The 57,041-nt window shown below is 59.6% G+C and carries 52 protein-coding genes, 2 tRNA genes and 1 pseudogene (1 of these 55 running past the window's edge); 27 read left to right on the top strand and 28 right to left on the bottom strand.

Annotated elements, in window-relative coordinates; translation table 11 throughout:
* Positions 1-33: the 5' portion of a hypothetical protein gene (locus AC0V6K_RS10055; protein ID WP_472621822.1), read on the bottom strand. 594 nt of this gene lie to the left of the window's left edge; the window shows 33 of its 627 coding nt (coding positions 1-33); it begins with the start codon at positions 31-33; its stop codon lies beyond the left edge, outside the window.
* A 32-nt stretch (positions 34-65) separates the two neighbouring features.
* Entirely contained in the window at positions 66-1,469 is a 1,404-nt protein-coding gene (locus AC0V6K_RS10050) for a M20 metallopeptidase family protein (RefSeq protein ID WP_486172623.1), read from the bottom strand.
* A gap of 41 nt (positions 1,470-1,510) precedes the next feature.
* Here AC0V6K_RS10050 and mtgA point away from each other — a divergent pair, with 41 nt between their 5' ends.
* The 5 genes from mtgA to AC0V6K_RS10025 all read left to right on the top strand — a co-directional run bounded on the left by mtgA (position 1,511) and on the right by AC0V6K_RS10025 (position 5,221).
* Entirely contained in the window at positions 1,511-2,182 is a 672-nt protein-coding gene (gene mtgA / locus AC0V6K_RS10045; protein WP_472621818.1) for a monofunctional biosynthetic peptidoglycan transglycosylase, read from the top strand.
* A gap of 5 nt (positions 2,183-2,187) precedes the next feature.
* Positions 2,188-3,147 (top strand): cation diffusion facilitator family transporter, encoded by a 960-nt coding sequence (locus AC0V6K_RS10040; RefSeq protein ID WP_472626108.1) that lies wholly within the window; start codon positions 2,188-2,190, stop codon positions 3,145-3,147.
* Entirely contained in the window at positions 3,147-3,737 is a 591-nt protein-coding gene (locus AC0V6K_RS10035) for a sigma-70 family RNA polymerase sigma factor (RefSeq protein WP_472621816.1), read from the top strand. Before AC0V6K_RS10040 ends, AC0V6K_RS10035 begins: the two co-directional genes overlap by 1 nt.
* Positions 3,734-4,507, top strand: coding sequence for an anti-sigma factor (locus tag AC0V6K_RS10030; RefSeq protein ID WP_472621814.1), 774 nt, complete (start codon positions 3,734-3,736; stop codon positions 4,505-4,507). Before AC0V6K_RS10035 ends, AC0V6K_RS10030 begins: the two co-directional genes overlap by 4 nt.
* A 150-nt stretch (positions 4,508-4,657) precedes the next feature.
* On the top strand, positions 4,658-5,221 hold the full coding sequence (locus AC0V6K_RS10025) for a fasciclin domain-containing protein (protein WP_472621812.1): 564 nt from the start codon (positions 4,658-4,660) through the stop codon (positions 5,219-5,221).
* Positions 5,222-5,352: 131 nt separating this feature from the next.
* Here AC0V6K_RS10025 and AC0V6K_RS10020 read toward each other — a convergent pair whose 3' ends face one another.
* From AC0V6K_RS10020 to AC0V6K_RS10005, 4 genes are all read right to left on the bottom strand, one after another.
* A complete protein-coding gene (locus tag AC0V6K_RS10020) occupies positions 5,353-6,213 on the bottom strand; it encodes a hypothetical protein (RefSeq protein ID WP_472621810.1) in 861 nt (286 codons plus the stop codon).
* The gene (gene clpX, locus AC0V6K_RS10015; RefSeq protein ID WP_472621808.1) at positions 6,213-7,484 is read right to left on the bottom strand and encodes an ATP-dependent Clp protease ATP-binding subunit ClpX; all 1,272 of its coding nucleotides are present in this window, start codon (positions 7,482-7,484) and stop codon (positions 6,213-6,215) included. Before clpX ends, AC0V6K_RS10020 begins: the two co-directional genes overlap by 1 nt.
* A gap of 219 nt (positions 7,485-7,703) precedes the next feature.
* A complete protein-coding gene (locus AC0V6K_RS10010; protein ID WP_472621806.1) occupies positions 7,704-8,408 on the bottom strand; it encodes an ATP-dependent Clp protease proteolytic subunit in 705 nt (234 codons plus the stop codon).
* A 73-nt stretch (positions 8,409-8,481) separates the two neighbouring features.
* Complete coding sequence (locus AC0V6K_RS10005; RefSeq protein ID WP_472621804.1) at positions 8,482-9,804, bottom strand: acyltransferase family protein; 1,323 nt, start codon at positions 9,802-9,804, stop codon at positions 8,482-8,484.
* 174 nt (positions 9,805-9,978) lie between these two features.
* Here AC0V6K_RS10005 and AC0V6K_RS10000 point away from each other — a divergent pair, with 174 nt between their 5' ends.
* Positions 9,979-11,538, top strand: coding sequence for an amidase (locus tag AC0V6K_RS10000; protein WP_472621802.1), 1,560 nt, complete (start codon positions 9,979-9,981; stop codon positions 11,536-11,538).
* Positions 11,539-11,559: 21 nt separating this feature from the next.
* Here AC0V6K_RS10000 and tig read toward each other — a convergent pair whose 3' ends face one another.
* Complete coding sequence (gene tig, locus AC0V6K_RS09995) at positions 11,560-13,149, bottom strand: trigger factor (protein WP_472621800.1); 1,590 nt, start codon at positions 13,147-13,149, stop codon at positions 11,560-11,562.
* A gap of 57 nt (positions 13,150-13,206) precedes the next feature.
* Positions 13,207-13,291: transfer RNA gene (locus tag AC0V6K_RS09990), tRNA-Leu, on the bottom strand.
* Positions 13,292-13,444: 153 nt separating this feature from the next.
* On the opposite strand from AC0V6K_RS09990, the gene AC0V6K_RS09985 reads away from it, so the two are divergent.
* The 4 genes and pseudogenes from AC0V6K_RS09985 to AC0V6K_RS09970 all read left to right on the top strand — a co-directional run bounded on the left by AC0V6K_RS09985 (position 13,445) and on the right by AC0V6K_RS09970 (position 16,553).
* Positions 13,445-13,741 carry a DUF3297 family protein gene (locus tag AC0V6K_RS09985; RefSeq protein WP_472621798.1) on the top strand — a complete coding sequence of 99 codons (297 nt, stop codon included), beginning with the start codon at positions 13,445-13,447 and terminating at the stop codon, positions 13,739-13,741.
* Positions 13,742-13,762: 21 nt separating this feature from the next.
* Complete coding sequence (locus AC0V6K_RS09980) at positions 13,763-14,557, top strand: tetratricopeptide repeat protein (RefSeq protein WP_472621796.1); 795 nt, start codon at positions 13,763-13,765, stop codon at positions 14,555-14,557.
* A 57-nt stretch (positions 14,558-14,614) separates the two neighbouring features.
* Positions 14,615-16,064, top strand: a pseudogene (gene der, locus AC0V6K_RS09975) (ribosome biogenesis GTPase Der).
* A gap of 159 nt (positions 16,065-16,223) precedes the next feature.
* The gene (locus AC0V6K_RS09970; protein WP_472621794.1) at positions 16,224-16,553 is read left to right on the top strand and encodes a DUF2721 domain-containing protein; all 330 of its coding nucleotides are present in this window, start codon (positions 16,224-16,226) and stop codon (positions 16,551-16,553) included.
* 59 nt (positions 16,554-16,612) lie between these two features.
* Here AC0V6K_RS09970 and bfr read toward each other — a convergent pair whose 3' ends face one another.
* The 5 genes from bfr to AC0V6K_RS09945 form a co-directional block, all read right to left on the bottom strand.
* Entirely contained in the window at positions 16,613-17,095 is a 483-nt protein-coding gene (bfr, locus tag AC0V6K_RS09965; protein WP_472621792.1) for a bacterioferritin, read from the bottom strand.
* 164 nt (positions 17,096-17,259) lie between these two features.
* Positions 17,260-17,463, bottom strand: a complete 204-nt coding sequence (locus tag AC0V6K_RS09960) for a (2Fe-2S)-binding protein (protein WP_472621790.1) — start codon at positions 17,461-17,463, stop codon at positions 17,260-17,262.
* Between the two features lie 102 nt (positions 17,464-17,565).
* Positions 17,566-18,846, bottom strand: coding sequence for a DUF418 domain-containing protein (locus tag AC0V6K_RS09955; RefSeq protein ID WP_472621788.1), 1,281 nt, complete (start codon positions 18,844-18,846; stop codon positions 17,566-17,568).
* Positions 18,847-18,932: 86 nt separating this feature from the next.
* Complete coding sequence (locus tag AC0V6K_RS09950; protein WP_472621786.1) at positions 18,933-20,201, bottom strand: DUF418 domain-containing protein; 1,269 nt, start codon at positions 20,199-20,201, stop codon at positions 18,933-18,935.
* 38 nt (positions 20,202-20,239) lie between these two features.
* Positions 20,240-21,325, bottom strand: coding sequence for an SPOR domain-containing protein (locus AC0V6K_RS09945; RefSeq protein WP_472621784.1), 1,086 nt, complete (start codon positions 21,323-21,325; stop codon positions 20,240-20,242).
* Between the two features lie 346 nt (positions 21,326-21,671).
* Between AC0V6K_RS09945 and AC0V6K_RS09940 the strand changes: the two genes are divergently transcribed.
* From AC0V6K_RS09940 to AC0V6K_RS09930, 3 genes are read left to right on the top strand one after another with little or no spacing between them, the layout of a single operon-like run.
* The gene (locus tag AC0V6K_RS09940) at positions 21,672-22,391 is read left to right on the top strand and encodes an AAA family ATPase (RefSeq protein ID WP_472621782.1); all 720 of its coding nucleotides are present in this window, start codon (positions 21,672-21,674) and stop codon (positions 22,389-22,391) included.
* A gap of 15 nt (positions 22,392-22,406) precedes the next feature.
* Positions 22,407-22,961 (top strand): hypothetical protein, encoded by a 555-nt coding sequence (locus tag AC0V6K_RS09935; protein ID WP_472621780.1) that lies wholly within the window; start codon positions 22,407-22,409, stop codon positions 22,959-22,961.
* A gap of 41 nt (positions 22,962-23,002) precedes the next feature.
* Positions 23,003-24,607, top strand: coding sequence for an SPOR domain-containing protein (locus tag AC0V6K_RS09930; RefSeq protein WP_472621778.1), 1,605 nt, complete (start codon positions 23,003-23,005; stop codon positions 24,605-24,607).
* Between the two features lie 63 nt (positions 24,608-24,670).
* On the opposite strand, the gene AC0V6K_RS09925 is transcribed toward AC0V6K_RS09930, so the two are convergent.
* The gene (locus tag AC0V6K_RS09925) at positions 24,671-25,906 is read right to left on the bottom strand and encodes a dihydroorotase (RefSeq protein ID WP_472621776.1); all 1,236 of its coding nucleotides are present in this window, start codon (positions 25,904-25,906) and stop codon (positions 24,671-24,673) included.
* On the bottom strand, positions 25,903-26,922 hold the full coding sequence (locus tag AC0V6K_RS09920; RefSeq protein WP_472621774.1) for an aspartate carbamoyltransferase catalytic subunit: 1,020 nt from the start codon (positions 26,920-26,922) through the stop codon (positions 25,903-25,905). The genes AC0V6K_RS09925 and AC0V6K_RS09920 overlap by 4 nt, the downstream gene beginning before the upstream one ends.
* Positions 26,923-27,061: 139 nt before the next feature.
* Here AC0V6K_RS09920 and sppA point away from each other — a divergent pair, with 139 nt between their 5' ends.
* Positions 27,062-28,945, top strand: a complete 1,884-nt coding sequence (sppA, locus tag AC0V6K_RS09915) for a signal peptide peptidase SppA (protein WP_472626106.1) — start codon at positions 27,062-27,064, stop codon at positions 28,943-28,945.
* Between the two features lie 81 nt (positions 28,946-29,026).
* Positions 29,027-29,101: transfer RNA gene (locus tag AC0V6K_RS09910), tRNA-Val, on the top strand.
* A 23-nt stretch (positions 29,102-29,124) separates the two neighbouring features.
* Here the strand turns inward: AC0V6K_RS09910 and ahpF are convergent.
* The 3 genes from ahpF to AC0V6K_RS09895 all read right to left on the bottom strand — a co-directional run bounded on the left by ahpF (position 29,125) and on the right by AC0V6K_RS09895 (position 32,296).
* Entirely contained in the window at positions 29,125-30,714 is a 1,590-nt protein-coding gene (gene ahpF / locus AC0V6K_RS09905) for an alkyl hydroperoxide reductase subunit F (protein ID WP_472621772.1), read from the bottom strand.
* A 191-nt stretch (positions 30,715-30,905) separates the two neighbouring features.
* Positions 30,906-31,472: an alkyl hydroperoxide reductase subunit C gene (ahpC, locus tag AC0V6K_RS09900; RefSeq protein ID WP_472621770.1), complete on the bottom strand. Its 567-nt coding sequence runs from the start codon at positions 31,470-31,472 to the stop codon at positions 30,906-30,908.
* Between the two features lie 146 nt (positions 31,473-31,618).
* The gene (locus tag AC0V6K_RS09895) at positions 31,619-32,296 is read right to left on the bottom strand and encodes a Fe2+-dependent dioxygenase (protein WP_472621768.1); all 678 of its coding nucleotides are present in this window, start codon (positions 32,294-32,296) and stop codon (positions 31,619-31,621) included.
* A 17-nt stretch (positions 32,297-32,313) separates the two neighbouring features.
* Here AC0V6K_RS09895 and AC0V6K_RS09890 point away from each other — a divergent pair, with 17 nt between their 5' ends.
* From AC0V6K_RS09890 to AC0V6K_RS09875, 4 genes are all read left to right on the top strand, one after another.
* Positions 32,314-33,180 (top strand): hypothetical protein, encoded by an 867-nt coding sequence (locus tag AC0V6K_RS09890; RefSeq protein WP_486172622.1) that lies wholly within the window; start codon positions 32,314-32,316, stop codon positions 33,178-33,180.
* Positions 33,181-33,245: 65 nt separating this feature from the next.
* The gene (gene serS, locus AC0V6K_RS09885) at positions 33,246-34,523 is read left to right on the top strand and encodes a serine--tRNA ligase (protein WP_472621764.1); all 1,278 of its coding nucleotides are present in this window, start codon (positions 33,246-33,248) and stop codon (positions 34,521-34,523) included.
* Positions 34,524-35,285, top strand: a complete 762-nt coding sequence (gene surE / locus AC0V6K_RS09880) for a 5'/3'-nucleotidase SurE (protein ID WP_472621762.1) — start codon at positions 34,524-34,526, stop codon at positions 35,283-35,285. It abuts the gene before it with no gap.
* Positions 35,286-36,380, top strand: coding sequence for a potassium channel family protein (locus AC0V6K_RS09875; protein ID WP_472621760.1), 1,095 nt, complete (start codon positions 35,286-35,288; stop codon positions 36,378-36,380).
* Between the two features lie 11 nt (positions 36,381-36,391).
* Here AC0V6K_RS09875 and AC0V6K_RS09870 read toward each other — a convergent pair whose 3' ends face one another.
* Complete coding sequence (locus AC0V6K_RS09870; RefSeq protein WP_472621758.1) at positions 36,392-36,790, bottom strand: DUF1761 domain-containing protein; 399 nt, start codon at positions 36,788-36,790, stop codon at positions 36,392-36,394.
* A 67-nt stretch (positions 36,791-36,857) separates the two neighbouring features.
* Here AC0V6K_RS09870 and rimO point away from each other — a divergent pair, with 67 nt between their 5' ends.
* Positions 36,858-38,237 (top strand): 30S ribosomal protein S12 methylthiotransferase RimO, encoded by a 1,380-nt coding sequence (rimO, locus tag AC0V6K_RS09865; RefSeq protein ID WP_472621756.1) that lies wholly within the window; start codon positions 36,858-36,860, stop codon positions 38,235-38,237.
* Positions 38,234-39,037, top strand: coding sequence for a transglutaminase-like domain-containing protein (locus AC0V6K_RS09860; protein WP_472621754.1), 804 nt, complete (start codon positions 38,234-38,236; stop codon positions 39,035-39,037). Before rimO ends, AC0V6K_RS09860 begins: the two co-directional genes overlap by 4 nt.
* Here the strand turns inward: AC0V6K_RS09860 and AC0V6K_RS09855 are convergent.
* The 4 genes from AC0V6K_RS09855 to AC0V6K_RS09840 form a co-directional block, all read right to left on the bottom strand.
* A complete protein-coding gene (locus AC0V6K_RS09855; RefSeq protein WP_472621752.1) occupies positions 39,034-40,725 on the bottom strand; it encodes a hypothetical protein in 1,692 nt (563 codons plus the stop codon). The genes AC0V6K_RS09860 and AC0V6K_RS09855 overlap by 4 nt on opposite strands.
* Positions 40,726-40,754: 29 nt before the next feature.
* Entirely contained in the window at positions 40,755-41,066 is a 312-nt protein-coding gene (locus tag AC0V6K_RS09850; RefSeq protein WP_472621750.1) for a hypothetical protein, read from the bottom strand.
* Between the two features lie 100 nt (positions 41,067-41,166).
* Complete coding sequence (locus tag AC0V6K_RS09845; protein ID WP_472621748.1) at positions 41,167-41,955, bottom strand: hypothetical protein; 789 nt, start codon at positions 41,953-41,955, stop codon at positions 41,167-41,169.
* 148 nt (positions 41,956-42,103) lie between these two features.
* Complete coding sequence (locus AC0V6K_RS09840) at positions 42,104-43,123, bottom strand: LacI family DNA-binding transcriptional regulator (protein WP_472621746.1); 1,020 nt, start codon at positions 43,121-43,123, stop codon at positions 42,104-42,106.
* Positions 43,124-43,251: 128 nt separating this feature from the next.
* On the opposite strand from AC0V6K_RS09840, the gene zwf reads away from it, so the two are divergent.
* The 5 genes from zwf (at position 43,252) to AC0V6K_RS09815 (ending at position 51,281) form a co-directional block, all read left to right on the top strand.
* Positions 43,252-44,709, top strand: coding sequence for a glucose-6-phosphate dehydrogenase (gene zwf / locus AC0V6K_RS09835; RefSeq protein WP_472626104.1), 1,458 nt, complete (start codon positions 43,252-43,254; stop codon positions 44,707-44,709).
* Positions 44,702-46,507: a phosphogluconate dehydratase gene (edd, locus tag AC0V6K_RS09830; protein WP_472621744.1), complete on the top strand. Its 1,806-nt coding sequence runs from the start codon at positions 44,702-44,704 to the stop codon at positions 46,505-46,507. The genes zwf and edd overlap by 8 nt, the downstream gene beginning before the upstream one ends.
* 3 nt (positions 46,508-46,510) lie before the next feature.
* The gene (locus tag AC0V6K_RS09825; RefSeq protein WP_472621742.1) at positions 46,511-47,494 is read left to right on the top strand and encodes a glucokinase; all 984 of its coding nucleotides are present in this window, start codon (positions 46,511-46,513) and stop codon (positions 47,492-47,494) included.
* Positions 47,491-50,283, top strand: a complete 2,793-nt coding sequence (locus AC0V6K_RS09820; protein ID WP_472621740.1) for a phosphoenolpyruvate carboxylase — start codon at positions 47,491-47,493, stop codon at positions 50,281-50,283. The genes AC0V6K_RS09825 and AC0V6K_RS09820 overlap by 4 nt, the downstream gene beginning before the upstream one ends.
* 101 nt (positions 50,284-50,384) lie before the next feature.
* Positions 50,385-51,281 carry a L,D-transpeptidase family protein gene (locus tag AC0V6K_RS09815; protein ID WP_472621738.1) on the top strand — a complete coding sequence of 299 codons (897 nt, stop codon included), beginning with the start codon at positions 50,385-50,387 and terminating at the stop codon, positions 51,279-51,281.
* Positions 51,282-51,291: 10 nt separating this feature from the next.
* On the opposite strand, the gene tilS is transcribed toward AC0V6K_RS09815, so the two are convergent.
* Positions 51,292-52,140 carry a tRNA lysidine(34) synthetase TilS gene (gene tilS / locus AC0V6K_RS09810; protein WP_472626102.1) on the bottom strand — a complete coding sequence of 283 codons (849 nt, stop codon included), beginning with the start codon at positions 52,138-52,140 and terminating at the stop codon, positions 51,292-51,294.
* Here tilS and AC0V6K_RS09805 point away from each other — a divergent pair.
* On the top strand, positions 52,105-52,254 hold the full coding sequence (locus tag AC0V6K_RS09805) for a hypothetical protein (RefSeq protein ID WP_472626209.1): 150 nt from the start codon (positions 52,105-52,107) through the stop codon (positions 52,252-52,254). The genes tilS and AC0V6K_RS09805 overlap by 36 nt on opposite strands.
* A 76-nt stretch (positions 52,255-52,330) precedes the next feature.
* On the opposite strand, the gene AC0V6K_RS09800 is transcribed toward AC0V6K_RS09805, so the two are convergent.
* From AC0V6K_RS09800 to AC0V6K_RS09785, 4 genes are all read right to left on the bottom strand, one after another.
* Positions 52,331-53,332: a tetratricopeptide repeat protein gene (locus AC0V6K_RS09800; RefSeq protein ID WP_472621736.1), complete on the bottom strand. Its 1,002-nt coding sequence runs from the start codon at positions 53,330-53,332 to the stop codon at positions 52,331-52,333.
* 155 nt (positions 53,333-53,487) lie between these two features.
* Entirely contained in the window at positions 53,488-54,297 is an 810-nt protein-coding gene (locus AC0V6K_RS09795) for a helix-turn-helix domain-containing protein (protein ID WP_472621734.1), read from the bottom strand.
* A gap of 124 nt (positions 54,298-54,421) precedes the next feature.
* Positions 54,422-56,692 (bottom strand): phosphoenolpyruvate--protein phosphotransferase, encoded by a 2,271-nt coding sequence (ptsP, locus tag AC0V6K_RS09790; RefSeq protein WP_472621732.1) that lies wholly within the window; start codon positions 56,690-56,692, stop codon positions 54,422-54,424.
* Positions 56,693-56,819: 127 nt separating this feature from the next.
* Positions 56,820-56,987, bottom strand: coding sequence for a YdcH family protein (locus tag AC0V6K_RS09785; protein WP_486172621.1), 168 nt, complete (start codon positions 56,985-56,987; stop codon positions 56,820-56,822).
* Positions 56,988-57,041: the final 54 nt, after the last annotated feature.

Below are 57,041 nucleotides of genomic sequence, written 5' to 3'. Positions count from 1 at the left end.
AGCCGCGCTGATGCCTTCGGCAACGATGATCATTGCTTGATCCTTCCGGGCCCCGCGCCCTCGGATTACTCCGCTGGAGCGAGGTCCAACACTGCCGCGATCATCGCGCGGGTGCCGAGTGTGACGCTTTCCTTGGGCGCAACCTTGAACAAGGGCGAGTGGTGGCTGGGCACAGCAGGGCCGCCCTCGTCCTCGGCGTCGAACGCTTCCTTGGGCGTGCCTCCGACCGCGAAATAATAACCGGGCACCTTCATTTCCTCGGTCACGAAATAGGCGAAGTCTTCCGCGCCCATGCCTTGTTGTTCAAATGTGACGAAGGCGTCCTCACCCAGATCGCGCTTCATCACATTGTTAAGACGGCGGGCGAGAACGGGATCGTTGTTGGTCACCGGTGTTCCTTCGCTCACCACAACCTTCACCGGCAGGTCATCGGGCAGGCCATGCGCTTTGCCGATATTGACCGCGATCCGCTCGATCGAGGCGAGCAGCTGGGCACGGGTTTCTTCGTCATTGGCACGCACGGTCAATTGCAACGCGGCTTGATCAGAGATGATGTTGTGCTTTGAACCTGAGTGGAACGAGCCAACGGTGATGACAGCAGGTTTGAGCGGCTGCACTTCGCGGCTGACAATCGACTGTAGGGCCGTGACGATTTGCGAAGCGATATAGACCGGGTCTTTGCCGCGGTGCGGGCTGGCACCGTGTGCGCCCACTCCAGGCACTGTGATGTCGACCGAGTCCGCACTCGAATACTGGATGCCCTCAGAGGCGGACACCTTACCCGTCTCCAGACCAGCGCTGACGTGGAAGGCCAGCGCGTAATCGGGCTTGCCGAAACGTTCGTAGAGCCCGTCTGCCAGCATGGCCTTGGCCCCGCCCACGCGTTCTTCGGCGGGTTGCACGATGAACATCACCGTGCCGCTCCACTTGTCCTTATTCTCGACCAGCCAGCGCGCGCTGCCGACCATTGAGGTGATGTGCACATCGTGCCCGCAGGCGTGCATCACGAAGTACTCTTTGCCGTCTTGGCCAGTCTGCTTCGCCTTTGACGCGTAATCCAAACCGGATTTCTCTTCCACCGGAAGCCCGTCCATATCTGCCCGCAGCAGAACAAGTGGCCCATCGCCGTTCTTGAGCATTCCGACCACGCCGGTGCCGCCGACATTCTCGGTCACCTCGACACCCGCCTGGCGCAGCTCCAGTGCCATGCGCGCGGCGGTTTGGCTTTCGAGGAAAGAAAGCTCGGGGTTCTTGTGAAAATGCACGAAGAGCGGCGCGAGATAGCTGTCGTAATCCTGCTCTACTGCCGCCGCAATATCATGGTCGTCCGCCGCAACAGGAGCCGCAAGCAGCGCCATGGAAACAGCAAAGGCAGAGGCGGTTTTGGCGATCAGGCGCATCGAATTCTCCGTGTCAGAAATGTCTTCGGCGCTTTCCAAGCACGACGCGGAGTGAACCGCAAGCGCCACCAATGATTGCACCGCCCCTCGCCACTCCCTAACTCAAGGCAATGGCCAAGAAACTCGCCTGGTTTTTCGCGAAAGCGATCCTTTGGTTCGTCGGGATCAGCCTCGCGCTGGTGCTTCTTTTCAAGTGGGTGCCGGTGCCGGTCACGGCGACCATGGCGATGGATGAGAACGGCTACACCAAAGATTGGGAAGCGCTGGAGAATATTGATCCCAACATGGTCGCGGCCGTGATTGGCGCGGAAGATGGCAAATTCTGTGAGCATTCCGGATTTGACACCGAAGCGATCCGCAAAGCCGCCGAAGCCAACGCCAAGGGCGGTCGCATTCGTGGAGGCTCCACCATATCTCAACAGACCGCGAAGAACGTCTTTCTTTGGCAAGGCGGCGGGTATTTCCGCAAAGGGCTGGAAGCGTGGTTCACCTTCCTGATCGAGACCGTGTGGGGCAAGCATCGCATTATGGAAGTGTACCTCAACGTCGCCGAAACCGGCATCGGCACTTACGGCGCTGAAGCAGGTGCGCAGCGTTACTTTCAGAAATCCGCCGCGCGGCTTGAGCCGTATGAGGCAGCGCGCATGGCAGCGGCCCTTCCCCTCCCCAAAAAGCGCGCCGTGGTGAACCCCACCGGGTGGCTCGCGCGCCACGGTCGAACGATCAATGCGCGCATCGCGGTGGTGAAACGTGACGGGCTCGATTCCTGCGCCTATGATTGATCGCGATGGGCTTGGCGCACGCACATAACCATTCGCACTCGCATGATCACGGCGACAGTGATTGCCATGGCCTGCATGATCGCCATGGACACCATCACGCGCCCAAGGATTTTGGCAGCGCCTTTGCCATAGCCGTCACGCTCAACATCATCTTTGTGGTGATAGAGGCGACGTTTGGCTTCCTCTATGGCTCGATGGCGCTGGTTGCGGATGCAGGGCACAACCTCTCGGATGTGCTCGCGCTGCTGCTGGCTTGGGCTGCGAGCATCGCCGCCAAGCGGCCACCGACGGCGCGCTACACCTATGGCTTCAAAAGCTCGACCATCCTCGCCGCACTTGGAAACGCGTTGCTGCTCGCAATCGCCATCGGCGCGATTCTGTTCGAAACATTCCACCGCCTGCTCGATCCCGTAGAGCCAGAGGGTATGGTTATGGTGATCGTCGCTGGCATTGGCGTCGTCATCAACGCCGCCACCGCCATGCTGTTTATGCGCGGTCAGGAAGACCTCAACATCAAGGGCGCTTATCTGCACATGGCCGCCGACGCGCTTGTATCGGTCGGCGTCGTGATCGCAGGGGTTGCGATTGTCTTCACCGGCCTGTGGTGGATCGACCCGCTGGTCAGCTTCGCGATTGTCGCGATGATTGCTTGGGGAACCTGGGGGCTGGCAAAGGATAGTATTGCCATGGGCTTATTGGCGGTGCCGCCAAGCATTGACGAAAGCGCCGTGCGCGCGCATTTGGCGAGCCTCGAAGGGGTAGAAACAGTGCACGATCTGCATATCTGGCCAATGTCGACGACAGAGACGGCTCTGACCGCGCACCTCGTCATGCCCGATGCAGATTGCACAGACGCTTTCTTGCGTGACGTTTCGGACTCGCTTGCAGGGCGATTTGGCATCAACCATTCAACGATTCAGATCGAACGCGGCGCAGTTTCCGGTGCTTGCAAGGGCGGGTGTTGATGGCCGCTCAGCAACCCACACCGGCCACGCCCGAAGCGCGCGAGGCTTTACGCTCCGCCATGGTGAGGCTGGGCGAAGGCGACCGTGCGGCGCTCGAAGAAATCTATGATGCGACACGGGTGAAACTGTTTGGCATTTGCTTGCGTATCTTGGGCGACAGGAAAGAAGCAGAAGACGCCTTGCAGGACGTATACATCAACCTTTGGCAGAGAGCCGACCGGTACGATCCGGAGCGCGCAAGCCCGATTTCGTGGCTGGCGACGTTTGCGCGCAACCGCGCAATCGACCGTCTGCGCACGGGGAAAGTGCGTGGTGGCGCGGTGCCTGTTGAAGAAGCGGCTCCCTTGCCCGATGAAGCCCCGCTGGCCGATAGTCTGCTGATTGATGCCGAGCAGTCGGCGCAAATTCATGTCTGCCTGGGTAAGCTTGACGAGAATGTTCAGGGTCACATCCGTTCCGCCTTCTTCGAAGGCAAAACCTATGCGCAGTTGGCAGAGGCTGCTGACGTGCCGCTAGGTACCATGAAAAGCTGGATCCGCCGCGCGCTGATGAAACTACGCGCCTGTCTTGAAGCGAGTGAGCAATCATGAGCGACAAGAAAGACATCAAGCGGGATGATCCGATGAAGGCCGCGGAATTCTCCCTCGGCTTGCTCGAAGGCGAAGAGCTGATGAGCGCGCGCGGCAAGCTCGCGACCGATGAGGCGTTCGCTGCTCGCAAGGAATGGTGGGACAACTGGTTTGTCCCGCTCTCCGATGAAGTCTCCGGCGCTGAGCCTAGCGCGGGAGTCTGGACGCGGATCAACGCTGAGATTGACGCAAACACAGGCGGTGACGTGGTTTCCGCCCCTGTCGCGGCGAATGCCAATGACAGCGCCGTAGTTGACCTGCAGAGCCGAGTGCGCCGTTGGCAGTGGACCGCTGGTATCACCTCCGCTGCGGCCGCCGTCGCGCTGGCCTTCATCACGTTTGGACCGGGATCAAACCCGACGCCCGGCGCAGTGCCAACACAAATAGCCGCGGCGGACCCGCTGATGGCGACTGTGCCGATTGGCGACACCGGGCTGCGGCTTGATGTGACCTATATGCCCGATACCGAGCGTATGATGGTAACCGCGATTGGTCTGACGCCGGATGGCGTGCATGACCATGAATTGTGGCTCGTTCCGCAAGAAGGTGACGTGCAATCGCTCGGCGTTGTGAAGCCCGGCGAAGTCATCAGCATGGACATCCCAGATAGCGTTGCGCGCAACATCCTCGATGGTGCGGAAGTGAAGCTGACGCGCGAGCCGATTGGCGGGAAGCCTGAAGGCCAGGATGCGGGACCAGTGGTGGCCGAGGGCGCTTTCACCACCGTATGATTGCGGCGCGATTAAGCGTTTAGAACACACTTAAATCTCTAATTTAAAACATTTTTAAAAATAATTGCGGATTTTTCGCATCCTTGTTTTGCAGGCTTGCGTAGCTCCAGCACAAGACCGGGAGGGCTTGTGCAAACGAAGGAGATCCCAATGCCTATCACTGCAAAACTTCCCGCCCGCGCCACCGCGCTCGCTCTCGCCGCTGTTGCAGGCACCGCAACTTTCGCCACCTTTGGCGCCGCGCCAGCTGAAGCGCACAAGCAGCGCCAGCAGGCCAACATTGTCCAGACCGCGATGAGCACCGGCGTGCACAACACTCTGGTCGCTGCCGTCAAAGCAGCAGACCTTGTCGACACGCTGTCGAGCCCCGGTCCGTTCACCGTTTTCGCCCCGACCGACACCGCATTTGCGAAGCTGCCTGATGGCACCGTCGCCAACCTGGTGAAGCCGGAAAGCAAAGCCACGCTGACCAAGATCCTGACCTACCACGCAGTCGCAGGCCGTGTGACCAGCGGTGACCTTGTGAAGCTGATCAAGAAGCACAATGGCGCCGCCACGATCAACACCGTTGCCGGTGAGAAGCTGACCGCGCGTCTTTCGGGCGACAAGATCGTCATCACCGATGCGAAGGGCCGCGCGACCGCTGTCACCACCGCTGACGTGAACACATCCAACGGCGTCGTCCACGTCACCGACGGTGTGTTCCTGCCGTAAGGCTACGCATCATAACCGAGCTTGCGCTGCTCCAACCGTTCCCCCCTCCCATCGGGGCAGCGCTTCACAGGACCCCGTCCGGCCTATCCTCCATGGCCGGGCGGGGTTTCGTGTTTGGGCGACTCAGGCGCTCAGTAAGCGATGATATTGACGACGTAGCCGCGGAATACGAAGCCGACTTCGGCTGATTCTTCGGCGGCCTTTACCGAGTACCGGATTTCGCCCTTTGGACCGAAGCCATAGACCGTGATTTTTGCGCCATAGAAGTCGACCGTCTTGGGCGCACCTGGATATCCCATCACCAGCATCTTGCTCGAGAAGATCTGCGTGCCTGTGAAATTGCTTCCGTCAGTCAGGGTGAAGCGCAACAGCGCAGGATTGTTGGGTGGATCTTTGCGCTTTCGCGGCGATTCCCAGAACACGCCAACACGGCCTGTCGGAAGTTCTGCATCGGGCGCGGCCTCATAGCCGACGGCGATGGTCAGTGGGATAACTGCTTTTTCGTATCCACCCCGAACTTTACCCTTGTCGGTAATGAAGACCGTGTCCGAGCCTGCCGAATTGAAATCGAAGCGGACGGCTTCGTCGAAGGTGCCGTCGCCATCATTGTCGCGCAGGCACGCCGTCGATGAACCCAGCCCGCGATTGCGCATCAGGTCGCAATAGAGCCCCTTCCGCCCAGATGTGCGGTAAAGAATAGTTCCATCAACAAAGGGAAACTTGGGTTTAACAGCCGCTTTGCGCGCAACCTCAGCAATGATTGCGCCCTTGAGAACAACTGCGTCTTTTGGGCGTAGCATAACATCGACAAGCTTCTTGCCGCGTCGCGCCATGACTTCCTCGCCATCGGGCGTCGAGTCAAAGGTCGCCATGTAGTTGGTGGGCTGTTGCTCTTCGTTCTGCGCAGAAAGAGGACCAGCTGCACCCGCTCCAAATAGAGCGGCGCCGATAGCGATTCCGAGAAAGTGGGCTCGCCGAGCTTTCGCTCGCATCAGGCAGCTTCTTCCTTCTTGCTCTTAGCTGAGCCGCCGTGAACGCGGATAGGCTCTTTCTTGCCTTCCACCACTTCGCCGTCGATCACGATTTCCGACACGTCTTCCATGTCCGGAAGATCGAACATCGTATCGAGCAGGATGCCTTCGACGATTGAGCGAAGACCACGCGCACCGGTTTTGCGCTTGATCGCGCGTTCGGCGATGGCGACCAATGCGTCATCGGTGAAGCTCAGCTCAACATCCTCGAGTTCAAACAGCTTGGCATATTGCTTTACCAGAGCGTTCTTCGGCTCCTGAAGGATCGTGACCAGTGCATCGACATCAAGATCGTGCAGGGTCGCGATCACTGGTAGACGGCCGACGAATTCGGGGATCAGGCCGAATTTGAGCAGATCTTCCGGTTCGCTCTTTTCAAGCAGTTCGCCGATTTTACGCTTGTCCGGATCGGCGACATGCGCGCCAAAGCCGATGCTGCGTTTTTGCAAACGGTCGGCGATGATTTTGTCGAGGCCGGCAAAGGCGCCACCGCAGATGAACAGGATGTTGGTCGTGTCGACCTGCAGGAATTCCTGCTGCGGATGCTTGCGGCCACCCTGCGGCGGAACGCTAGCCGTGGTGCCTTCCATCAGCTTGAGCAGCGCCTGCTGCACACCTTCACCCGACACGTCGCGCGTGATCGAGGGGTTTTCGGCTTTGCGGGTGATCTTGTCGATTTCGTCGATGTAGACGATGCCGTGCTGCGCCTTTTCGACGTTGTAGTCGGAGGATTGCAGCAGCTTGAGAATGATGTTCTCAACGTCTTCACCCACATAACCCGCTTCGGTCAGCGTGGTTGCGTCTGCCATTGTGAACGGCACGTCAAAAGTACGCGCCAGCGTCTGGGCGAGCAGCGTCTTACCTGTACCGGTTGGACCAACGAGCAGGATGTTCGACTTCGCCAGTTCGACACCGTCGGTCTTACCGCTGTGTTTCAGGCGCTTGTAGTGGTTGTGAACCGCGACCGAGAGATTCCGCTTGGCGGAGTTCTGGCCGATCACATAATCGTTGAGCGTCGCGAAGATCTCAGACGGCGTGGGTACGTCGCCTTCTTTCTTGCCCGCTATGCCTGCCTTGGTCTCTTCACGGATGATGTCATTGCAAAGCTCAACACACTCATCACAGATGAAAACCGTTGGGCCAGCGATAAGCTTGCGCACCTCGTGCTGAGACTTCCCGCAGAAGCTGCAATACAGAGTGCTCTTGCTGTCTGATCCGCTCAATTTCGTCATTCCTATTTACCCTCGAATCCTCAGGCGTGCAGAGCTGCCGCACCCGCAGGATTCGCCAAGTCTATCTCTCGCAGCCAATGAATCAACCAAAGCCGCGCGAAAATTGCTCCATACAGCGCAGCATTGCGCCGCTGTATGGCCGATAAAGCACACCCGATTGAGGTGCAGTCCCGCTTTGAAGCGGTCTAGTCCAAAAACCTTTCAGAAGGTTGTTCGCCCTTACTCGGGCGCGCCGCCAGAGCCTTCTTCACCATCCGATCCGTCAGCTTCGGGACGGGTCTCGAAAACCTTGTCGACCAGACCGAATTCTTTCGCTTCGTCGGCTTCAAGGAAGGTGTCGCGGTCCATCGCCTTTTCGATCACGCTCAGCTTTTGACCGGTATATTTGACGTAGAGATCGTTCATGCGCTTTTTAATGCGCAGGATCTCTTTCGCCTGAATCTCGATATCCGATGCCATGCCGCGCGCACCGCCAGAAGGCTGGTGGATCATGATGCGGGCATTGGGAAGCGCAACGCGCATGCCCGGTTCACCCGCGGCCAGCAGGAAGCTGCCCATCGATGCGGCCTGGCCCATGCACACGGTTGAAACGCGCGGCTTGATGTATTGCATGGTGTCATGGATCGCCATGCCAGCCGTCACGACGCCGCCCGGCGAGTTGATGTACATCGAAATCGGCTTTGACGGGTTTTCGCTTTCGAGGAAAAGCAGCTGCGCCGTGATCAGCGAAGCCATGCCATCTTCCACCTGGCCGGTGACGAATACGATGCGTTCGCGGAGCAGACGGCTGAAAATATCGAAGCTGCGTTCACCGCGGCTGGTCTGTTCGACCACCACAGGCACCAAGGCGCCGGTCAGCGGGTCGCGGGTGAACTGGCCCTGCGTTCCGTGGGTTTCGCCGTCATTGCCGAACAGATTGATCATCGGGTGTGTCCTCGTCCTTTTGATTGAACGCCTATGTCGGACGCACGCGTCCCAAGTTCAAGGGGATTAACGATCACCTTGGGGAAAGCGCACCACTTGCCGCCGAATTGGTGGATTTCGGTGCGAATACCTCAAAGAAACCCGGCTGCTTCTTGATCTGCTTCACATCGGTCTTGCCGTTGAACAGCAGACGTACAATCGCGTAGCGGCGTACCAGCAACTCATGGATGAAGATGACGGTGCCCGCCGACGCGATGGTCAGGATGGTGAACTCGACCCAATGCGACCACGCCACGCCTTCCAGCACATTGCCGTAGATATACACGAAGCAGTGGTGGAAGAGGTACATCGACAGCGCACAGTCCGCAAACCATGCCGTCCGCGGGCCGCCTTCGTTGAAATAGCGATGGAAGAACTGGAGGATGAACAGCACCAGCGTCCAGATCGCGAGTTGGTTCAGAAACAGGAGTGCAAAGCGCACGGCGAAGGTGCGATCGGGACCTAGATCCACGCCCATCGCCATCGCCGCATCACGCACAAACGGAATGATGTAGCCTTGGTCGGCCATCGGATAAGGCTGGAAGATCAGTGCCGCAGTAGCAGCGTATGGCATCCACCAACGCCACTCGACCAGCGCCGAAAGCAAGCGCGGTGAAAGCGCCGCCATGACGCCAATTACAAAGAACGGGAATTCGCTGACCAGCTTGTACCAGCTCTGGAAGCCAGGGAAGATCAAATCATAGCCGCCCGGCACCATCGCCGCCGCGCTGTAATTGGCGGTGTTCGCAACGCCCAGCATGATCAGCACAAACAGGAACGGTAGGACGCCGGATGTCACCGCGCCGAGCTTGTCGGAGAGCTTAACCGCAAGGCTGCGGATGCCGGAATCCTTGGGCAACACCGCGTGAACCACGGCGGCAAGCACGAACATCGGCAAAAGGCTGACGAGGAACCACAGGTGCAATTGCCAAGTTCCATTGGCCCATATTTCGACAAAGGCGGGGCTGCCTACCCAATCGAAGAACCCGCCTACTCCGCCGGAATCCCTCCAGCGCAGGAATTGTTCGATCATATTGAAACTTAGCGCGATCACGATCAGCGGCACGGCGGTGCGCAAGAAGCGGTTCCAAAGGAAATCACCTACCGTGCGCCGCGTCAGCAGCAGCACCGCAAAAAACCCGCCGACGAAGAAGAAGGTCGGCGTCACGAAAAGGTGGAAGGCGAAAATCAGCCAATCGAAGAAGTCTGCACGGTCTGTATTCCCTGTGATCCAAGGGCGCGAAGGCGCGTAGACAGTGCCCGCATGCAGCGCGACCGAGAGGAACATCAGAACCGAACGCGCACCATCAATGTCGTGATAATGCTTGCGTGGTTTGGTTGCGGCTTCAGTCGTCATGCTCGGTACGTCTCGAATGGGGCTGTCGGGAGCGTCTAATGCTTGCCGGTTAAAGCGAAGTGCACAACCGGGGCGGAAGCGGCGTCCAAAGCTGGAACGCGGACACTTCCAAAGGTTAATTTCGGTTGCTTCATCTGTCTTGCGTGCAGGCCGAAAACAGGCAATCAACCCACTATGCAAAGCAAGTCACTCGTATCGTTTTCGGCGCTCGCTCTTATCTTTGTCATGGGACAATCCGCCCAAGCAAACGAAGAGGCGGGTGAAACGACTCAGTCGCCCACACCACCCCCGGTCGCACCGGTTATTGAAGGATCAGAACGTGCAGCGGCCCGTTACGTTGTTCGCATCAAAAGGTTCGACGACGCGGGTCCTCAACTCAACTCTGTGATTGTTTATTCCCAAACTGCTGGGTTCAAAGCGCGTCAGATGGCTGACACCGGCGTCCTCAAAGGGCGGACCGTTCTCGTCAAAGACAATATCGAAACTGAGGAATGGGCAACCACCGCGGGCAGCCTCGCGCTTCAGTACAACTTCACCAAGCGCGACGCGCCTCTGATCGCCAACCTCCGCGAAAACGGCGGCGTGGTGCTGGGCAAGACCAACCTGTCCGAATGGGCCAATATCCGCAGCGACAACTCCACAAGCGGGTGGAGCGCGGTGGGTGGCCTGACCCGAAACCCGTTCGCCACGGATCGTAACTCTTGCGGATCATCCTCGGGCAGCGGCGCTGCGGTGGCAGCGGGTTTTGCATGGGCGGCGATTGGTACGGAGACGAACGGCTCGATCACCTGCCCCGCCTCGATCAACGGTATCGTCGGGTTCAAGCCGAGCGTCGGTCTGGTCAGCCGCACACATGTGGTGCCGATTTCCTCGACACAAGACACGGCCGGACCGATGACTAAGACGGTAAAGGACGCCGCCATGTTGCTCACCGCGATTGCGGGCGAGGATCCGGCTGATGGAGCCACAGTCAATGTGCCGCGTATCGCCGATTACAGCACGGGGCTGGAAGGCTACTCGCTCGAAGGCGTGCGTATCGGTGTGATGGTCAACCAGCTTGGCAACCGCGATGATGTAAAGACGGTGTTCGGCACCGCGCTCGAAGATTTGGAACGCGCGGGAGCCGTTCTGGTCGATATCGAATTCGAGCCCAACGGCGAGATGTACCGCGACAGTTTCACCGTGCTGATGTTCGAACTGCGCGAGGAAATGGGCAAATACCTGCGCTCGATCCCCGAAATGCAGGGCGCCGACACTCCCCGCAGCCTCGCCAATCTGATCGCTTTCAACAAAGCCAATGCCGACACCGAAATGCGCTGGTTCGGGCAGGAACTGTTCGAATTAGCCGAAGAGACGACCGACCGTGAAGCCTATGAAAAGGCGCGTGAAAACGCGGTTCGGATCGCGGGTAAGGAAACGCTCGACACACTGCTCGCTGATAACAATGTGCAATTTCTCGTCGCCCCGACACGCGGGCCGACATGGGTGAGCGATCTCGTGAATGGCGACAATTTCAACGGATCGATCGGCTTCGGTTCACCCGCCGCCATCGCGGGATACCCGCACCTCACCGTGCCTATGGGTCATGTCGAGGGATTGCCCGTCGGCATCAGTTTCTTTGGAGCCAAGTGGGAGGACCACGCCGTCCTAAAACTGGGTCACGCATATGAAAAGGCGCGGACAGCCAAGCTGCCCACGCCTTCATTCAAACCCTGGAAACCGGCGGAGGACTGAGCCGTCCGCCGGACCGGTTGATCACTTCTTCTTGGCCGGTGCCTTCTTAGCAGCCGGTTTCTTGGCGGCTGGCTTCTTGGCCGGAGCTTTCTTCGCTGCGGTCTTGGCCGGAGCCTTCTTGGCTGGAGCCTTTTTCGCAGCAGGCTTCTTCTCGGCTGTGTCGGCCTTCTTTGCAGGGGCCTTCTTTGCTGCCGGCTTCTTCGCTGGCGCCTTTTTCGCCGCTGCCTTCTTGGCCGGAGCTTTCTTCTTCGGAGCCGCTTTCGCCTTTTCGACTTCAGCGTCTTCGTCGGCTTCGATGGCTGCCTGCAGTTCTTCGGCAGTCACTTCACGCTCGGTCACGTCAGCCTTGTCGAACAGGAAGTCGACGACCTTGTCTTCGTAAAGCGGCGCGCGCAGCTGGGCTGCGGCCATCGGATCCTGCTGAATATACTGAGTGAAACGCTCGCGATCTTCTTCGCGATATTGCGCTGCGGCCTGCTGGATCAGCATCGCCATTTCTTGACCAGTGACTTCGACGCCATTGGCCTGACCAATTTCCGAAAGCAGCAGGCCAAGGCGCACGCGGCGCTCGGCAATTGCCTCGTAATCGGCTTTTTCGTCTTCGATCTGCTTCAGAGCCGCTTCGGCATCTTCTTCCTTGGCAGCTTCCTGCTGCAGCTGGTTCCAGATTTGCTCAAACTCGGCTTCGACCATCTTCGAAGGTACTTCAAAATCATGGCCAGCAGCCAGCTGGTCGAGCAGCTGTCGCTTCATCTGCGTGCGGGTCAGACCAGCAGTCTGCTGTTCGAGCTGGCCGCGCATGATGTCCTGAAGCTTCTCGAGGCTGTCGAGGCCGAGGTTCTTCGCAAAGTCATCGTCGATCTTGGTGTCAGTTTCGACCTTCACCTGCTTCACGGTGATGTCAAAAGTCGCTTCCTTACCGGCAAGATGCTCGGCCTGATACTCAGCCGGGAAAGTGACAGTTATGGTCTTCTCATCACCGGTCTTCGTGCCGACAAGCTGCTCTTCAAAACCAGGGATAAAGGTGCCCGAACCGATCACTAGCGCCGCGTCTTCCGCTGCGCCGCCTTCGAACGGCTCACCATCCAGTTTGCCGAGGAAGTCGATGATCAGCTGGTCGCCGTCAGCCGCTTTCTTGGTCTTGGCAGCATCCTTGTAGCTCTTGTTCTGGCCAGCAATGCCCTGAAGCGCTTCTTCAATCGCTTCGTCGGAAACAGGAACCATCAGCTTTTCAAGCTTGAGACCGTCAGTGCTCGGCGCTTCGATTTCAGGGAGCACTTCCAGCTCGACCTGAAGAACAGCGTCTTTGCCTTCTTCGTAGTCAGGGTTCAGAGCAACCGCTGGTTGCATAGCCGGACGAAGTTCCTCGTCCTTCATCACCTGATCAACCGAATCGCGGATCGCTTCGTTCACGGTCTGCTCGTGAATCTGATCGCCGTGCATCTTCTTCACGAGATTCGCAGGAACTTTGCCCGGGCGGAAACCCGGCATTTTCACCTGCGGTGCAATCTTCTTGATTTCGCCTTCGATCTTGGCCGCGATTTCATCCGCGGTGATCGTGATTTCGTAGGCGCGCTTGAGGCCTTCGCTGGCGGTCTGCTTGGTCTGCATGGGTGCTTTCTGGAGCCTTTTATTCAATCGTTTAGTCCGGACACTGGGGCGGAGCATTGGTGCGGGCGAAGGGACTCGAACCCCCACATCTTACGATACTGGTACCTAAAACCAGCGCGTCTACCAATTCCGCCACGCCCGCATGCCCGAACGAAGCCGCGCGGGAAACCGCTAGGCTCCCGCGCGCATCTGGGCAGGCCTCTAATGCGGCTTTTGCGAAAGGGCAAGCTTAGGCTTTGCATGAACGGCGATATCCGCTTGTTTCGCAGAGCCAGCGGATTTAAGGGCGCTGCCCATGAGCGAAGAAAACACCACACCGTCCGCAAACGACGTCCCGCCCGATCACCTCGCCGTGAACCCGCGCAGCCCGCATTTTGATGGAGAAGCGCTGCAACGCGGTGTCGGCATCCGTTTTAGAGGGCGTGAGCGCACCGATATCGAGGAATATTCGATCTCTGAAGGCTGGGTTAAGGTTCAGGCTGGCAAGACCGTTGACCGCAAGGGGCAGCCGCTGCTGCTTAAGCTGAGCGGCGAAGTCGAAGCCTGGTACGAAGATCTGGGCGAAGAGCCGCCGGTCGCGAAAAAGGGCTGAAACGCCGGAATTGGGGGGAATATGCAGGCTTGGGTAAGATTGACCGCTTTGGCTCTTGTCGCGGCGATTGGTGCCCCCCTCGCAGCGCAAGAAACCGACGCCCAGGCTGAATACGCCAAAGCGATTGCTGCATACAATTCCAAAGACTTCCAGACTGCGGCCCCGATCCTGATTGATCTTTGTGAAAAGGGTTATGTCCAAACCTGCGCGGTGGCCGGTAAATTGGTCGCGAGCGGCATGGGTCTTGAGCAAGACGTGTCCAAAGCGCTGAGGCTCTTCACAATCGGCTGCTCGGGAAAGATCGTCGACAATTGCCGCGACGCGGCCATGGTTCATGAACAGGCCGCTCCGCCGATCCGCAACCAGGAAAAGGCTGCCGGTTTTGAACTGAAGGCCTGCGATCTGGGCGATATGCGCTCCTGCCAGAAACTCGGCCATCGCTACACCACCGGTGTCGGAGCCGAAAAGGACCGTGAAACCGCCTTTTACCTCGCGAACAAAGCCTGCGAAGGCGATGACGGTGAAGGCTGCGCGGATATGGGGCGGCTGTACCTTCCCTTCCCCCGCAATCAGGAAAAAGGGCCGCAATACGACCCTGCCAAAGCGGCAGAGTACTATCGCAAGGCCTGTGACTTGAAGAGCGGGCGCGGGTGCTCGCTCCTTGCAGACAAACACGAAACCGGTGTCGGGGTCACAAAGGACCTCGAAAAGGCTCTTGAGCTCTACAAACTCGCGCTGACTTACAATCCCGAGCAATGGGTTCAAAACAGCACCAAAGGCGCGATCCGGCGGCTTGAGGAAGCCGAGGCCAACTAGCCCGCGCAATAGGGCGCTTGCCAAAGCCACGCACAACCGCCACTTGCGGGGGCAATCATGGAACTGCCCGAAAAACCTCAAGTGATCATCATTGGCCGACCCAATGTCGGCAAGTCGACGCTGTTCAACCGGCTCGTCGGCAAGAAGCTCGCGCTGGTCGATGATCAGCCGGGCGTGACGCGTGACCGCCGTATGGGCGACGCAGAGATCGCTGGCCTGCGCTTCACTATTGTCGACACTGCGGGTTGGGAGGACGAGCACGAGCTCACGTTGCCAGGCCGGATGCGCAAGCAGACCGAAGCCAGTCTTGAAGGAGCAGACGCTGCTTTGTTCGTGGTCGATGCGCGTGCGGGCCTCACACCGCTCGATGAAGAGATCGCCCGCTATCTTCGCGAGCATGATGTGCCGATCGTGCTTGTCGCCAACAAAGCAGAGGGCAAAGCTGGAGAATCGGGTGTTCTCGAATCTTACGCGCTCGGATTTGGCGAGCCCGCCGCGATTTCCGCCGAACATGGCGAAGGGGTCGCGGACCTGTTTCAGGGGCTGTGGCCGATTATCGGCGACAAGGTTGAGGCTTACGAAGCCGCGCAGCAGGCTGCGGCCGAATTGGAAGAGGATGAAGACGCGCCGCTCGGCCCGCTCAAACTCGCCATTGTCGGCCGTCCCAATGCGGGCAAATCAACTCTGATAAACCGTCTGCTGGGCGAGGATCGTCTGCTGACCGGTCCCGAGGCTGGGATCACGCGCGATCTCGATCGCGATTGACTGGAATTGGGAAGACCCGAAGACGGGCGAGAGCCGCGAGATCCGGCTGATCGACACGGCTGGTATGCGCAAAAAGCGCAATGTGACCGAAAAGCTCGAGAAGCTCTCTGTAGCCGACGCGCGCCGCGCGGTGGATTTTGCCGAGGTCGTGGTGCTGCTTCTCGATGCAACGCTGGGCCTAGAGCATCAAGACCTGAAGATCGCCAGCCTCGCGCTCGAAGAAGGGCGCGCGCTGATGATTGCGATCAACAAGTGGGATGTGGCCGAAAATCCCTCGGGCCTGTTCAACGGTATCCGCGCCGCGCTTGATGATGGCTTGGCGCAGGTGCGCGGCGTGCCGTTGTTCGCGGTTTCGGCCAAGACAGGCAAAGGCCTCGACACGATGCTGGGCGCTGCGTTTGACCTGCGCGAAAGCTGGTCCAAGCGCGTGCCCACCGCCGCGCTCAACCGTTGGTTCGACGATGCGATGGAGGCCAACCCTCCCCCTGCCCCCGGTGGCCGCCGGATCAAGCTGCGCTACATCACGCAGGCAGGCACACGTCCGCCGCGCTTTGTCATTTTCGGCACGCGGCTCGATGATCTGCCCAAGAGTTACGAACGCTATCTGGTCAATGGCATCCGCGCCAAGCTCGGCTTTGAGGCTGTGCCGGTGCGCGTAACGCTGAAATCGCCAAAGAACCCGTACAACGCCAACAGAGGCGGCGGCGGCAATTACAGCGGCGGAAGCGGCGACAAGGCATGATGCTGGACATCCTGGCGAGCGGCATTGCGACAGAATTGCTCGAACGCACCGCCGATACCCCGCGCGTGCTCCGCGCCGTTCAACTTAGCCTCGCACCAGCATTTTTGTTGGTGGGCATCGGCTCAATCATGAATGTCATGATGCAGCGCCTGATATGGATTGCGGGGCAGAATCGAACGGCTGTGCGTCAATTCGGAATCGAAAGACCCCGTCTTCATCAGCCGTCTTCCGTTTGAGGTGGAAGTGGATTGGCTTACCCGGAGACGGCGGCTGATGCGCATCGCCATCAAGTTTGAAACCGCCGCCGCTGTTGTCATCAGCCTTGTGATCGCTCTGCTCTTTATTTCGGCCTATGTCGAAACACGCATGGGTTCTGTCGTAGCGGCGCTATGGGTGCTGACGGTCGGTCTACTCATCACGGGGTTGATCGTTTTCTTCCGTGAGACCTTGCTCGCAGCTGACAGCCCCGACCAGAAAGACGCGACATAGAAGCAGGGCGGCTAACCTCTCGGCGCCGCCCTTTCTCCAATTTTCCAGGTCGCTAAGGCTTAGCCTTCGCCGACAGCTTTGCTGTTTAGCTGGACGTAGTTCTCGAGCCCCATGCGTTCGATCATGTCGAATTGGGTTTCAAGGAAGTCGACATGCTCTTCCTCGTTGTCGAGGATCATGGCGAACAGATCGCGGCTCACATAGTCGCGCACGCTTTCACAATATTCGACCGCATCGCGCAGCAGCGGGATGGCATCTTCTTCAAGCGCCATATCGGCCTTGAGGATCTCCAAGACCGTCTCGCCCACGCGCAAATTGTGGATCGCCTGAAAGTTGGGCAGGCCGTTTAGGAACAGGACGCGCGCCGCAAGTTTGTCGGCGTGCTCCATTTCCTCGATCGATTCCTTGCGCTCATATTCGGCAAGCTTGGTCACGCCCCAATCGTCGAGCACGCGATAGTGCAACCAATACTGGTTGATCGCGGTCAGCTCGTTGGTGAGCGCCTTGTTCAGAAATTCTATGACTTTCGGATCGCCCTTCATGGCGGTGGTTCCCTTGCTGTAAAATGCGTTTGCGCCAGATCAAAGCAATGGCGCCTTCAGCACCCTAAATAGAGGCTGGACACTTGCCTGCGCAAGGGGGTGGGGAAAATATTTTCGTTTAAAATCAGAGTTTTGAGAAGCGTTCGCAGTTGCGACTATGCAGCTTATAATGCGACTTTCTCGCAAGAAAACGCCGCACCAGACAAAGCCCGTTCCTGATCGAGAATTTCGCCAGCCTTTGTAAGACATTGCCCGCAATTGGGCCGTTTGCCGAGCGTTGCGTAGGTTGCCTCTGCATCGCCGCCAGACGTCAATGCCGCCTTACGAAGGTCCGTTTCCCGGATCGCGTTGCAGATACAAATGTACATGGCGCTTTCGAATCACTCCTGCGAAGCGTTTGCAAAAGCAATATATGCGAGTAATTCTCAATAACAAGTCAAAACGCATAACTTTGATGCCGCGCGGGACGGCTACCTGCGGTTCGCGAACAGCTTGCCATAGGTCAGGCAGCGCCACAGCCATTCAAGCGGGCCGTATTTGAACCGGTCGAGCCATGGTTTCGACCATGCCAGCATCACCACCCAGGCCAGCACCACCACGAGATAAAGCTGCGGACGGTTCAATTCGCCAAACAGCCCCAGCGCCCAACCGTGGAACACGAACAGCATCACAATCGATGTACCAAGATAGTTGGTGAAGGCAGCGCGCCCGGCTGCCCTTACGCGCTCTGCCAACCACCCTTTCCATTGGGGTGAGTAGGCCACCATCAACGCCGCTATACCAAGAGCCATGGGTAACCGCGGCAATGCACTCCAACCCATCAAGGCTGCTGTCGCGGTGTAGAATGCGAAACCGCCAGACTTCACAAACAGCCCAATGCCAAGACTAGCGAGTCCTCCTCCTATCAGGCCAATCCACCCCCACATTATCATCTTCGATCGTGAGAAGGCCCCGCTGAAGAAACCGAAGCGGTAGAGCGCGATTCCCAGCAGCATAAGCGGCAGCGTTTCCATCGAGAAGAACGTCGCGTTCGCGACCGGCATATACCACTCTTTGGTCAGACGTTTCTCAACGAGGCCGACATAGTCACCGGACTGCTTCAGCGCGGTGGTCTCTGCGTCATCAGCCAGCGTTTCTTCTATCCCTGCGCTCAATTCGGCGCGCGTCTCGGCGAAATCGGGCATATCGCCTACAGAGGTCTCAGCCACCATGTAAGGGAAGGACATCATCGCAGCGAAAAGCAGTGCGCCCACAATGTAGCCAATCAATCCGACATAGAACTGCGTCTTCGCGCTCCATCGCAGACACCACAACGCAACAAAGCCAAGCAAAGCGTAGAAGAACAGAATATCGCCGATCCAGATAAAGAAGAAATGGATCAGGCCGAACATTCCAAGCAACGCCAATCTTCGCGCTTGAAGCCAGCGAGTGCTGCCCCGCGCCCATGCACGCTCCATAAACAGATACATGCCTGCACCGAACAATATGGTGAAAAGCGCGCGCATCTTGCCGTCGATCAGTACGAACTGTGAGATCCACAGCCATCCGCCCGGATCTGCAACCGGAACGAGAAATGCGTCGGGAAAGATATAGGCGTTAAACGGCTGCCCGAATGCGACAATGTTTGCCGCAAGAATGCCCATCACCGCTATGCCGCGGATGAAGTCGAGGCTTTCGATCCGCTCTGCCGAGCTGGTTGGTGCAGAAACAGCAGACGCTGTAGCTGGCGCGTCGAGATTCTGAGTGCTCATGGCCTGATCCCCCGGTCCTAGATGTGGGGAAGCTAACAGCCGCGTTCAAAATGGGAAGTGGCAGGCGGCTAACGGGACTTGAGCGTCTACGAACGGCGATTGGCGAACATTTTGCCATAGGTCAGGCACCGCCACAGCCATTCAAGCGGGCCATAACGGAAACGATCAAGCCAAGGCTTCGACCAAACGAGCATCAAAGCGCAGCCCACAAGCATTACACCGTAAAGTTGGGGCCGGTTGAGCGCGCCGAACAGCCCCAGCGCCCAGCCATGAAACACAAACAGCATCACGAACGACGTGCCGATGTAATTGCTAAACGCGGCCCTTCCCGCCGCACGCACACGGATGGCGAGCCAGCCTGCCCAGCTTCCGGAATAAGCGACCATCAAAGCAGCCAGCCCAAACACGGTGAATAGACGCGGGATATCCGCCGCACCGAATTCGACAACATAGGCTGGATAAAGCGCGAAATCGGTCGACCGAACCCACAGCGACAAGGGCAATTGAAGAGCTATGCCCGCAATTAAGCTGGCCCAGCCGATCCGCTTGAGGCGCCCTGCGAACAGCCCCCCGTGGAAGAATCCCATCCGGTAGAGGCCCATCCCGATCAGCATCAAGCCACCGGTCTCGAGAAAGCTGGAACTGACCAGTTTGAACGGGCCGGAATAGTCGCTCTGGATCAGCGTGATTACAAACTCGCCATAGCTGCTTTCCAGCATCATTCGCGTCTGCTCAGCATCCGCCTCGGACAGCCATTGCGCATTGGAAATCGCAATCGAGGGATCACCAGCGGTCAGATAATGATTCGCGGCGAATTCGATCGACCAGTAGAGGCTCGCAACGGTGATGCTGAGTAGCCCCAGAATGATCTGGTTCGGTGGCGGCAATTCGCGGAAGAAAAGCGCCAAGAAGCCGCACACGGCATACATGAACAGTATGTCGCCGTCCCACAGCAAGAAATAATGCAACAGACCGAACAGGCCGAGCCATGCGAGCCGCCGGTAGAGCACGCCCATCCCGCAGTCGGGCATCTCGGCGATGCGTTCGGCAAAGATCGCCAATCCTGCCCCAAACAGCAGCGTAAAGAGCCCGCGCATCTTGCCGTCGATCAGCAATTGCTGGGTCAACCAAAGCCAGTCGTCAGGGTCGCCGGGCGGCACCAGAAACGAGCTCGGGAACAAAACCGCATTGTGCGGCTGCCCGAATGCGATGATGTTTGCGGCCAGAATGCCCATCACCGCGATCCCGCGAATGAAATCGAGACTTTCTACACGTTCACTGGCAGCGACAGGCGCAAGGCTCTCGCCCTGCCATGCCAATAAATCTTCAGTTTCGGTTGACTGTTCGGTCCCCACCTGACGCTTTTAGCAGCATTGGCAGGGAGCAAAAGCGCTTAAGGCGCTTTCACAAGACAGGCCTGTCCCTGTGCCTTCAGCGATTTGCAGGCGGCATCGGCTTCGGCACGGCTGGTGAAGCCTATTGCCATCAGACGGGTAACCTTGCCTGCTGGAACTAGCTCTTTGCTGGTTCCCGAAAGCGCGCTGTAGCGGGAAAGCTTCGCCCAAAGACGGTTCGCATTCGAGCGAACGCCGAAGGCGCCGAGTTGAACCTTCCACTTGCCGCTGCGCGCAGCGGGACTTTGAACTTCATTGCGAACCGGCGGTTTCGGTGAAGCGCTCTGACGCACAATAGGGCGCGATTGCTGTTGGAACGGCGCCTGTGCGATGGCCGCAGGGGCTGGCTCATTCACTTTCAGAGCGGGAGCCGGTGTCTGTGCGACTATGACCGGCGTGGGCGCTGGCAGACGTGCCGGAGCTGCAGCCCCAGCCGGTCCGCGCTGGACCAGATCAACCGCAGCCAACTCAGCAGCGCGTCGCTTGCCCGCCTCTGCTTCCAGCTGACGGGCAAGCAATTGTGCCTGCTGACGCTGTTCCATCGGAATAAACTGATCCATCTGCGACAGTGCCGGTTTGGCTTGTGGCAGGCCGGCTGATTGCGCGAGAGTTAGAAACGCATAGGCTCGCGCCCAGTCTTTTTGGGCGTAGTCACCGTTGAAGTGCGACAGGCCCATGACGTATTGCGCGCGCGGATCGCCGCGCTCGGCAGCGTCTTTGATAAGCGGCATAGCCTCTGACTGTTGCCCCTGCTGAAACAGCAGAAGGCCATAATTGTCCGCGGCCTTCACATGGCCTTTCTGCGCGGCCTCTGCATAAAGCTCGCGAGCGCGAGTGATGTCTGCAGGTACACCGCGTCCCAGACGATAAGCCTGAGCGAGGTTAAACAGCGCATCAGCATCGCCAGCTTGGGCAGGCGCCTGCCATTCGCTGACGGCGCGGGTAAAGTCACCTTTGCTCCACGCATCAACGCCGGTCTTTACATCGGCAGCGAGTGGAGCGCTTGAGAGCGCCAACAGCGCTGCGCCTGATGCAGACGCCAAACGGATCGCGGATTTCACGCGGGCGAATTGGGTGCGGGCCATCAACATAGAAGCAGCTCCATCGTTTGGACCAGCCGGTGCTTTGGCCGGTCTATGACTGTTCTGATGACGGTTATAGTGAACAAAAAGTTAGCAAATGGTTTCCAAACGGTTTGGCCAATCGTGGAACGCACGCTGGCCCCTTACGAATTTTCAACCTGCATCTGGCATCACTATCAAAACGAAACTTGGCCTATTTATAAGAGCATCGGCAAAGAGTGCTGAAACTTCGCACGCCCAAGTTTCCTGACATCCTCGTTAACCTAAAATTAGGGGTATCCTGCGATCCCATTGGCATCCCGTCGCAATCGTGCGGCGAACATGGTTCAAATCCAGGGGGACCCAAGTTTTGCGTGTACTCGCTTTGGCATCGCAGAAAGGCGGATCAGGGAAAACAACCCTGTCCGGGCATCTCGCCGTCCAGGCTCAGCGCGCTGGCGCTGGTCCGGTCGTGCTGATTGATATCGACCCGCAAGGTTCATTGGCGGATTGGTGGAACGAGCGTGAAGCGGAATATCCCGCATTCGCACAAACTACCGTGTCGCGTCTGGCGAACGATCTCCAGATGCTCCGTCAGCAAGGCTTCAAACTGGCCGTGATTGACACGCCGCCTGCCATTACAATGGCGATCCAGTCTGTGATTGGTGTGGCGGAATTGATCGTGGTTCCAACCCGCCCCAGCCCACACGATCTGCGCGCTGTCGGCGCTACCGTTGATCTGTGTGAACGCGCTGGCAAGCCGCTGGTGTTCGTAGTCAACGCCGCAACTCCAAAAGCGAAGATCACTTCGGAAGCCGCCGTTGCGCTTTCGCAGCATGGCACTGTTGCCCCGATCACGCTTCACCACCGCACCGATTTTGCTGCTTCGATGATTGATGGCCGCACGGTTATGGAAGTCGATCCGGACGGGCGTAGCTCTGCCGAGATCACGGCGCTTTGGAAGTATATTTCCGATCGCCTTGAGAAGAACTTCCGCCGCACCGTGTTTGCTGCACCTGCTGGTCAGGCTGCACCGAATGTTGGCGTTCATCGTCCCGCCGGTGGCTTTGGCCGCCGGGTGGCTCAGTAAGAGGCACCAGGCGTCATGTCAGAAGCCGGTTTTGCATCTCTTGGCCCGACGCTGCTCGCTCGCAAGGGCGGCGCGAAGCCTGCCATGCGCCCACAGCTTACCCCGCTGCCAAAGGATGTCGACGATGACGCGCTCGAAGATCTCGGGTGGAATGACATGGGCGGCGACACCGCCAGCAATGGCGCCAATGACGACGCCGCCAATGTCGTCGCGTTGAATTCCGGACCGGTTGGCGAACAAAAATCCAGCCCGGTTGTGAAACGTCAGCAGAAATCGCTTTCTGATCGTGTCCTCGCCGACGCAGCCATGGAAGGGCCAGAGCCCGAACCAGCTGAGGAAGAAGAACCCAAAGCTGCGCCGAAGGCGAAGAAGAAAGCCAAGAAGCTGAACATTTCTGGCCGTCGCGCGGCGTTCACGCTGCGCCTCGACACGGACCGGCATCTCAAGCTGCGCCTCGCCGCCACTATGAAGGGCATCAGCGCCCAGGCACTGGTGACCGAGGCACTCGACCAAATGCTCGAAAATATCAGCGATCTCAATGCGCTCGCCGAGCGTATGAAGCGCAACTGAACTCGATTTAACGACCAAGACCCATAGAAAAGGACAGGGAAATGGAACGCAACACAAAGAGCCGGAAGATGGGTGCCAAAGCTGGCCTGATCCTTTCGACAGCACTCGTAAGCGTCGCGTTCGCTGGCGTGAGCGCAAGCCACGCGGCCCCACGCGCCGAACAAGCATTTTCGAAAGCGCAACGCGCTCTTGAAAAGGGCAAAACCAGCAAAGCTATTAGCTACGCTGAGCAAGCGGTTCAGGCGGAGCCACGTAATGCTAGCTTCCGCGCGTTGCTAGGCGCTACCTATCTGGAGGCAGGCCGCTTTGAAGCTGCTGCAACGAGCTTCAAAGACGCACTGGACCTGGGCAACACCGATCCGCGCACCACGCTGAGCTTTGCTTTGGCATCAATCGCCAATGGCGACACCAACACCGCGATTGCAACTTTGCGCGCCAATCAGGCTTCGATCGATCCGGCCGACTTCGGTCTGGCCCTCGCATTGGCTGGAAAGCCGGAGCAAGGTGTCCACGTACTCGTGAACGCCGTTCGCTCGGGTCAGAACAGCGCCAAAATGCGCCAGAACCTTGCATATAGCTATGCACTCGCTGGCAATTGGCGCGCTGCGCGCATCATGGCAGCCGAAGATGTGCCTGCTGACCAGCTCGATGCGCGGCTGACCGATTGGGCCTCCAATGCCAAGCCGGAAGACGTGACCAAGCGGGTCGCAAATCTCCTTGGCGTTACACCGTCTGTGGGTGGCCAACCTACGCACCTCGCGCTCGCGAACTTCCCGGACCCGACCACGGTTGTTGCTGCAACTGTGCCGGTCATCGAAGCTCCGGCAAATCCGGTGAAAACCGCCGCACCAGCCAAGCCTGCACCCGTTAAGGCCGCGCCGGTACAACCCGTCACTCGCGTGGCGGCTGCACCGGTCCAGAATGTCGAAGAAGCCGGCAATGTCGACCAAACGGTTGCGAATGTCTTGCGCGCGACAGGTGCCAAAGCCGCGACAGCTGCCTCTGCGGCGACTACTGCTCTGGCCAAACCAACACCACGCTACATTTCGCGCCCGGTGGTTCAAAAACTGCCGTCACGTGCAAACTCGGCCCCACGCGTAGCGCGCGCCGTTCCGGTTGCTCCGAAACCGGCTGTCAGCGCGCCTGCTGCGCCGTCGGTTAGCAAGCCGGTGACTCCGACCCGTGTTGCTGCCACGCCAGCCACCGCTGCTCCACGCTATATCTCCAAGCCGATTGTTCAGAGCATTCCGACCAAGGCAGAAGAAAAGAAGGCACCGCGCCGCGTCGCTTCGGCCAGCTCTCAGCGTCGTATGGCCGCGCCCACTCCGGTCCGCGCATCGACACCAAAGAGCAATGGTACCCACCTTGTGCAGCTAGGCAGCTATTCCAGCCGTTCGGATGCCAAAGCCGGTTGGTCAGCGCTTCAGCGCAAGTTCCCGCAGCTTCGCGGTCACGACGTTGTGATTACCAAAGCGAAGGTGAAGGGTAAGATCTATTACCGCGTTGCCGCCGCCGGTTTCGGCGCGCGCGATGCCCGCAGCATGTGCGGCGCCGTGAAATCGAAAGGCCGTGGCTGCTTTGCCTATGCCGCGACGAACCCGCCCAAAGGCGCGATCGACAACGGCGTACGGATCGCAGCACGCTGATCCGAACCAACGCTTTATCGCAATCAGCGAGAAAACCCGGTGGCCCGATAGGCCGCCGGGTTTTTACTTTTCGATCACCACGCCGCCTTTGATCAGTCCGCGCACACGTCCCTGCGCGCCCTGGCGGTCAAACGGTGTGTTGTCGGCAGTGGCTGCCATTTTGGTGCGGTCAACAAACCACGGCGACTCTGGATCGACAATGGCGATATCGGCTTCCTTGGCCCCGGCGATTGCACCCGCCTCAACACCGAGCAAACGCGCGGGATTGGTTGCGAGCAGCTCGAACGCGCGGCCCATCTCGATCACACCGTCTCGCACCAGGCTGAGCGTCATCGCGAGCAGTGTTTCGGCCCCCGCCATGCCCGGCTCGGCATCAGCGAAGGGTAAGCGTTTGCCCTCTGGCCCACGCGGATCGTGCCCGCTTGAAATGACATCGACCACGCCCTCCCCAATCGCAGCGCGCGCTGCCTGACGGTCGGCTTCGCCGCGCAGAGGCGGCGAGAGTTTCATAAACGTACGGAAATCGGCGGTATCAAGGTCAGACAGCATGAAATGCGCAGGCGTGATGCCGCAAGTTACGTTGACCCCGCGTGCTTTGGCCTCGCGCACCAGATTAAACCCGCGCGCCGTGGTGACTTGGCGGATATGCAGTCGCGCACCGCTCAGTTCGGCAAGACCGATATCGCGCGCAATCGCCAGCGCTTCCGCTTCGGCAGGCGCGCTAGGCAATCCTAACCGTGTGGCCACTTCACCAGCCGTGGCTGCGGCTTCGCCCACAATTCCACTGTCTTCTGCATGACTGACCACCACCAGATCAAGCATCGAAGCATATTGCAGCAGTCGCAGCATCACGCCGCTATCAGCGATCCATTGTCGACCCGTAGCAACGCCGCGCGCACCGGCGTCCCGCATCAAGGCGATCTCGGCGAGCTCCTTGCCCTCAAGACCTCGCGTGGCTGCGGCAAGCGGGTGCACCCACAAATCGGGCTTTCCGCTCTTAGCGATGTAATTCACTCGGCTTGGGTAATCGAGCGGTGGCGACTGGTCGGGCATCAGCGCAGCGCGAGTGATGCCGCCAAAATGGAACGCGGGTTTGTCGATCGAGAACACTCCCAGATCGACCAGCCCCGGCGCGACCAGCTTGCCGCGCGCTTCAATCACAATGTCGCCATCTTGCGCGGTGACATCGCCACCAATGCTGGCGATCAGGCCATTTTCGACCCGTAGAGCTCCTTCGATGATCCCGTCGGGGGTTACCAGCTTGCCGCCGGTGATGGTTAGTGGCTGCGTCTGTTTCATTCCGCCCACCCCTCAACGCCGCGCGCGCTTCGCGTCAGGATATCCAGCGCCGCCATTCGGATCGCCACGCCCATTTCCACTTGCTGCGTGATAATCGAGCGGTCGAGCATATCGGCAACCTCGCTGTCGATCTCGACTCCGCGGTTCATTGGTCCTGGATGCATCACCAGCGCATCAGGTACTGCACGCTCCAGCCGCGCTTTGGTCAGCCCGTAAAGGTGATGGTATTCGCGCGCAGAAGGGATGAATTGACCCGCCATACGCTCCGATTGCAGGCGCAGCATCATTGCGACATCGGTGCCTTGCAGCGCAGCGTCAAAGTCGTGGAACGGCTCGACACCCATCGCCTCAATCCCGCTCGGCATCAGCGCGGGTGGCGCGCACGCGCGCACTTTGGCGCCCATCGCCTGCAAACACAGAATATTCGAACGCGCGACGCGGCTGTGCAGGATATCGCCGCAGATCGTCACCGTCAGGCCCGTAAAGTCCTCTGCCGTATGCCCGCGCGTCTTGAGCGCCTCGCGCAGCGCCAGTGCATCGAGCAGCCCCTGCGTTGGATGTTCGTGCTGGCCATCGCCTGCATTGAGCACCGGGCAATCGACCTTGTCGGCGATCAACCTCGTCGCCCCGCTGGAACCGTGCCGGATTACAATCGCATCGGCGCGCATGGCGTTGAGCGTAATCGCTGTGTCGATCAGCGTTTCGCCCTTCTTCACACTGCTTTGCGCGGCGTGCATATTTACCACATCCGCGCCCAGACGCTTGCCCGCGATCTCAAAGCTCAGCAGCGTGCGCGTTGAGTTTTCGAAGAAGGCGTTGATAATTGTCAGCCCCTCGAGCAGCCCCACATGCTTGGCACTCTGGCGGTTCAGATCGACCCATTGCTCTGCCTGCGCAAGCAGATACAGGATTTCATGACGCTCCAACTGGCCAATGCCCAAGAGGTCACGATGCGGAAAGGCCAGACGGCCCGCGGGAAAGCGGTCGTCAGACGAAGAGGAATCCAGCGCTGTCATTAAAGCCAAGCCCTTAGTCGAGCGATGTCGCGCGCTCAACCCATTCTATACACGCCTTCCCATGGAACTTTTCATCCCAAGTGACTAGGTGGGTGCAAAGGCCAAGGTTGTTGGCGCGATTTTGAAGGATCAAAAGCATATGGGTTTTGCTGGCAAAGCTTGGAAACTGCTAGTCGGGATCAAGGACGGTCTGGTCCTGATCTTTATGCTTTTGTTCTTTATCGCGCTGTTCGCGGTGCTTTCTGCGCGGCCCAGCCCCGGTCAGGTGCGCGATGGCGCCTTGCTGATCGAGCTGGATGGCGTGGTGGTTGAGGAGAAGTCTGCGATTGACCCGCTTCAGGCGCTTGTCAGCCAGCAAACTCCCATCGGCGAATACCGCGCCCGCGATCTCGTCCGCGCGCTGGATGCAGCAGTGGATGATGACCGCGTGAAGGCGGTTGTTCTCGACATTTCAGCATTCCTCGGCGGTGGTCAGGTCCATTTGCAAGCCATCGGCGAAGCGATGGACCGCGTGCGCAAAGCGGATAAGCCGGTCCTGACCTATTCGCTAGGTTACGGCGATGATCATATGCACTTGGCAGCTCACGCCAGCGAGGTTTGGGTCGATCCGCTGGGCGGCGCAGTCATTGCGGGACCGGGCGGCGCGAACCTCTACTACGGCGATCTGCTCGACCGACTGAAGGTCAATGCGCGCGTCTACAAGGTCGGTGAATACAAGTCTGCCGTTGAGCCTTACTCGCGCAATTCCATGTCCGAAGAAGCCCGCGAAAATGCGCGCGCTTTGTATGGCGCATTGTGGGAAGAGTGGCAGGCCAACGTAAAGAAAGCGCGCCCCAAGCTTGAACTTGAACGGGTAACGCAAAACTCGGCCGAATGGGTTGAGGGCGCAGATGGCGATCTGGCCGAGGCGGCGCTCGATGCTGGTCTGGTCGACAAGCTGGGCAGCTCGGTCGATTTCGGCAAACGCGTGGCTGAGTTGGTGGGCGATGATGAGTGGGACAACACCCCCGGCGCCTATGCCAGCAGCGATCTCAATGCGTTTCTTTCCGCACACCCCGCACCAACGGGCGGCTCGAAAATCGGTGTTGTCACTGTCGCTGGCGTGATCGTCGATGGCGATGCTGGCCCCGGCACAGCTGGCGGCACGCGCATCGCGGACCTTCTGGATGAAGCACTCGACGATGATCTCGCGGCCCTGGTTGTTCGCGTCGATTCCCCGGGTGGCTCGGTCACAGCGTCGGAAGAAATCCGCCGTGCGATCAACCGCTACCGCGCCAAGGATATTCCTGTGGCAGTGTCCTTCGCCAATGTCGCGGCAAGCGGCGGGTATTGGGTCGCAACCGCGGGTGACCGTATCTTTGCCCAGCCCGAAACAATCACCGGGTCCATAGGCGTGTTCGCGGTGATCCCGACGTTTGAAGACGCCGCTGCCGAATGGGGCGTCAATGCGGACGGGTATCGTACCACGCCGCTTTCGGGCCAACCCGACTTGGTCGATGGCTTCACGCCGGAGGTGGATTCGATCCTGCAAGCATCGGTCGAAAACACCTATAGTGACTTCCTCAGCCGCGTGAGCAAAGCGCGCAAGATGTCGACCGGCGACGTCAACACCATCGCGCAAGGCCGCGTTTGGGACGGTGGGACCGCGCGTCAGCAGAAGTTGGTCGACCAGTTTGGTGGTATCGACGAAGCGCTTGAATGGGCGGCGAAGCAAGCTGAGCTCGAAGAGGGCGCTTGGCACGCTGTCTACCTTGGCGGCGATGCACCGCAATATGACAGCCTGCTGGCGAGCCTACTGGGCGGTGCCGAGAAGGCGAGCGCTCCGAAAACAGGCGATATGTTCGCTATGGCGGCACAGCAGCGTTCGCAGTTTCTCGCGCTGATCGCGGGCGATATCGAGATGCTCAGCGGAGCACGTGGTGTGCAAGCCTACTGCCTTGAATGCCCTCGCCAACCGAGTGCGTTTATGAGCCGCGACACCGCGAGCATCCTGAAGCAGTTTGGCGGCTTAATCGCACGCTAGATTTTGCGTTCCGGAACGCTTGCAAACGAAAGGCGCGCCCTTTAATGGCGCGCCTCTGTCCTGCGAGGTATCGCGACGGACGGGCGCGTAGCTCAGTGGTAGAGCACACCCTTCACACGGGTGGGGTCGCAAGTTCAATCCTTGCCGCGCCCACCATTCTCCACAAAAATGGACTCGCCTCAGGCAGCCTGTGCGACTTCGTCTACCGGCTCGTTGCGGATGAGGTAGTCAAACGCACCGAGGCCCGCTTTCGCGCCCTCGCCCATCGCCACCACAATTTGCTTGTGCGGCACGGTGGTCGCATCGCCAGCGGCATAGATGCCCGGCAAATTGGTCGCGCCGTGATCGTCGATGACGATTTCGCCGAACTTGGACAGCTCGATGCCGGTTTCGGCAAGCCATTCAGTATTCGGCACCAGACCAATCTGGACGAATACGCCTTCCAGCTCGATTTTGCGTTCTACGCCGCTTTCGCGATCTTTCAGGATCAAACCATCTGTACGGTTGCCATCACCCGTGATCTCGGTTGTCTGGCCGTTGGTGATGATCTCGACATTGCTCATTGAACGAAGCTTGCGTTGCAGCACTTCGTCAGCGCGCAACTTGCTGTCGAATTCGATCAGCGTGACGTGGCCGACGATCTTGGCAAGGTCGATGGCGGCCTCGACGCCCGAGTTACCGCCGCCGATAACTGCGATGCGCTTGCCCTTGAACAAAGGCCCGTCGCAATGCGGACAGTAAGCCACGCCCTTGTTGCGGTATTCGGCTTCTCCCGGAACGCCCAGATTACGCCAGCGTGCACCGGTAGATAGGATCAGCGAGCGTGCTTTCAGCACCGCGCCATTGGCCATGGTAATCTCGTGCATGCCGCCCGCTTTAGCCGCGGGCTTAAGCTGTGTCGCGTGAGCAAGGTCCATCATGGTGATGCCGTTCTCGACGACCTGCTTTTTTAGGTCGTCCGAGAGTTTCGGGCCTTCGGTGTAGGCGGTGCCGGGCAGGTTCTCGATACCCAGCGTATCCTGCAGCTGGCCACCAAAACGCTCGGCTGCGATACCGGTGCGGAAGCCCTTGCGCGCAGTATAGACACCCGATGCGACACCAGCGGGACCACCACCGATGATCAGCACTTCAAACGGGTCTTCGGCATTGAGCTTTTCGGCCGCCTTCACGTCCGCGCCGCTATCCAGCTTGGAGAGAATTTCGGCGAGCTCCATCTTGCCGTTGAAAAAGCTCTCGCCGTTGAGGAAGGTTGCCGGAACCGCGAGCACGCCGCGTTCTTCGACTTCGTCCTGAAACGTACCGCCTTCAATTAGCGTGGCCGTGATGTGCGGGTTCTCCAGCGCCATCAGCGTCAGCGCCTGCACCACGTCTGGGCAGTTGTGGCAACTCAATGAGAAGAACATCTCGAACTCATAATCGCCTTCGAGCGCGCGGACCTGTTCGATCAGGTCTGCGTCAACCTTGGGCGGGTGGCCACCGGCCCATAGCAGCGCGAGCACGAGTGAGGTGAATTCGTGGCCCACCGGCAGGCCGGCGAAACGCACCCATTTGGTTGCGTCCGAAGCCCGGCGGATGATGAAGCTCGGCTTGCGATCATGGTCGCCTTCAAAACTGGCGCTGACCATATCGTGCAACGCCGCAATCTCGTTCAGGAGTTCGCGCGTCTGGGCGCTTTTCTCACTATCATCCAGCGATGCGACAAGCTCAATCGGCTCGCGCAGATTGGCGAGATATTGTTTGAGTTGGGTCTGCATCGTCTGATCGAGCATGGATATCCTCCAAGGAGATTGACTGAAATTCGTGGCCCTTGCGGGCGGTGACAAAAAGGACCGGAAGCGCCTGCCGGAAGGGAGAGGATGGCGGGGGCTTCCGGTCCAATTGCGACCCGAGCGCGGGCTCGGGCGGGTCGGACTGAACGGCTTAGGGGGAGAGGGGAGAAAGCCGTGCTGTCCTTAGGGGTTTAGATCTTGCCTACGAGGTCGAGCGAAGGGGCCAGCGTATCGGCGCCTTCTTCCCAAGCTGCCGGGCAAACCTGACCGGGGTTGGCGCGCACATACTGAGCAGCCTTGATCTTGCGGGTCAGTTCGTTGGCGTTGCGGCCAACACCTTCGCAGGTGATTTCCATGATCTGGATGACACCGTCCGGGTCGACCACGAAAGTCGCACGGTCGGCAAGGCCAACGCCTTCACGCAGCACGCCGAAGTTGTTGGTCAGAACGTGGTTCTGGTCGCCAAGGAACGGGAATTTCAGCTTGCCGATCTTGTCCGAAGTGTCGTGCCAAGCCTTGTGGCTGAAGTGCGTGTCGGTCGACACGGCAAAAACTTCTACGCCCATCGACTGGAGCATGTCGTACTTCTCGCCGAGGTCTTCGAGCTCGGTCGGGCAAACGAAGGTGAAGTCCGCCGGATAGAAGAAGAATACGGCCCACTTGCCGTCGATGTCCTTCTCGCTGACGTCATAAAAATCTGCGCCTGCTTTGAACGCGGTGGCGGTGAAAGGCTGAATGGTCGAGCCAATGATACCCATTGTGATAATTCCCTGACTGGTTGGTTTGAAACTGATGACTGCCAAATAGGCATTGTTGCAGCGCACAAAAATGAAATTGTGCGATTGCGAAGATCGATTTTTTCAATCGAATGAACGGGAACGTATTGGAATGGTTCCCAGAGGCGTCAGGGCTGACTCCACATCCGCAGCAGATTGGAGATGGACTTGTCGAGTGTAAGCAATTCAGGCGCATTGCTCTCCATGCTTCGGCGCAGCGAAGCGCGTAGATTCTCAAGATCAAAAAGCAGTTCGCGCTGGGTCGGGTCCGCGATCAGGCTCTCGATCCAACCCACGCAGACGACCCGCTCGCCGGATGTAACTGGTTTGACCTCATGAATGCTCGACGAAGGGTAGAGCACCAACTGACCAGCCTGCCCTTTGATGCTTTGCACCATGCTGCTCGAGTGGATCGACAACTCACCGCCTTCATAAGTGGCGGGGTCGGAAAGGAAGAGCGTGAAGGAAATATCCGTGCGGATCCGCGAGGTGCCGCTGCCCATGATCGCATTGTCGACATGCGCACCATAATGTCCGCCATCCCGCGTCTTGCTGATCATCAATGGGGTGAATCGGTTTGGCCGGGCGGCTGCGTTTACAATGGGGTTCTTGCTGATCAGCGGCATCAACGCTTCTTGCATCGCCTTTCCTGAGGCATTGCTCATCACCGCTTGTTCATTGCGCTTAACCTCTCGCGCGACCTTGCCCGCGGTCGCACGCCCATCGCGCCATTCCAACGTGCCAAGCTGCTTCTGCAGCGAAGCCAGCAGGTCAGCGTCTTCGATGGCATTGATGGAAAGGATCATGTCGCAGAATTCCGATAGTGAGTTGCACCCTTGCCCGTGCAGGTTATGACATCAGGCCAACACGCAATATCGCCGAGGGGTTTGGAATGAAAGTCGAGCTGAAAACTTGGGGCACTTTGGGACTAGCGACCGCTCTTATGGGAGCTGGCCTTGCCGGATGCGCCGGTGAAGGTGGCGAAGGCGGTGAAGCCGCACAAACCTCTCAGGAAGGTGAGGCCGGAGAGGGCGAAGGCGGCGAAGGTGAAGGCGGTGAGGCGTCGGGTGGAGAAGCGGGAGAAAGCGGCGAAGGCGTCGGCTCACTTCCGATTGAACAGCGCCTGGTGTTCATGGCCGGACACGTTGAGGCAGGCCTTGCGCTCTATCGTGCGGGCGAAGCCAAAGCTGCGGCTCCGCATCTGATGCACCCGGTTTCCGAAACCCACGCTTCCGAGCGCGCCGGGTTGGACAAACTTGGCTTTGATCCGGCTCCGTTCGAAGCAGTCTCAAAGGCGCTCGAGGCGGGCAAGCCAGCGTCCGAAATTGATGATGATCTGAAGGCCGCAGAGGCGAACATCGCCGCGATGCGTGATGCCGCTGGCGGCTCTGCCGAGGCACTGATCCGTTATCTGATGGGAGTTGCGGTGGAGGAATACACCATAGCAGTTTCAGACGGCGCAGTGTCTGACGCCGCCGAGTACCAGGACGCATGGGGATTTGTCATGGTGGCCAAGGATCTAGCCTCTTCGCTGGATGGCGAAACAGCAAGGGAAGTCGGCAAGCCGCTGGATGAAATGCTGGCTTTGTGGCCTGAAAAGGCGCCTGTTCCGCCCGCTGATCCCGCACCCGTAGGGCAGGTCTCTGCCCAAGCATCCAAAGTCCTGTTGGCCCTGCCACAACCAGAATAACTATATGCCGGAAGGCGTCATCTCGATGCTTCCCAAGCTTGAAGGCAGGCTCTAAGGCGACGGCCATGCATGACATCCGGATGATCCGAGACAATCCCGAAGCCTTCGACGCCAACCTTGCGCGTCGCGGGCACGAGCCTGTGGCTGCGAGCATTCTTGCCCTGGACGAAGAACGCCGCGCGCTCACGACCAAGCTGCAAGAAATGCAGTCGCGCCGCAACGAAGCCTCCAAGGCAATCGGTCAGGCTATGGGCCAAGGCGATACGGAGAAAGCCGAGGCGCTGAAGGCTGAAGTTGCACAGATCAAGCAGGACATGCCCGCAACCGAAGATCGCGAGCGGGAACTGGGTAAGCAATTGCAGGATACCTTGTTGGCTCTGCCAAACCTGCTCGACCCTTCCGTCCCCGATGGTGAAGACGAAGAAGACAATGTCTATCTGCGCGAGTGGGGGGACAAGCCAAACTTCGACTTCGATCCGCAAGAGCACGCCGACATTGCACCAGCACTCGGCATGGACTTTGAGACAGGCGCCAAGATATCGGGCGCGCGTTTCACTTTCCTGCGCGGCGACATCGCCCGCCTGCACCGCGCGCTGGGCCAGTTTATGCTCGACAACAACACGCGCGAGCATGGCTTCACCGAATGCAATCCGCCGCTGCTGATCAATGAAGAAGCGGGATACGGCACCGGACAGCTCCCCAAATTTGCCGAAGATCTGTTCCGAACCACCGATGATCGCCTGCTAATTTCGACGTCCGAGATGGTCCTGGGCAACTCGTTCAGAGAACAGCTCTTTGCCGCAGACGACTTCCCGATGCGCCTGACTGCTCTAACCCCGTGTTTCCGCTCGGAAGCGGGGGCAGCGGGTCGCGACACGCGCGGCTTCATCCGCCAGCACCAGTTCGAGAAAGTCGAACTGATCGTCGCCGCGCTGCCTGAACAGGCCGCTGAAGAGCACGAGCGGATTACAGCAATCGCTGAGGGACTGCTTCAGGCACTCGGCCTGCATTACCGCGTCATGGCGCTTTGCGCAGGCGACATGGGCAACATGATGAAGACCTACGACCTTGAGGTCTGGCTTCCGGGCCAAGGCGCGTATCGCGAGATCAGTTCTTGTTCGGACGGCGGCACTTATCAGCCGCGCCGGATGAATGCTCGCTACCGGCCCGAAGGCTCGAAAAAGAGCGAGTACTTCCACCTGCTCAACGGGTCCGGCCTCGCCGTCGGCCGCACGCTGGTCGCCATTATCGAAAATTACCAACAGGCCGATGGCAGCGTGGTGGTGCCCGAGGTTTTGCACCCCTATATGGGCGGAGTGACCAAGCTGGAGCCTGCCGCCTAAATGAAGATCCTGCTGACCAATGACGATGGCTATCACGCGCCGGGTTTTGAGGTGCTGGAAGAGATCGCACGGCAGCTTTCCGATGATATCTGGGTTTGCGCACCGTCGGAGGAGCAATCGGGCGCGGGACACTCTCTGACGCTCAACCACCCGGTGCGCTTGCAGCAATTTGCCGAGCGCCGCTTTGCCGTCACCGGCACGCCGACGGACAGCGTGATGATGGCACTGCGCGAAGTGATGGACGGACCGCCTGACCTGATCCTCTCCGGCGTCAATCGGGGGGCAAACCTTGGCGATGACATCACCTATTCCGGCACCGTCTCCGCCGCCATCGAAGGCGCGCTGGCGGGCATCCGCTCGATCGCATTGAGCCAAGTCTATTCGCGCGCCGAGAACGCGCCCGACGATCTGTTCTCCGCTGCCCGAGCATGGGGCACCAAAGTCATCAAACCTCTGCTCGACGCGCCATTCGCCGAGCGAACACTGGTCAATGTCAACTTCCCGCCGCGCCACGCCGATGACATCAAAGGCATTCGTGTCGTGCGACAAGGCTTCCACGATTATTCGCGCGGTAGCATCGTCGAGGGGAAAGACCCACGCGGCCACCGCTATTTCTGGTTCGGCCTGCACGCGATCGAGCACACGCTCGACCACGGCACCGACCTGGAAGCGATCGATGATGGCCACATTGCGGTGACTCCGCTTCAGCTCGACCTTACGCACTATTCAAGCATTGATACGCTCGCCGAGCGGTTCGGATAGATGGCTAACGGCACGAGAAGCATGGTGGAGAGCTCAAAGGCAAAGCGGAAACGCATTCGCCGGTTCAAACCGCTGCGCCGCGCGGTGCCTCTGCCGGTCTGGGCCGATCTAGGCATCCGCTTGGGCGCGGCTCTCTTCCTGATCATGGTCGTGGTGATGATCCACTGGTTCGACCGCGAAGGCCTGGTCGACAATGTCGACAATCATATCAGCTTCCTCGACGTGGTTTACTTCACCATGATCTCGATCACGACGACGGGATTTGGCGACATTCATCCGGTTAGCGAAAGTGCCCGGTTCAAAGAGGCCGTGATCGTCACCCCCATCCGTTTCGCCGTGTTTTTCATCTTTGTCGGCACCGCCTACACATTCATTATCAAGCGCAGCTGGGAGAAGTTCCGCATGGCCCGTATTCAGGAACAATTGACCGACCACATCGTCGTGCTCGGCTATGGCGTGTCGGGCTCCGAAAGCGTCAACGAGCTGATCGAGCGCGGCTCTGACCCCAGCAACATCGTGGTGGTCGACCCGAGCGAGGACCGCCTGACCGAGGCTGAGAAACTCGGCGTCAATGTGCTCCCCGCTGATGCGACGCGCGACGATACGCTCAAGGCCGTCCGCATCCACAAAGCACAGAGCATTCTGGTTTCTGCGGGCCGCGATGACACCTCGATCCTGATCGTCCTGACCGTCCGCCACCTTGCACCCGATGTTCCGATTAGCGTGGTTGTGCGCGCGGCGGATAACGAATTGCTCGCCCGGCAGGCCGGCGCGGACAATGTCATCAACCCGGTGCGCTTCACCGGCTTACTGCTGGCAGGCAGCGCAAAGGGAGCGCACATCGCAGACTACCTTGCCGACCTCGCTTCAGTGACTGGCCGCGTCCAGTTGGTCGAGCGCGTGGTGACCGAGGACGAATGCGGTAAGGCGATCACTGACCTAAAGACTGGTGGCCGGGGCCTTCGCATCTACCGCAATGGCCGCGCCATCGGATATTGGGAAGACGAGTGCCAGAATCTCGAGCCCGGCGATATTGTGGTTGAAATCGTCCCTACCGAAAACGGCTCCGGGAAAGGCGACGATCCCAAGACGTAGTATTGGCCCGACTACAAGAACAACAGAAAAACGCCTCCCATCGCGGCCATGCCTAAGATGAAGTGTGCGCTGTCTATCGCGAACAGCGCCAGTGATTTGCGCTGATAGAGATAGTTGATCCCGATCGCCGGGACCATGATCCCGACCGCGAAGCCAACTGCCATCATCATCACCACATGCGGCTGCGCTCCGGTGCGCGCGATAAGGTGCCACAACACCATCGCGATCAAGAATTCGAACACAAATGTCAGCCCGAATATGAGCGCCATATTGCCGCCCTGCACGTCTTCGTCAGACATTCCGGCGGCTTTCTGCCACGCTTTTCCAAACAGCACGCCGTACCATATCGCCCCGACCATAAAGAACGCGGCAGCTCCGGCCAGCACCGGCCACAATGCAAAATCACCCATGAGTATCCCTCCCTTTATGTGACTTAGCTAGCGCAGATCGAGCATCCGGTGTAGAGGCCCGCGCGAAATGACTACCTCTACAACCTCGATTCCAGACCAGAAGAAGGTCGGCATGGTCAGCCTCGGCTGCCCAAAGGCGCTGGTCGATTCCGAGCGTATTCTCACCCGTCTGCGCGCCGATGGCTATGCCATGAGCCCCGATTACGAGGGCGCCGACGTGGTGCTGGTGAACACCTGCGGCTTCCTCGATTCCGCCAAGGAGGAGAGCCTTGCCGCGATTGGCGAGGCGATTTCGGAAAACGGGCGCGTGATCGTAACCGGCTGCATGGGTGATGAGGCCGACGCCATCCGCGCAGCGCATCCGCAAGTGCTCGCGGTGACCGGCGCGCATCAGTATGAAGACGTGGTGGAAGCAGTTCACGAACACGCCCCGCCGACTCAAGGTCCGTTTATCGACCTGATCCCGCAACCGGACGTGAAACTCACACCGCGTCACTACAGCTATCTGAAGATCAGCGAGGGGTGCAATCACTCCTGCTCGTTTTGCATCATCCCAGACCTGCGCGGAAAGCTGGCGAGCCGCCGGATCGACGCGGTGCTGCGCGAAGCGGAGAAGCTGGTTGCGGCGGGCACCAAGGAACTGCTGGTCATCTCTCAGGACACCAGCGCTTACGGCGTCGACACTCGCCACGAAGCCAAGCCTTGGAAAGGTCGCGAAGTGCGCGCCCACATGACCGATATGGCGCGCGAGCTTGGCCAGCTTCAGACCGCCGACGGCACCCCGCCTTGGGTGCGGCTGCACTATGTCTACCCCTACCCGCATGTCGACAAGGTCATCCCGCTGATGGCCGAGGGGCTTCTGACCCCGTACCTCGACATTCCGTTCCAGCATGCCGCACCAAGCGTGCTCAAGAGCATGCGCCGCCCGGCCAACGAGGCGAAAGTGCTCGAGCGACTGAAGTCGTGGCGCGAGATCTGCCCCGAGATCGCCATCCGCTCCAGCTTCGTCGTTGGTTTCCCCGGTGAGACCGAGGATGATTTCAAATATCTGCTCGACTGGCTTGAAGAGGCGCAACTCGACCGGGTTGGCGCGTTCCGCTTCGAGCCGGTTGAAGGTGCAGCGGCCAATGCCCTGCCCGATCCGGTGCCCGAAGAGGTGAAGGAAGAGCGATACGCCCGCGTCATGGAGGTGACCGAGCGGATCAGCGCCGCGAAGCTCGCCGCCAAGGTCGGCAAGACGCTGCCCGTCATCATCGACGAGGTTGGCGAACCGGACGAGGATGGCGATATCGGCGCGACAGGCCGCAGCCAGGCAGACGCGCCAGAGATCGACGGCGCGGTGTATCTTCGCAACGTGCCCGAGAGCCTTACTGCGGGCGATATCGTCACCGTCGAGGTCGAAGAGGCCGATGCACACGACCTGTTCGGCGTGATTGCTGACGGGTGACCAAGGTCCAGATCGCCACCCGCTTTGTCTTTGAAATGGACCAGCCAGCCGATGCGCTGTTGCAGTTCGAGGCGGCGGATGTGGCGAGGCAATCGATCACCGAAAGCGCAACCACTATCCCGCGCGTGGGCGAGATGACCCGCACATCCGCGCATGACGATGTCGGCGAGCGCCTCTGGATCACAGGCCAAGGTCGGGTCGAGGTTGATTATCGCGCGAAAATCAACGTCACGCGCCCACCGCAAAGCGATCTTTCCAAGGCCCTCGCCGTCGCCTCTCAAGACCTGCCTGCCGAAGCGATGCAGTATCTGTTCGACTCACGCTATTGCCCGGCGGACTCGTTCCAGAATTACGTGTCAGAACAGTTCGGCGAAACCGAAGGCGGCGCGCGAATAGAGGCGATCCGTTCATGGATCGGCGACCATTTTACGTATGCGCCCGGCGCCAGCGATGCTTCGACCGATGCCGCTGCCAGCTTCGTCGCGCGGCAGGGTGTCTGCCGCGACTATGCGCATGTTCTGGTCACACTCGCTCGGGCATCAATGATCCCTGCCCGCTATGTCGCGTGCTATGGGCCAGATGTGACACCGCAGGATTTCCACGCTGTGGCGCAGGTATTTCTGGCTGCCCCCGCCGATCCGGCGAAGGGATCATGGCACATGGTCGATACGACAGGCATGGCGGAGTCCGCGAGCACTGCGATTATCGGCGTGGGACGCGATGCCGCTGACGTCAGCTTTCTGACGACATTTGCCCCGCATCGGCTGCTGTCTTGCAGCGTGCAGGTCGACGCGATCTAGGCCCAGCGCGCCACGGTATCGAACACCAACCGCGCGACCTGGTGCATGGCAAGGCTACCGACATTGTCGAGCGGACCGACTGCATCGAAGCCGTATGTCACGCAGAACTCCACCACTTTTTCGGGCGGCGCAAGACCGTCCTCGCGTCCGCAAATCATGCGGACTGGCACATCGATATCGCTGCAAAACCGCGACCAGTCGCTCGCGCTCATCAAGGTTTGCTGCAGCGTGGATTGATAACCGTCCTCGAATGTGCGGCGCAGCGATCGGCGTACATTCTCGACCACTTCGGGTTCTTCCAACGTGGCAAGATCGGCCGGGCTTTTGCCGTAAAGGCTGCGGAAGAACTTACCGCCCTCGCCTTTACGAACCATCGCGGCGGTGGCGGCAAAATAGAGCTTTACGAACGAGGGCGCGGTGCGGGCCAAACGCATGGGCGCACGGTAGCCGATGGCAAGGTGCGAGAAATCACTGGCATCGCGCGCAGGCGTAACCGCGCCTGCCGTGACCAATGCCTTGAAGCGGTTCGGGTCGCGCTGAACTGCTCTGAAGCCATAGGGCGCGGCAACCCGCACGGTGACAATCGGGCAGGCCTCTACGCCAAGATGATCGAGCAGCGCCTCAATGCGATCAATGTAGATGTCGACCGCGCCAAGGCCGGTCTCTTCGAGCTGGCTGCCGGCATAAAACGGCAACCAGGGCGCGATCACGCGAAGCCCATTGGCCCGCGCCGCGGCCTCCTGCCCCTTGGTCAGATAAGCGCCATCAGCGGTTGCGTGAAGAAACAGGATCGGGCGACCATTCGGGTCACCGTGTAGTTCATAGGGTATTATGTTCCCGTCAGGCAGTTCGAAGACGAAACCTTCGTCGCTGTCCGTTTTCTGACCGTCGCCGCGCGCGATGGCGGCCATGCTGGCGTCGAAACCTGCATAAAGCGAAACAAGCTCGATCTGCGACCCAAGGCCAAGCTTGCGCAGCATGGCTTTCACCTGATTGCGGGCGGTGCCCAGTGATCGCCCGCGCGCCTCGGCAAATTGGCGGATGGAAAGCCCGTCCACGATGTACCGCGCCAATTGGCTTTCGGTATCGGTCAGTCGTAAGACTTGCGAGAAGACCACGCCGCGATCTTCATTCCAGCGCAGCCGGATCACTCTCAGCCCAACTGCACCTTCGGGCTGCGAGGCCGGCTCAACCGCAAACAAGCGCCCGGCCAGATCATCGGGGTCGATGCACAGCCGGATCAGCATCGCTTCGGAGAACGAGCCAGCGCGCAAGGCAGCTTTCAAATCGCGATACCCGTTCGGGTCCGCTTCGGTCATCCATGCGGGCAAATATTCACCACTTTCGACATCAGCCTTCTCGAAAACCGCGCTGTCAAAATCAATGACCCGTGCTTCAGAAGACAGCGTCAGATGCGCATTGGCCGATTGAACCTCAACAACATCACCCGAAGCACCATCGTCGGGCTCTCCGGGGTGAAAGCTGTCAAAATCGTCCCCGATATTGGGGTCGATCTCGTCAATCATCTGCGTGATACGGGCGAAGTGAGGTGCCAACGGAACGACGCTGTCGTCGCTCGCCTGTGACTGATCTTGCAGGGTTTCCAGCAATTCGATCAGGCGCTGCGGCCGCGAAACGACCCCATATGCCGCCTGAATCAAATCATCATTTGGGCTGTCGCTTGGCATTTCACTTGCGCCCATACCGCGCAATCCGCTTATTTCACACAATATTTGCCCGAAGCCTTCATGCCGCTGGGGCACGAACCGCTGCGCACGATGGCTTCATCGCCTTTGTCGCCGACGCAGTAATTGCCGGACGCCTTAAATCCGGTCGGGCACGATCCGATCTTGGTGATCGCGACCTGGCTTGATGATTTGCAGCTGCTGCCGCTCTGCTTGAAGCCTTTGGGGCACGAGCCGTCTTTTGCCACGACCGAAGAGGCCGACTGCGCGGCGGCGGGAGTGACGATAACCGGCGCAGTGCCGAGAGCCAGAACGGCAGAGATAAATGCAACTTTGATACGCATGGGTGTTTCCTTTTTTGATTGGGAAAGAGCGGCGGCGACTGGTGAGCTGTTTACGGGTCGCCTCTGCCAGCCGCCGCCTGCCGTAGTCACAGACAGGGCATTAGCTGCCCGGACCGCGGCGGAACGTGAAGGCAAGAGCGACCTTGCCAGTGTTCTTATTGTAGTGCTGGCAGAAGAAATCCGTCCCGCGATCGGTGTGCAGCGCTGGCATGTTGAACGTCAGCATCGAACGACCACGGCCATCCAGATATTTGTCGTATGCGTCCGAACGGCTCGAATTGCTGCCCGAGGCCGTCGGCGTGTAGCCAAGCGAGTGGCCGGTGTGGAGCATCACATCCTTGCCCTTGTAGTTGTCCGCCGGGGGACGCGTTCCGCGATTGAGCTGCTCGCTGCCGTCATAAGAAACGCACTGCAGATCATAGGCGTATTTGTTGCCCGCGTACTTCGCCTTGTCGAACTCAACATACAGAACGTCGTTCGTTCCCATCGAAGGGAACAGACAACCATTGGTGGCCGTGACAGGCTTGCGATCAATCAGGCCGCCACGCTTTTCGGTGTTGAGCCCCTGGCTGAAGGTGTAATCGCCAGCTTGGGCGATAAACGCGTTACCAAGGCCAAGATTGGCGCAGTTCAATTGCTGAACGTACTTCGCCGGAGCAGGCGCCGCCTTCCCTTTGTGACCAGCGTAACGAGAACCGGTGCGAGGCGAGTTTGAGTTGCTGCCACGGTTGATAACTGAGCCCGCCGTGCGGGCGGCATCCTCGGCCTGCTTCTTTTTCTTCTTAAGCTTGTCGAACGGACCAGACGAAGCTTCGACAGGCTCAGGAGCAATAGCGACAAAGCCGGTGGCCAGCATGCCGCCAGCCAGTGCAAGTGCAATATTCTTCATGGGTAGAACCCTCCATTGGATACCGACGCGACCCTTGCGCCGATTTGAAAGAGGGCTCCCAACTAGATGCGGGATTCGCTGCGCTTAATATCCCAGATGGGATAAAAACGGCTTTTTCTTTGGATTTGTTCGCTTTTTCTCGACCTGCTCAGGCGCTGAAGCGTTCCAGCAGTCGAACCGGCACGCGCTGGACATTAGGGCTTTCGTTCTTGCCGGTTACCGCGTCGACAAGCAGGCGGCCTGCCTGATCGAGATCGGGCTCTATTGTAGTCAGCGGAGGGTTGGCGATTTCGCCTGCAGGAATACCGTCAAACCCGACCAGCTTGACCTGATCCGGTACCGCGACGCCCGCTTCGTGCAAGGCGTCGAGCACCCCGAAGGCCACCGCATCGCAAACTGCGAAAATGCCATCAAATGGCTTGCCGCTATCTAAAATGGCTTTGGCCGCCATGCGCCCCTGCTCGCTTCGCGGTTTGCCCGGTTCGAACTGTACCAGCTCGGCCGATACGCCCAGCTCCTTTGCGCTGGCCAGGAATGCATCGGCGCGCTCGGTAAACTGGCGTTGCGGGCTGCCGCGTGATCCAACGCAAACGAGGTTCTTGCACTCCTTTGCCACCAAATGTTCCGCCGCGAGCCGTGCGCCACCTTCGTTGTCGGACGACACCCAATCGAGATCACCCGTCGGCGAGCCCCAATAGGCGATTGGCGAAGTCTGCTCGCCAATCTTACGGAAGTAATCCCATGCTTTGCGGTTGGCCGTGGTGCCGATGACGATCAGCCCCTCGGCCTGGCCACGCTCGACGAAGTTGCCAAACAGCTTGTCTTCTTCGGATTGCAGCGAGACCAGAACTTCCAGGCCCTGTTCCGATGCCGCCGCGCAAATGCCGCCCAGCAGCGCATAGGAAAACGGGTTTACATCGCGCGCCCGCGCACCTTCCTGACAGATGACGACTGTCGCGAGCGTGCCGGTGTGCCCCCGCCGCAACCGCGCGGCGCGCTCATCGACGAAGTATCCCAGCTCTTTGGCTGCAGCGAGCACCTTTTCGCGCGTTGCCTCGCTGATCATGGAGGAGCCCGACAGCGCGCGCGAAACGGTCGGCTGGCTCACGCCAGCGCGTTCGGCAACTTCAAAGCTGGTGACACGGCCGGGTTTGCGGGTGGCGTCCAAGAAAGGAACCCTCTTCCAAAGATCACATTTGAATAGCTATGCGACCTATGGCCGAGAAAACCTGCGCGCGCTAGGTAAGAGGGGTATAGTTTGTGAAGCTATGCCCATGGGAGATGCGTTGAATGGATATGCCTGTGATTTCTGCTGATCGGCTGCTCCTTTTCGGGGCCACCGGCGATCTGTCACGGCGCATGCTTTTGCCCTCGCTTTGCGCACTGGATGCGGACGGCCTGCTGCCCGAAGAACTGCGCATCATCGGCACCGCGCGAAGCGAAATGAGCGATGCCGAGTTTCGCAACATGGCGCGTGAGGCATTGGAGACTTTTCTGCCCGCCGAGCGGCGCGGCGGGATGGCGCATTTCCTCAACAAACTGAGCTATCAGGCGCTCGACGCATCGACACTTGAGGGCTTTGACGCGCTGGCCAAGAAAGTCGGCCCGTCTTCCAGCGAGGATGGTGAAGGCGGTCTTGCGATTTTCCTCTCCACTGCGCCCAGCCTGTTCGGCCCAACCATTGCCGGTCTGGAGCATGCAGGCCTCACTGGCGATCATGTGCGCATAGGGCTCGAAAAGCCGCTCGGCACCGACCTCGAAAGCAGCTGTGCGATCAATGACGCTGTGGCCGAGGCTTTCAGCGAAGACCGCATTTTCCGCATCGACCATTATCTGGGAAAAGAGACAGTGCAGAACCTGCTTGCGCTGCGCTTTGCCAATATCCTGTTCGAGCCGTTGTGGAACTCCAACTACATCGACCACGTCCAGATCACCGTTGCGGAAACGGTCGGTCTGGAATCGCGCGTGGCCTATTATAACGATAGCGGCGCGATGCGCGACATGGTGCAGAACCATATGCTGCAATTGCTGGCTCTGGTGGCGATGGAGCCGCCGACCAGCTTTGATGCGACCGCAGTGCGTGACGAGAAGGTGAAGGCGCTGCGCGCGCTGCGGCCTGTTTCCAAAACCGAAGTCGTCACCGGCCAATATCGCAAAGGCGCAGTCGATGGTGCGGCGGTGCCGGGCTATGACGAGGAGCTGGGCAAAGACAGCGACACTGAAACCTTCGTCGCGATCAAGGCGCATGTCGACAATTGGCGCTGGAAGGGCGTGCCTTTCTATCTGCGAACCGGCAAACGCTTGCCGGAGCGCGTGACCGAGATCGTCGTGCAATTCCGCTGTGTCCCGCACTCGATTTTCGAAAGTCTGGGCGCAGGAATGCAGCCGAACAAATTGCTGATCGGCATTCAACCCGAAGAGAACATCACGCTTTCGCTGATGGCGAAGGTCCCGGGCCTGGGCACGGATGGCGTCAAACTGCGCGAAATTCCGCTCGAAATCACCATGCCCGATGCCTTTGTCGGGCAGCACCGCCGGATTGCATACGAGCGCTTGCTGCTCGATCTGATCGGCGGGGATCAGACGCTGTTTGTGCGCCGCGACGAGGTCGAGGCGCAGTGGCAATGGGTCGATGCGATCCGCGAGGTTTGGGAAGAGGTAGAGATCAAACCGAAGACGTACAACGCGGGGACTTGGGGGCCGAGCGCCGCCATCGCGCTGGCCGAACGCGACGGGGTTACTTGGCATGACTGAGTTGAACGACACTATCCACCGCGTAACCCAGCGGGTGATCGAGAACTCGCGCGCGAGCCGTGCGGCCTATCTTGAGTTGATGAAGCGTGAAGGCGACCGCAAACCTGAACACAAGGATATCGCCTGCTCCAACCTCGCCCACGCATTTGCGGGCGCACTCGAAGATCAGGACGCGATGAAGATGCGGCGCGGTCCGAATATCGGGATCGTCTCCGCATACAACGACATGCTTTCCGCGCATCAGCCCTATGGTCGCTATCCCGACCGCATGAAGATCTATGCCCGCGAAATCGGCGCCACCGCACAGGTCGCGGGCGGCACCCCTGCCATGTGTGATGGTGTGACCCAGGGCGAGGACGGGATGGAACTGTCGCTCATCAGTCGCGATGTAATCGCACTGTCGACCGGCGTTGCGCTGTCCCACCAGATGTATGACGGGATCGCGTGTCTGGGCATTTGCGACAAGATCGTACCGGGTCTGCTGATGGGCGCATTGCGCTTTGGCCACCTGCCCGCCGTGTTTGTCCCCTCCGGCCCGATGCCGAGCGGTATCTCTAACAAGCAGAAACAGGAAACCCGCCAGAAATACGCTGCGGGCGAGATCGGCCGAGACGAATTACTCGAAAGCGAGCTGGGTTCGTATCACTCGCCGGGCACCTGCACATTCTATGGAACCGCAAACTCCAACCAGATGATGATGGAGATGATGGGGCTGCATGTCCCCGCCAGTGCGTTCGTCACACCGGGCACCAAATTGCGCCAAGCGCTCGACCGCGCGGCGGTGCATCGCTTGGCGGAGCTGGCCGGCACAACCGAGCGGACACTGGCGCAGGTGGTCGACGAAAAGGCCATTGTGAATGCGGTGATCGGCCTGCTTGCGACCGGCGGATCGACCAACCACGCAATCCACATTCCGGCCATGGCGCGCGCCGCTGGCGTTGTGTTCGATTGGACCGACCTTGCCGAACTTTCCAGCGTCGTGCCGCTGCTCGCACGCGTCTATCCCAACGGATCGGGCGACGTGAACCACTTCCATCAGGCGGGCGGCATGTCTTATGTGGTCCGCACCTTGCTCGACTCAGGGCTTGCGCATGGCGACATCCTGACCGTGTGGGATGGCGGGATGGAGGCCTACACCTCAGAGCCGGTGATGGATGGCGATGACCTTGGCTGGTCGCCCGTCACCGAAAGCCGTGACGACACGATGCTGCGCCCGGTTGCCGAAGCCTTCCAGCCTGATGGCGGGATGAAGCTATTGACCGGTAATCTTGGCCGCGCATGTTTCAAATCCTCCGCCGTCGCGCTCGAGCGCTTCACCGTCGAAGCACCGTGCCGCATATTCGAGAACCAGAAAGACGTGGTCACCGCCTTCAAGGCAGGCGAACTCGACAAGGATGTCGTGGTCGTTGTCCGTTTCCAAGGGCCATGCGCCAATGGCATGCCGGAACTGCACTCGCTCACCCCGTCGCTCGCCGTCCTTCAGGATCGCGGGCACAAGGTCGCGCTGGTGACCGATGGCCGCATGTCGGGCGCGTCGGGCAAAGTGCCGGCGGCGATCCACTGCGTGCCGGAAGCCAAGGGAGGCGGGCCGCTGTCGCGCTTGCAAGATGGCGACATGGTGAAGGTCTGCGCCACCACTGGCGAGGTTTCGACCACAGCCGATCTCGCCGGCCGCACCCCAGCACCCGACCCTGCGCCGCAATGGGGCGTCGGGCGGGAGATGTACCGGATCATGCAGCTGCAAGCTGACAGCGCAGAGAAGGGCGCATCAGCCATTCTCGCGAGCGCAGGGCTCTAAGAGATGGCGGCAACAAGGGATATCGTCGCGGTCGATATTGGGGGCACCCACGCGCGCTTCACCATCGCGTCCATCGCCGAGGACGGAGCGATTACTCTCGCTGACCCGGTCACGCTGCACACTGAAGATCATGCCAGCTTCCAAACGGCGTGGGAGGATTACCGTGACCGTATGGGCGGCACCTTGCCCAATGGTGTCGCAATGGCGATTGCGGGGCCGATCAAGCCCGACATCATCCGCTTCACCAACAACCCTTGGATGATCCGTCCGCCGCTGATCGCGGAAAAACTCGGCTGCGAGAATTATACTCTGGTGAATGATTTCGCGGCTGTTGCCCATGCCGCTGCGCGCGCACCGGAAGATCAGTTCATCCATTTGGCTGGCCCCGATCAACCGCTGCCCGCCACCGGCACGATCAGCGTACTTGGCCCGGGGACCGGCCTTGGCGTCGCGCACTTCTGGCGTGGGCCGCATGGCGAGGTGAATGTCCAATCGACAGAAGGCGGGCATGGCGATTTCGCTCCCGTGGACTCGATCGAGGACGCCATCCTCGCCCGTCTACGCAAAAGGCACACCCGCGTTTCCGACGAGCGTGTGGTTTCCGGCCCGGCCATCGTCGACATTTACGAAACACTCGCCGCGATGGAGGGCCGTGCCGTGGTCGAAATGGACGACATCGAGGTCTGGACCGCAGGCATTTCCGGTGATGACAGCCTTGCCGCCGCCGCCGTTGACCGGTTCTGCCTCGCGCTCGGTTCGGTCGCAGGTGACATCGCCCTGATCCAGGGCGCAAGCGGAGTCGTGATCGCGGGCGGTCTGGGATACCGCATCCGTAAAACGCTGCTTGCATCCGGCTTTGCCTCGCGCTTCGCGGCAAAAGGCCGCTTTGCAGGAATGATGGCAGATATGCCGGTTAAACTGATAACGCACCCCCAGCCGGGCCTGTTCGGCGCCGCGGCCGCTTTTGCCAAGGAACACTGTGAATGACCGATGCGCTGACGCTCTCGACTGTCCCTGATCTGCTGGATCGGTTGAAGGACCTGCATCAGCGCACCCGCGAAACACCTCTGTTCAACCCTGTCTTCCAGCTGGGTCTCGACCTCTCCCGTGCTCTGGAAGGAGACGGCATTGACCTCGACCAGATCGAGGCACTGGTGGAGGAACTGGAATGCGCCAGCCTTCAGGCCCGCGCGACGAAGCTGAAGCGGAACCTTGCTCCGATTGCTGTGGATGCGAATGCAGAGGCGCTCTCGGCGGTTCTGCATGAGACCGACGACTTCGATGCATTTCGCGCGCGCTGGGAAAAACCCAGCTTGCACACCGTTTTCACCGCGCACCCGACCTTTTTGTTGACCCCGGAGCAGTCCGCCGCGGTCGCCGATGCTGCCGCGAGCGATGGCGACGTGACCAACGCGGTGTGCGTCGCAGGGACCGAGCGTCCGGCGATCACGCTCGATTTCGAGCATGGTGAAGTCGTTTCAGCACTCGCCAACGCACAAGATGCGCGGACAGAGATTGTGCGATCCGTGCTGCAGCATGCTGCGCAGCAATGGCCTGATAAATGGCAGGAATTGTCTCCCCTGCCGTTCCGCTTTGCGAGCTGGGTCGGATACGACATGGACGGGCGCACCGATATCAAATGGTACACCTCCATCCGTTTCCGACTGTCGGAAAAAGCGGCACGGTTGGGCCGTTACGCCCACGACCTTTCGGCCATTGATGACAGCCACCCGCTGATCGCAACATTGCGGGCCGGATCCGAACATGCCGTATCCAGCGCGAAAGACTTCGCCGAAGACTTGACCGCACCCAATGACCTGTCCGCAGCCGCCAACCGCCTGACAGCAGACAATCCGGCCAAGCTGACCAGTCTCACCGCCATCATTGAGGCACTGGAAACCGAGGCACGCGAAGCAGAAACCGATCGCGCCATCGCGCTCAAGACGCTCGTCGCTGCGATGCGTGCCGACGGGCTGGGCATGGGCCACATTCACTTCCGTGTGAACGCGAAGCAGCTGCATAACGCCATCCGCGCGCAAATGCACGAGACGCCCGAGCTTGATCTCGCCAGCAAGGGTGCAATGGCGACCTTGCGCGGGATGCTGGAAGAAGTGCAGCCCAAACGCACCAATTTCGCCAGCCTCGCCATCGAAAGCTCGACCGCGACCCGGCAATTCCTCGCTATGGCGCAAATCCTTGGCCATATCGATGCCGACACGCCGATCCGCATGCTTATTGCGGAGTGCGAACAGCCCTCCACGATCCTTGCCGCGCTTTACTTCTCAAAGCTGTTCGGGATCGAGGACAAGGTCGATGTTTCGCCCTTGTTCGAGACCGAGAGCGCGCTGGAGCATGGCGGCCGTTTCCTCGATGCTCTGTGCGAGGAAGAGCAGTACCAGCAATATGCGCGCCTGCGCGGGCGCGCCTGCATTCAAACGGGTTTTTCCGATGCTGGCCGCTTTGTCGGGCAAATCCCCGCCAGCCTTGCCATCGAGCGCCTTCAAGGCCGCTTTGCGCAGGCTATGGCCAAGAACGGCCTCACCGATGTCGCGGCGCTGATCTTCAACACGCATGGTGAGAGCATGGGCCGCGGCGCGCACCCTGGCGGTTTTGCCGACCGTTTGACTTGGCCGATGAGCGAATGGGCGCGCAGCCGCTTCATTCGCAACAAGATTGCGTTGGAGCCGGAGGTCAGCTTCCAAGGCGGCGACGGGTATCTCCACTTTGCCCGCCCAGAGCTAGCGCGTGCCACGCTGACCCGCATCATCACCGAAGAGCCTGAACGCTCCGAAGTTTGCGCTGACCCGCTTTACGAGCGCACCGATATCAGCCTCGATTTCTACCGCGCGATCCGCACGCATCAGCGGCGGCATCTGCGCAGCAAGACTTACTCGCGTGCGGTGACCGCGTTTGGTCTAGGCCTGCTCAATTCCACAGGCAGCCGTGTGTCTCGGCGCCAGTCGGACCTCTCCGCTGATCGCGACATGAACCTGCGGCAAATTCGTGCAATCCCGCATAACTCGATCCTGCAACAGCTCGGCTATCCGGTGAATGTCATATCTGGCGTCGGCAGTGCGGCAGATGGCAATTACGAAGAAGTCGCCGCGCTTCTTGAAGCGAGCGACCGCGGCCAGCAATTGCTGCGTCTTGCGCAGGCTTCCAACGCGCTGGCGAGCATTAAGACGGTTGCGGCGCATGGCGAGCTGTTCAACTCGGCTTATTGGGCAAGCCGCCCCTATCGCGGGACTGAGCCGCATCTGTCGGATGCTTGCGAAACGTTGGCCGAGTATCTGACCGAGGATGACCGTGCGGGCACTTATCGCCGCCTCGCATCACAATTGCGAGTCGATGCGCTGAAGTTTCACCGCCTGCTCGATCTGCTTCCGGCGGAGGAGCGCAACGAGGAACGCGAGACCACACGCCGTCTGATCGGCGCCGCGCAATCGCTGCGCCTTGCCCTCTTCCAGCACATCTTCATCAAAGCGGTGTCGGTGCCGGTGTTTAGCCGTGCCAACGATATCAGCCGCGAAGATGTGCTCGAAATGGTGTTCAGCTTGCGGATCGACGATGCGCTTGCGCAAATGCGCCGCGCCTTCCCGACCAGCTTCCCCGCGCCTGATGACTTTGCCGTCACTGCCCCTGCGGATTACCCCGATGCGGCGACCGAAGGCTATGCCCAGATTGGCCGCGAATTAATCGATCCGATTGAGCGGGCTTATGCTCTGATGCTGCGGATTTCGACGACCATAGCCAACCATTTCGGCGCGCATGGGTAAGATTCGCCGTTAACGAATGGCGGCTCGGGTCGTCCCTCACAGGGACGCGGGCGCGTTAGTCACTGGTAGTTAAGCCAGAATCGAGTCATAATGATTGCGTTATGACGAAGATCACTCCCTTTCGCGCGGCCGCCGCGCTGACGCTTGCCATCGGTCTTGGTGGTGCAGGCATTGCTATCGCCCAATCGGCCAGCGAAGTCGCTGACACTGCCGAGCAGATTGCTCAGGAAGCTGAAGAAGCTATCCGCGCAATTGATCCGGATACCGGAGAAGACTCCAAAGTGGTCGATCCGTCTTCGACGCAGCCCTATGCAGAACCCGAAACCGCTGGTGCTTCGCCTGAGCCATTTGAGCCCGGTCTGCCGCCGCTGGCAGAGGACGAACTGGGTTCGGTCGATCAGGCTGTGCCAGCGCCGCCCGCTGCACCTGCTGAACGCACTCCGGCAATTCGCATGATCTCGAACCCGACCGTGCAGCAGTTGCCCGCGCCAAAGCCAAGCGCACCTGCATTGTCACGTCGCGTCGCCAAGAAAGACCCATTCGTCATCAAGAGCATTCTGGATGTCCCCGGCACGCTTCGATACGGCCAATGGTTCTGGGACGAATCCAATGCGCCGAAGAAGGGCAAGCTGGTCATCACGGTTGACCTCAACGCCCGCATCATCAGCGCATTCCGCGACGGTCACGAGATTGGCACCGCAGTGGCGCTGCTCGGCACGCGCAAGCACCCTACTCCGCTCGGTAACTTCAAGATCCTGACCAAGGAAAAGGACAACGTCTCGGAGAAGTACGACAACGCTCCGATGCCGTGGACCTTGCGCCTGACGTGGAGCGGTATTGCCATACATGGTTCTGAAGTCATCAACGGCTATGCCAGCCATGGCTGTGTCGGTGTTCCAAACCCGTTTGCCGAAAAGCTGTTCGCAGCGGCCAAGCGCGGCGACATCGTGGTGATCACACGCGGTGGCCTGATCGGCGTGGGCGACAAGATCGGCTAAGCAACCGTCGTCAATGCGATGTTCTGGGCGGTTCCGGTGAGAACCGCCAGACGCGCATCGTCACACCAACTTTCGCGACCTCTTCCGCGCCGGGGGTGATCAACACGCCGCTGATCGACGCATTATCTCCGCGCCAGAGCCGGTCATAGGCTCTGCCCGCTTCACTGCGAGTGGCAATGCCGCCCAGCTGGTCAATGATGTGCAGGATCGTCTCGATAGCGACCACGCGCGGAACATTGACGTAGTATCGGAACGCCAGATCATCCTCGCGGTGCACCATCTCTTCGCGGTCGAGCTGCGCATACCATTCCAGCGCGCGCCAAGCCTCGGATAGATGTTGCGCGCTGTTGGCGAGGCCTTCCACGGAAAGGATATCTCTTTGATCGGCCAGATGCTCGCGCACCCGGACGCGGTCGAAATTTCGGTCCAAATTGGAGGGATCTCGCACCGGATCGATGCCAGCTTGAGCCACTAGAGCTTCCAATTCTGACTGACGCCAATCGAGCAGCGGACGCAGCAGTGGTGTTTCGCCATCTGGTAGAAGTGTCGCCGCGCGCACGCCCGCGAGCCCGGACAAACCGCTCCCCCGCGCCAAACGCATCAGCAGCGTTTCCGCCTGATCGTCAGCGTGATGCGCGGTTGCAAGCGCGCCAAGTCCACGGGCCTGCACCCATTCGCCCAGCGCCGCATAGCGTGCCTCGCGGGCCTTCGCCTGAAGATTTCCGGCGGAGACCGAAACTTTGATCGGGGTAAAGGAAATGTCGCGAGCGGCGCAGACTTGTCCGACCAGCGCAACCTCACTCGCCGCTTCGGGACGCAGTCCATGATCAACGCTCGCCACGGCAATCTCACCTGGCAAAGCCTCGTGCGCGAGCAAAAGCAGTGCGAGACTGTCTGGTCCACCGGATACGGCGAGGCCCAGCGGACCGGTGCGCTCGTCTTCGGGCCAAAGAAAGGCCAGCCGCTGGGCTAAGCGTGCGATCAGGTCAGGATCGAAATCCGAAGATGAAGCCGAGCTATCAATCAGCGCCCCCGCCCATCAACCCGCGTCAGCTCGCTGCTTCGGCTTGGCAGTCTACCTTGCCGAGGTTGGCCTGATACTGGGAAGCGAGACGACCACCAGCCACAGCGGGATAGGTGCTCGCAAACTCGCCCAGCGCGATGCAAGCGCGGCGCGTATCATTCAAAGCGATCATCGCTTCTGAGAGATACAGCAAGCTGTCCGGTGCCCGGCGGGCCTGCTTGTCGCTCTGATAGTTCTTGATGAACCAGCTCGCCGCTTCATCGGCCTTGCCATCATCGAGGTAAGCACGGCCAAGCAGGTTTCGTGCGTAGGTTTGACGCGAGTGGCTTGGATACTTCTCGATAAAGTCTGAAAGCGCCTGACGCGCCTCGGGATAGAAGCCCGCATTCCAGAGGCGGAAGCCGTAGGAATAGTCATCATCGCCCGCATCGTCGGTCTGCGGCTTTGTAATTGCCTGCACTGCAGCAAGCCGCGATGCGCTCGGGCCTGTCGAAGCGGCGGTCGCCGGTGCAACTGAGGTGGACTCGGTATCAACTGGCCCCTGAACCTCGCGGCTAGCGGCGTCGCCCGTCATTGCGGCTATGTTCGTTTCTGCTGCCGATCCTTCCGCCTCTGTGCTGGTATTCGCAGCCACTTCGGCTTCGCGCGCACTTTCCAGTGCGGCGATGCGCGTTTCCATACCGGACAGCTTGTTGCCGTTTTCTTCGGTCTGGGCAGTCAGGCGCTGAAGCTGTTGCTCGATGGCATCCAACCGCGCAAGAATATCGGTCACCGCCGTCGTGCTGGCCGGATTGGTCGTTGTCGCGCGATTGCTTTCACCCGGCGCGATTTCCGGCTGGAAAAACTGGCTCTCATTGTTCTGGAACACGTTGCGCTGCAGCGCGCGGATTTCCGCTTCGATCTTGCGAATGCGAGCTTCGGAGACATCATCCTGAGCCATCGCAGGGATTGGGGTGGTCGCAACTGTTGCTGCAGCAAGGACGCCGGCGAGCATGCGGGTTGTCTTATGGGCGGCGCGAATTTTCATCTCGTCTCGAGCTCCTTTTCCATGCCGTCAGTGCATTGATTGAAAGCCGAAATGCACGCCGCTGCATGAACCTGAGCCGAATCTTTGCCTTTTCGAAGTCCTTAAGTCGAGTGTGGAAGGCTTCGAAATGGGGGAAAGGATCGGTTGATCGCGGGTTAGGTTCCGTCCGCCGCATCAGCGCGAGCCAGCAGTGCCTGGGCTGAAATTGGTGCGTCAGCGAGAACCACTTGCTCTTCGGACAGTTTGGGCACGCTTTGACCATCAATCGTGATCGCCAACAGGTGCGGGAGGCCGGTGTTTACGCGCGGATCGGTGGCTGTCGTAGGCACTTCAAAGGTCTCATCCTTCTCCATGATCTTTTCGAGCAAGCGCTCGCCGCCCTCTTCGTAAAAGCGGACCCAGATGCCGTCTTCCAACGCGGTAATCACCACTTGGCCGCTTGCACTTGGCGCTGCGGAGGAAGCCTGCCCCCCGTCATTTCCTTCGCTTGCTGCCTCTTCGGCATCTTCCGTGCCAGCCAAGAGCGATGCGGGATCTGCACCCGATCCGAAGTAGCTGGTGAAGAAGGCGATTGCGCCAATCGCCAGGATCAGAGCCGCAATTCCGGCAAACCAGACAAGGCCTGTTGATGGCAGCTTGGCAGGATCGCCGGGTTCCATGCCACTTCCGATGCCGCTGCGATGATAGTCGGCATCAGCCAACTCGTCGCGAACTCGATCAGCGATATCTGCGCCGTCCAGACCTACCATTCCTGCATAGGTGCGTGAAAAGCCAATTGCATATGTGCGCGACGGCAAGGCATCAAAGCGTCCGGCTTCGATAGACTCCAGATGACGGACCGGAATGCGGGTTTCAGCAGCGACCTGCTCTAGCTTGAGCTTCTTGCCCTCACGTGCGGCGCGTAAGTCTTCCCCGGGGCCCGAAGGGATCAGCTCCTCGGTCTCGCTTTCGTGTTCGCTATCCATGACCCGGCCTTATTATTTTTACGTGGCGCTTTTGTGTTGAACGCACAAAGTATGTCTGAGTGCCCCGTGTCAAGGATCTCGCTGACTCGTCGTGCTTTCGGGCACCTTCAGCGCCAGTTTTCGATCAATCGACGTCGATGCCGCGTTCGGCAGCCCAAGCCGCTAATTCTTCGCGCAAATTGACCGAAGGGTCTCCGAGCCAACCGGACATCGCCTCGGTAATCTCGGCCAGATCAACTCGGCGCACCAGCTCCTTGATCGGGCCAACGGCTGCGGGCGTGATCGACAAACGACGATATCCGATTCCCAACAGCGCAAGCGCTTCAAGACGACGCCCGCCCATTTCTCCGCAGACGCCCACATCTACTCCGCTGCCTGTGGTCGATTGCGACACGCGGCGGAGGAAGCGCATGATGGGGATGCTCAGCCAGTCATAGCGCGTCGCCAAACTGGGGTTCGCGCGGTCGGCAGCAAACAGGAACTGTGTCAGATCGTTGGTGCCAATCGAGAGAAAACTCAGTTTCGGCAGAAGCAGATCAAGCACCTCGGCGAGCGCTGGCACTTCCAACATTGCGCCGTAATGGATCGCATCGGGTAGCTGCTTCTTGTGCTTGCGCATGAAAGCGAGCTGTTCGTCAAAGACGGTCTTCGCGGCGTCAAATTCCCATGGCTCGGATACCATCGGAAACATCACATAAAGCGACCGCCCGCTGCTGGCCTCTAACAGGGCGCGCGCCTGCGCTTTCATCAAACCTTCGCGTTCCAACGCCAGCCGAAGCGCGCGCCAGCCCATCGCCGGGTTTTCATCCTCTGCCGACATATCGGATGCGAGATACGGCACCGACTTGTCGCCGCCGATGTCGACGGTGCGGAAAATGACCGGCTTGTCGCCCGCCGCATCCAGCACATCGCGATAGAGCTTGGTCTGCCGCTCCCGCTGCGGCAGCGTTGCCGAAACAAGGAATTGAAATTCGGTGCGGAAGAGGCCCACCCCGTCTGCACCAGTCAGCGGCAGGCTGGACATATCATCACGCAGGCCCGCATTCATCATCACCTGAATGCGGGTGCCGCAACGAGTAAACGGTTCTACATCACGCAATTCGGCATAAGCCGCCTGCTTTTCGCGCGATTTCGCGAAGCGTGCCTCAAACGCATCGGCGACCTGCGCGGATGGTCGCACGGTGGCGCTGGCAGCGGTTGCATCAAGTAGGATTTCATCGCCATCACGGATGATCCCGCGAATGCCCGAAGCGCGGCCAAGGACCGGCACGCCCATCGCCCGCGCAACAATCACCACATGGGCGGTCAAGGACCCTTCCTCTAGGATCACACCTTTCAAGCGGCGCTTGTCATATTCGAGCAGCTCTGCCGGCCCGAGATTGCGCGCTATTAGGATCGTGTCGCGCCGCAGGCCTTGAGAAGCAGCGGTGCCCAATTGGCCAGACACAATGCGCAGCAGCCTGTTCGCCAGATCCTCCAGATCGTGCATCCGGTCGGCTAGGAGCGCATCGTCAATCTCGCGCATGCGCATGCGGGTGTGTTGCTGCACACGCTCGATCGCTGCCTCGGCAGTCAGACCGCTATCGATCGCTTCGTTGATGCGCCGTGACCATCCTTCGTCATAGGCAAACATCTTATAGGTCTCGAGCACCTCTTCCTGTTCGCCGCCCACACCGAATTCGGCTTGCTGCGCCAGCCCATCAATCTGCTCGCGCATCCTGTCGAAGGCGCGGTACACACGCTGGCGTTCGGCCTCGATATCTTCGGCCATCACCTGCGTGATCTGGACGCGCGGCTGGTGGTAGACCGCTTGGCCTTTGGCGAGCCCCTTAACCAAGGTCAGTCCGTTGATCGTTTGGGGCCCCGTCTGCGCTTCCGTCAGGCCCAGAGCCTGTTCCTCGTCGATCAGTTCGGCATTGGCGATCATTTCAGACAGCACCATTGCGGTTGTCTGCAGCGCCTCGATCTCGACCTCTTCGTAACGCCGCGGCTCTACATGCTGCACGCACAGCACGCCCACTGCGCGCTCGCGATAAACAATCGGCACACCGGCAAAGGAGTGGAACTTATCTTCTCCCGTTTCCGGCCGATATTGGAAGTCAGGATGAGCCTTGGCCTCGGCGAGGTTTAGCGTTTCAACATTGTCGGCAATCGTCCCGGTCAAACCTTCGCCGATCGCCATGCGAGTGACGTGGACCGCGCTTTTGTTAAGGCCGCGCGTCGCGAACAGCTCAAGCATTCCTTCGCGCAGGAGATAGATCGAGCACACCTCGCTCGTCAGGCTTTCACCGATGATATCTGCGACCTGATCCAGCTTCCCCTGCGCGTGCAGGCGCGAAGCCATCACTTCGTGCAGGCGAGTGAGGATTTGTCGGGCAGAGGCGGCGGCTGTCATTTCAGAAAGGGCTTACGCATTCACTGTTACAAAATCAAAGGCGAACGAGGGGATTTGGAGCCAATATGCAATGTGCGCGCCCCGTTGCCGGAACGCGCACAATCGGAATTGAATTGGCGCCGCTGCGCTACGTTCGCGAAATCTCTTCCTTCAATCGAAGTTTTTGCTTCTTGAGAAATTGAAGGGTCGCAGCATCAGGTGATGGACGGGCCATCTCTTCACGCAGTCGAGCATCAAGCCCGGCATGTTTGGATTGGAGAGCATTCACGTGAGATGAAGCTGCGGACGATGCCATATGCGTTCTCCTATATATGCGTCGGGGGACTGCCCCCTTTGGGAACGACTCGGC

Source organism: Erythrobacter sp. S43, from assembly GCF_057364955.1.
The sequence above is the reverse complement of the archived record's forward strand: the minus strand, read 5'-3'. Positions and strand labels throughout refer to the sequence as shown.

What these genes read in the sequence shown, in the direction of transcription:
- AC0V6K_RS09820 (WP_472621740.1), top strand. Translation starts at nt 47,491, where the DNA reads ATGACCGATGCGCTGACGCTCTCGACTGTCCCTGATCTGCTGGATCGG.
- AC0V6K_RS09935 (WP_472621780.1), top strand. Translation starts at nt 22,407, where the DNA reads ATGTCAGAAGCCGGTTTTGCATCTCTTGGCCCGACGCTGCTCGCTCGC.
- AC0V6K_RS09855 (WP_472621752.1), bottom strand. Translation starts at nt 40,725, where the DNA reads ATGCCAAGCGACAGCCCAAATGATGATTTGATTCAGGCGGCATATGGG.
- AC0V6K_RS09875 (WP_472621760.1), top strand. Translation starts at nt 35,286, where the DNA reads ATGGCTAACGGCACGAGAAGCATGGTGGAGAGCTCAAAGGCAAAGCGG.
- ahpF (WP_472621772.1), bottom strand. Translation starts at nt 30,714, where the DNA reads ATGCTCGATCAGACGATGCAGACCCAACTCAAACAATATCTCGCCAAT.
- tig (WP_472621800.1), bottom strand. Translation starts at nt 13,149, where the DNA reads ATGCAGACCAAGCAGACCGCCAGCGAAGGCCTCAAGCGCGCCTACGAA.
- AC0V6K_RS09815 (WP_472621738.1), top strand. Translation starts at nt 50,385, where the DNA reads ATGACGAAGATCACTCCCTTTCGCGCGGCCGCCGCGCTGACGCTTGCC.
- AC0V6K_RS09960 (WP_472621790.1), bottom strand. Translation starts at nt 17,463, where the DNA reads ATGTACATTTGTATCTGCAACGCGATCCGGGAAACGGACCTTCGTAAG.
- AC0V6K_RS09930 (WP_472621778.1), top strand. Translation starts at nt 23,003, where the DNA reads ATGGAACGCAACACAAAGAGCCGGAAGATGGGTGCCAAAGCTGGCCTG.
- AC0V6K_RS09825 (WP_472621742.1), top strand. Translation starts at nt 46,511, where the DNA reads ATGGCGGCAACAAGGGATATCGTCGCGGTCGATATTGGGGGCACCCAC.
- AC0V6K_RS09845 (WP_472621748.1), bottom strand. Translation starts at nt 41,955, where the DNA reads ATGAAGAATATTGCACTTGCACTGGCTGGCGGCATGCTGGCCACCGGC.
- ptsP (WP_472621732.1), bottom strand. Translation starts at nt 56,692, where the DNA reads ATGACAGCCGCCGCCTCTGCCCGACAAATCCTCACTCGCCTGCACGAA.
- AC0V6K_RS09805 (WP_472626209.1), top strand. Translation starts at nt 52,105, where the DNA reads ATGATCAACGCTCGCCACGGCAATCTCACCTGGCAAAGCCTCGTGCGC.
- AC0V6K_RS09785 (WP_486172621.1), bottom strand. Translation starts at nt 56,987, where the DNA reads ATGGCATCGTCCGCAGCTTCATCTCACGTGAATGCTCTCCAATCCAAA.
- sppA (WP_472626106.1), top strand. Translation starts at nt 27,062, where the DNA reads ATGGGTTTTGCTGGCAAAGCTTGGAAACTGCTAGTCGGGATCAAGGAC.
- AC0V6K_RS09895 (WP_472621768.1), bottom strand. Translation starts at nt 32,296, where the DNA reads ATGATCCTTTCCATCAATGCCATCGAAGACGCTGACCTGCTGGCTTCG.
- rimO (WP_472621756.1), top strand. Translation starts at nt 36,858, where the DNA reads ATGACTACCTCTACAACCTCGATTCCAGACCAGAAGAAGGTCGGCATG.
- AC0V6K_RS09955 (WP_472621788.1), bottom strand. Translation starts at nt 18,846, where the DNA reads ATGAGCACTCAGAATCTCGACGCGCCAGCTACAGCGTCTGCTGTTTCT.
- AC0V6K_RS09985 (WP_472621798.1), top strand. Translation starts at nt 13,445, where the DNA reads ATGAGCGAAGAAAACACCACACCGTCCGCAAACGACGTCCCGCCCGAT.
- AC0V6K_RS09850 (WP_472621750.1), bottom strand. Translation starts at nt 41,066, where the DNA reads ATGCGTATCAAAGTTGCATTTATCTCTGCCGTTCTGGCTCTCGGCACT.
- AC0V6K_RS10000 (WP_472621802.1), top strand. Translation starts at nt 9,979, where the DNA reads ATGCAAAGCAAGTCACTCGTATCGTTTTCGGCGCTCGCTCTTATCTTT.
- AC0V6K_RS09870 (WP_472621758.1), bottom strand. Translation starts at nt 36,790, where the DNA reads ATGGGTGATTTTGCATTGTGGCCGGTGCTGGCCGGAGCTGCCGCGTTC.
- AC0V6K_RS10025 (WP_472621812.1), top strand. Translation starts at nt 4,658, where the DNA reads ATGCCTATCACTGCAAAACTTCCCGCCCGCGCCACCGCGCTCGCTCTC.
- AC0V6K_RS09925 (WP_472621776.1), bottom strand. Translation starts at nt 25,906, where the DNA reads ATGAAACAGACGCAGCCACTAACCATCACCGGCGGCAAGCTGGTAACC.
- serS (WP_472621764.1), top strand. Translation starts at nt 33,246, where the DNA reads ATGCATGACATCCGGATGATCCGAGACAATCCCGAAGCCTTCGACGCC.
- AC0V6K_RS09795 (WP_472621734.1), bottom strand. Translation starts at nt 54,297, where the DNA reads ATGGATAGCGAACACGAAAGCGAGACCGAGGAGCTGATCCCTTCGGGC.
- AC0V6K_RS09800 (WP_472621736.1), bottom strand. Translation starts at nt 53,332, where the DNA reads ATGAAAATTCGCGCCGCCCATAAGACAACCCGCATGCTCGCCGGCGTC.
- mtgA (WP_472621818.1), top strand. Translation starts at nt 1,511, where the DNA reads ATGGCCAAGAAACTCGCCTGGTTTTTCGCGAAAGCGATCCTTTGGTTC.
- AC0V6K_RS10005 (WP_472621804.1), bottom strand. Translation starts at nt 9,804, where the DNA reads ATGACGACTGAAGCCGCAACCAAACCACGCAAGCATTATCACGACATT.
- bfr (WP_472621792.1), bottom strand. Translation starts at nt 17,095, where the DNA reads ATGAAGGGCGATCCGAAAGTCATAGAATTTCTGAACAAGGCGCTCACC.
- AC0V6K_RS10030 (WP_472621814.1), top strand. Translation starts at nt 3,734, where the DNA reads ATGAGCGACAAGAAAGACATCAAGCGGGATGATCCGATGAAGGCCGCG.
- surE (WP_472621762.1), top strand. Translation starts at nt 34,524, where the DNA reads ATGAAGATCCTGCTGACCAATGACGATGGCTATCACGCGCCGGGTTTT.
- clpX (WP_472621808.1), bottom strand. Translation starts at nt 7,484, where the DNA reads ATGACGAAATTGAGCGGATCAGACAGCAAGAGCACTCTGTATTGCAGC.
- zwf (WP_472626104.1), top strand. Translation starts at nt 43,252, where the DNA reads ATGCCTGTGATTTCTGCTGATCGGCTGCTCCTTTTCGGGGCCACCGGC.
- AC0V6K_RS10020 (WP_472621810.1), bottom strand. Translation starts at nt 6,213, where the DNA reads ATGCGAGCGAAAGCTCGGCGAGCCCACTTTCTCGGAATCGCTATCGGC.
- AC0V6K_RS10035 (WP_472621816.1), top strand. Translation starts at nt 3,147, where the DNA reads ATGGCCGCTCAGCAACCCACACCGGCCACGCCCGAAGCGCGCGAGGCT.
- AC0V6K_RS09920 (WP_472621774.1), bottom strand. Translation starts at nt 26,922, where the DNA reads ATGACAGCGCTGGATTCCTCTTCGTCTGACGACCGCTTTCCCGCGGGC.
- AC0V6K_RS09945 (WP_472621784.1), bottom strand. Translation starts at nt 21,325, where the DNA reads ATGGCCCGCACCCAATTCGCCCGCGTGAAATCCGCGATCCGTTTGGCG.
- AC0V6K_RS10010 (WP_472621806.1), bottom strand. Translation starts at nt 8,408, where the DNA reads ATGATCAATCTGTTCGGCAATGACGGCGAAACCCACGGAACGCAGGGC.
- AC0V6K_RS10040 (WP_472626108.1), top strand. Translation starts at nt 2,188, where the DNA reads ATGGGCTTGGCGCACGCACATAACCATTCGCACTCGCATGATCACGGC.
- edd (WP_472621744.1), top strand. Translation starts at nt 44,702, where the DNA reads ATGACTGAGTTGAACGACACTATCCACCGCGTAACCCAGCGGGTGATC.
- AC0V6K_RS09980 (WP_472621796.1), top strand. Translation starts at nt 13,763, where the DNA reads ATGCAGGCTTGGGTAAGATTGACCGCTTTGGCTCTTGTCGCGGCGATT.
- ahpC (WP_472621770.1), bottom strand. Translation starts at nt 31,472, where the DNA reads ATGGGTATCATTGGCTCGACCATTCAGCCTTTCACCGCCACCGCGTTC.